53 protein-coding genes (2 of these 53 only partly in view) are annotated in these 57671 nt (G+C 50.7%); 7 read left to right on the top strand and 46 right to left on the bottom strand.

Annotated elements, in window-relative coordinates; translation table 11 throughout:
* Positions 1-443 carry the beginning of an AraC family transcriptional regulator gene (locus tag KXU80_RS03530; protein ID WP_219836913.1) on the bottom strand. 487 nt of this gene lie to the left of the window's left edge, so the window shows 443 of its 930 coding nt (coding positions 1-443); the start codon lies at positions 441-443; the stop codon falls past the left edge of the window.
* A 156-nt stretch (positions 444-599) separates the two neighbouring features.
* Between KXU80_RS03530 and KXU80_RS03525 the strand changes: the two genes are divergently transcribed.
* Entirely contained in the window at positions 600-1568 is a 969-nt protein-coding gene (locus tag KXU80_RS03525; protein ID WP_219836912.1) for a quinone oxidoreductase family protein, read from the top strand.
* Between the two features lie 420 nt (positions 1569-1988).
* On the opposite strand, the gene KXU80_RS03520 is transcribed toward KXU80_RS03525, so the two are convergent.
* The 5 genes from KXU80_RS03520 to KXU80_RS03500 all read right to left on the bottom strand — a co-directional run bounded on the left by KXU80_RS03520 (position 1989) and on the right by KXU80_RS03500 (position 4836).
* The gene (locus KXU80_RS03520; RefSeq protein ID WP_219836911.1) at positions 1989-2606 is read right to left on the bottom strand and encodes a zinc-dependent alcohol dehydrogenase family protein; all 618 of its coding nucleotides are present in this window, start codon (positions 2604-2606) and stop codon (positions 1989-1991) included.
* A gap of 105 nt (positions 2607-2711) precedes the next feature.
* On the bottom strand, positions 2712-3029 hold the full coding sequence (locus KXU80_RS03515) for an alcohol dehydrogenase catalytic domain-containing protein (protein WP_219836910.1): 318 nt from the start codon (positions 3027-3029) through the stop codon (positions 2712-2714).
* 40 nt (positions 3030-3069) lie between these two features.
* The gene (locus KXU80_RS03510; protein WP_308858177.1) at positions 3070-3345 is read right to left on the bottom strand and encodes a beta/alpha barrel domain-containing protein; all 276 of its coding nucleotides are present in this window, start codon (positions 3343-3345) and stop codon (positions 3070-3072) included.
* A gap of 195 nt (positions 3346-3540) precedes the next feature.
* Positions 3541-3996: a GNAT family N-acetyltransferase gene (locus tag KXU80_RS03505; protein WP_258171227.1), complete on the bottom strand. Its 456-nt coding sequence runs from the start codon at positions 3994-3996 to the stop codon at positions 3541-3543.
* Between the two features lie 222 nt (positions 3997-4218).
* Positions 4219-4836, bottom strand: a complete 618-nt coding sequence (locus KXU80_RS03500) for a TetR/AcrR family transcriptional regulator (protein WP_258171226.1) — start codon at positions 4834-4836, stop codon at positions 4219-4221.
* A 124-nt stretch (positions 4837-4960) separates the two neighbouring features.
* Here KXU80_RS03500 and KXU80_RS03495 point away from each other — a divergent pair, with 124 nt between their 5' ends.
* Positions 4961-5608 (top strand): peroxiredoxin-like family protein, encoded by a 648-nt coding sequence (locus KXU80_RS03495; RefSeq protein ID WP_258171225.1) that lies wholly within the window; start codon positions 4961-4963, stop codon positions 5606-5608.
* 64 nt (positions 5609-5672) lie between these two features.
* On the opposite strand, the gene KXU80_RS03490 is transcribed toward KXU80_RS03495, so the two are convergent.
* From KXU80_RS03490 to KXU80_RS03475, 4 genes are all read right to left on the bottom strand, one after another.
* Complete coding sequence (locus tag KXU80_RS03490; protein ID WP_219836908.1) at positions 5673-6332, bottom strand: DUF4386 domain-containing protein; 660 nt, start codon at positions 6330-6332, stop codon at positions 5673-5675.
* A 65-nt stretch (positions 6333-6397) separates the two neighbouring features.
* The gene (locus KXU80_RS03485) at positions 6398-8542 is read right to left on the bottom strand and encodes a winged helix-turn-helix domain-containing protein (RefSeq protein WP_219836907.1); all 2145 of its coding nucleotides are present in this window, start codon (positions 8540-8542) and stop codon (positions 6398-6400) included.
* Between the two features lie 120 nt (positions 8543-8662).
* Complete coding sequence (locus KXU80_RS03480) at positions 8663-9643, bottom strand: aldo/keto reductase (protein ID WP_219836906.1); 981 nt, start codon at positions 9641-9643, stop codon at positions 8663-8665.
* 82 nt (positions 9644-9725) lie between these two features.
* On the bottom strand, positions 9726-10577 hold the full coding sequence (locus KXU80_RS03475; protein WP_219836905.1) for an aldo/keto reductase: 852 nt from the start codon (positions 10575-10577) through the stop codon (positions 9726-9728).
* Between the two features lie 203 nt (positions 10578-10780).
* Between KXU80_RS03475 and KXU80_RS03470 the strand changes: the two genes are divergently transcribed.
* Entirely contained in the window at positions 10781-11698 is a 918-nt protein-coding gene (locus tag KXU80_RS03470; protein ID WP_219836904.1) for an AraC family transcriptional regulator, read from the top strand.
* Between the two features lie 112 nt (positions 11699-11810).
* On the opposite strand, the gene KXU80_RS03465 is transcribed toward KXU80_RS03470, so the two are convergent.
* From KXU80_RS03465 to KXU80_RS03395, 12 genes are all read right to left on the bottom strand, one after another.
* On the bottom strand, positions 11811-12035 hold the full coding sequence (locus tag KXU80_RS03465) for a DUF5597 domain-containing protein (RefSeq protein ID WP_258171402.1): 225 nt from the start codon (positions 12033-12035) through the stop codon (positions 11811-11813).
* Positions 12022-13299 (bottom strand): beta-galactosidase, encoded by a 1278-nt coding sequence (locus KXU80_RS03460; protein ID WP_219836903.1) that lies wholly within the window; start codon positions 13297-13299, stop codon positions 12022-12024. Before KXU80_RS03460 ends, KXU80_RS03465 begins: the two co-directional genes overlap by 14 nt.
* Before the next feature lie 89 nt (positions 13300-13388).
* Positions 13389-14954 (bottom strand): response regulator transcription factor, encoded by a 1566-nt coding sequence (locus KXU80_RS03455; protein ID WP_219836902.1) that lies wholly within the window; start codon positions 14952-14954, stop codon positions 13389-13391.
* On the bottom strand, positions 14929-16722 hold the full coding sequence (locus KXU80_RS03450) for a cache domain-containing sensor histidine kinase (RefSeq protein ID WP_219836901.1): 1794 nt from the start codon (positions 16720-16722) through the stop codon (positions 14929-14931). The genes KXU80_RS03455 and KXU80_RS03450 overlap by 26 nt, the downstream gene beginning before the upstream one ends.
* Before the next feature lie 118 nt (positions 16723-16840).
* Positions 16841-18607, bottom strand: a complete 1767-nt coding sequence (locus KXU80_RS03445; RefSeq protein WP_219836900.1) for an extracellular solute-binding protein — start codon at positions 18605-18607, stop codon at positions 16841-16843.
* A 76-nt stretch (positions 18608-18683) separates the two neighbouring features.
* Positions 18684-19574, bottom strand: a complete 891-nt coding sequence (locus KXU80_RS03440) for a carbohydrate ABC transporter permease (RefSeq protein WP_219836899.1) — start codon at positions 19572-19574, stop codon at positions 18684-18686.
* 26 nt (positions 19575-19600) lie between these two features.
* Positions 19601-20560 (bottom strand): ABC transporter permease, encoded by a 960-nt coding sequence (locus tag KXU80_RS03435; RefSeq protein WP_219836898.1) that lies wholly within the window; start codon positions 20558-20560, stop codon positions 19601-19603.
* Positions 20561-20834: 274 nt separating this feature from the next.
* A complete protein-coding gene (locus KXU80_RS27795) occupies positions 20835-24356 on the bottom strand; it encodes a fibronectin type III domain-containing protein (RefSeq protein WP_258171224.1) in 3522 nt (1173 codons plus the stop codon).
* A gap of 436 nt (positions 24357-24792) precedes the next feature.
* On the bottom strand, positions 24793-26586 hold the full coding sequence (locus tag KXU80_RS03410; protein WP_219836897.1) for an ABC transporter ATP-binding protein: 1794 nt from the start codon (positions 26584-26586) through the stop codon (positions 24793-24795).
* On the bottom strand, positions 26583-28340 hold the full coding sequence (locus KXU80_RS03405; RefSeq protein WP_219836896.1) for an ABC transporter ATP-binding protein: 1758 nt from the start codon (positions 28338-28340) through the stop codon (positions 26583-26585). Before KXU80_RS03405 ends, KXU80_RS03410 begins: the two co-directional genes overlap by 4 nt.
* Before the next feature lie 492 nt (positions 28341-28832).
* Positions 28833-29051: a hypothetical protein gene (locus KXU80_RS03400; RefSeq protein ID WP_219836895.1), complete on the bottom strand. Its 219-nt coding sequence runs from the start codon at positions 29049-29051 to the stop codon at positions 28833-28835.
* Positions 29052-29094: 43 nt separating this feature from the next.
* Positions 29095-30081, bottom strand: a complete 987-nt coding sequence (locus KXU80_RS03395) for an SLAC1 anion channel family protein (RefSeq protein ID WP_219836894.1) — start codon at positions 30079-30081, stop codon at positions 29095-29097.
* A gap of 336 nt (positions 30082-30417) precedes the next feature.
* Here KXU80_RS03395 and KXU80_RS03390 point away from each other — a divergent pair, with 336 nt between their 5' ends.
* A complete protein-coding gene (locus KXU80_RS03390) occupies positions 30418-31338 on the top strand; it encodes a hypothetical protein (protein WP_219836893.1) in 921 nt (306 codons plus the stop codon).
* A 226-nt stretch (positions 31339-31564) separates the two neighbouring features.
* Here KXU80_RS03390 and KXU80_RS03385 read toward each other — a convergent pair whose 3' ends face one another.
* The 14 genes from KXU80_RS03385 to KXU80_RS03320 form a co-directional block, all read right to left on the bottom strand.
* Positions 31565-32380: an EcsC family protein gene (locus KXU80_RS03385; protein WP_219836892.1), complete on the bottom strand. Its 816-nt coding sequence runs from the start codon at positions 32378-32380 to the stop codon at positions 31565-31567.
* A gap of 205 nt (positions 32381-32585) precedes the next feature.
* A complete protein-coding gene (locus KXU80_RS28260) occupies positions 32586-34295 on the bottom strand; it encodes a metallophosphoesterase family protein (protein WP_219836891.1) in 1710 nt (569 codons plus the stop codon).
* 15 nt (positions 34296-34310) lie between these two features.
* Complete coding sequence (locus tag KXU80_RS03375; protein ID WP_219836890.1) at positions 34311-35123, bottom strand: histidinol-phosphatase HisJ family protein; 813 nt, start codon at positions 35121-35123, stop codon at positions 34311-34313.
* Positions 35124-35156: 33 nt separating this feature from the next.
* Positions 35157-35915 carry a DeoR/GlpR family DNA-binding transcription regulator gene (locus KXU80_RS03370; protein WP_219836889.1) on the bottom strand — a complete coding sequence of 253 codons (759 nt, stop codon included), beginning with the start codon at positions 35913-35915 and terminating at the stop codon, positions 35157-35159.
* 97 nt (positions 35916-36012) lie between these two features.
* The gene (locus KXU80_RS03365) at positions 36013-36963 is read right to left on the bottom strand and encodes a CehA/McbA family metallohydrolase (RefSeq protein WP_219836888.1); all 951 of its coding nucleotides are present in this window, start codon (positions 36961-36963) and stop codon (positions 36013-36015) included.
* A 24-nt stretch (positions 36964-36987) separates the two neighbouring features.
* A complete protein-coding gene (locus KXU80_RS03360) occupies positions 36988-38328 on the bottom strand; it encodes an ABC transporter substrate-binding protein (protein WP_219836887.1) in 1341 nt (446 codons plus the stop codon).
* A 37-nt stretch (positions 38329-38365) separates the two neighbouring features.
* A complete protein-coding gene (locus KXU80_RS03355; RefSeq protein ID WP_219836886.1) occupies positions 38366-39184 on the bottom strand; it encodes a carbohydrate ABC transporter permease in 819 nt (272 codons plus the stop codon).
* 17 nt (positions 39185-39201) lie between these two features.
* Positions 39202-40074 (bottom strand): carbohydrate ABC transporter permease, encoded by an 873-nt coding sequence (locus tag KXU80_RS03350; RefSeq protein ID WP_219836885.1) that lies wholly within the window; start codon positions 40072-40074, stop codon positions 39202-39204.
* Entirely contained in the window at positions 40067-41152 is a 1086-nt protein-coding gene (locus KXU80_RS03345) for an ABC transporter ATP-binding protein (protein ID WP_219836884.1), read from the bottom strand. Before KXU80_RS03345 ends, KXU80_RS03350 begins: the two co-directional genes overlap by 8 nt.
* Before the next feature lie 329 nt (positions 41153-41481).
* Positions 41482-41829, bottom strand: a complete 348-nt coding sequence (locus KXU80_RS03340) for a CD3324 family protein (RefSeq protein WP_219836883.1) — start codon at positions 41827-41829, stop codon at positions 41482-41484.
* Between the two features lie 351 nt (positions 41830-42180).
* The gene (locus KXU80_RS03335; protein WP_219836882.1) at positions 42181-42939 is read right to left on the bottom strand and encodes a cyclase family protein; all 759 of its coding nucleotides are present in this window, start codon (positions 42937-42939) and stop codon (positions 42181-42183) included.
* 39 nt (positions 42940-42978) lie between these two features.
* On the bottom strand, positions 42979-43350 hold the full coding sequence (locus tag KXU80_RS03330) for an iron chaperone (protein ID WP_219836881.1): 372 nt from the start codon (positions 43348-43350) through the stop codon (positions 42979-42981).
* Between the two features lie 99 nt (positions 43351-43449).
* Entirely contained in the window at positions 43450-44043 is a 594-nt protein-coding gene (locus KXU80_RS03325) for a YdeI/OmpD-associated family protein (RefSeq protein WP_219836880.1), read from the bottom strand.
* Between the two features lie 52 nt (positions 44044-44095).
* A complete protein-coding gene (locus tag KXU80_RS03320) occupies positions 44096-45484 on the bottom strand; it encodes a sialate O-acetylesterase (RefSeq protein ID WP_219836879.1) in 1389 nt (462 codons plus the stop codon).
* A 216-nt stretch (positions 45485-45700) separates the two neighbouring features.
* Between KXU80_RS03320 and KXU80_RS03315 the strand changes: the two genes are divergently transcribed.
* The 3 genes from KXU80_RS03315 to KXU80_RS03305 are packed head-to-tail and all read left to right on the top strand — an operon-like array spanning position 45701 to position 49270.
* Positions 45701-46783 (top strand): GerAB/ArcD/ProY family transporter, encoded by a 1083-nt coding sequence (locus tag KXU80_RS03315; RefSeq protein ID WP_219836878.1) that lies wholly within the window; start codon positions 45701-45703, stop codon positions 46781-46783.
* A complete protein-coding gene (locus KXU80_RS03310) occupies positions 46776-48158 on the top strand; it encodes a spore germination protein (RefSeq protein WP_219836877.1) in 1383 nt (460 codons plus the stop codon). The genes KXU80_RS03315 and KXU80_RS03310 overlap by 8 nt, the downstream gene beginning before the upstream one ends.
* A complete protein-coding gene (locus tag KXU80_RS03305; RefSeq protein WP_219836876.1) occupies positions 48155-49270 on the top strand; it encodes a Ger(x)C family spore germination protein in 1116 nt (371 codons plus the stop codon). The genes KXU80_RS03310 and KXU80_RS03305 overlap by 4 nt, the downstream gene beginning before the upstream one ends.
* Before the next feature lie 106 nt (positions 49271-49376).
* Here the strand turns inward: KXU80_RS03305 and KXU80_RS03300 are convergent, their stop codons facing one another.
* The 10 genes from KXU80_RS03300 to KXU80_RS03255 form a co-directional block, all read right to left on the bottom strand.
* Positions 49377-51638 (bottom strand): ATP-binding cassette domain-containing protein, encoded by a 2262-nt coding sequence (locus KXU80_RS03300; RefSeq protein ID WP_219836875.1) that lies wholly within the window; start codon positions 51636-51638, stop codon positions 49377-49379.
* 182 nt (positions 51639-51820) lie between these two features.
* Positions 51821-52219 carry an SRPBCC family protein gene (locus KXU80_RS03295; protein ID WP_219836874.1) on the bottom strand — a complete coding sequence of 133 codons (399 nt, stop codon included), beginning with the start codon at positions 52217-52219 and terminating at the stop codon, positions 51821-51823.
* On the bottom strand, positions 52216-52545 hold the full coding sequence (locus KXU80_RS03290; protein WP_219836873.1) for an ArsR/SmtB family transcription factor: 330 nt from the start codon (positions 52543-52545) through the stop codon (positions 52216-52218). The genes KXU80_RS03295 and KXU80_RS03290 overlap by 4 nt, the downstream gene beginning before the upstream one ends.
* A gap of 171 nt (positions 52546-52716) precedes the next feature.
* The gene (locus tag KXU80_RS03285) at positions 52717-53232 is read right to left on the bottom strand and encodes a hypothetical protein (RefSeq protein WP_219836872.1); all 516 of its coding nucleotides are present in this window, start codon (positions 53230-53232) and stop codon (positions 52717-52719) included.
* A 219-nt stretch (positions 53233-53451) separates the two neighbouring features.
* Complete coding sequence (locus KXU80_RS03280; protein WP_219836871.1) at positions 53452-54126, bottom strand: GDSL-type esterase/lipase family protein; 675 nt, start codon at positions 54124-54126, stop codon at positions 53452-53454.
* 491 nt (positions 54127-54617) lie between these two features.
* Positions 54618-55079 carry a GNAT family N-acetyltransferase gene (locus KXU80_RS03275; protein ID WP_219836870.1) on the bottom strand — a complete coding sequence of 154 codons (462 nt, stop codon included), beginning with the start codon at positions 55077-55079 and terminating at the stop codon, positions 54618-54620.
* 21 nt (positions 55080-55100) lie between these two features.
* The gene (gene fosB / locus KXU80_RS03270; protein ID WP_219836869.1) at positions 55101-55523 is read right to left on the bottom strand and encodes a metallothiol transferase FosB; all 423 of its coding nucleotides are present in this window, start codon (positions 55521-55523) and stop codon (positions 55101-55103) included.
* A gap of 123 nt (positions 55524-55646) precedes the next feature.
* Positions 55647-56132, bottom strand: a complete 486-nt coding sequence (locus tag KXU80_RS03265) for an NUDIX hydrolase (protein WP_219836868.1) — start codon at positions 56130-56132, stop codon at positions 55647-55649.
* Positions 56133-56263: 131 nt separating this feature from the next.
* Positions 56264-56740, bottom strand: coding sequence for a GNAT family N-acetyltransferase (locus KXU80_RS03260; RefSeq protein ID WP_219836867.1), 477 nt, complete (start codon positions 56738-56740; stop codon positions 56264-56266).
* Between the two features lie 620 nt (positions 56741-57360).
* A protein-coding gene (locus KXU80_RS03255; RefSeq protein ID WP_219836866.1) for an SDR family NAD(P)-dependent oxidoreductase crosses the window boundary here: on the bottom strand, positions 57361-57671 show its 3' end. 679 nt of this gene lie beyond the right edge of the window; the window shows 311 of its 990 coding nt (coding positions 680-990); the start codon falls outside the window, past its right edge; the stop codon is at positions 57361-57363.

Here is a 57671-nt window from a genome sequence, read left to right as displayed (position 1 = left end):
AATACCCCCAGCACTTGAATATTTGTTTTTCCAATGAATGCACCAGTGCTTAAGCTATTATAAGCATTGATTTTACTATGTGTCTCCAAAGCTACTGAAGATACTTCTTCAGAGGTAAGAGCAATTTGCAACGCAACATAGGGTGTTTCTTTTGTCGCTTTTAGAACCTGACCTTTGATTGGCATGTGGATACTTGAAGCAAGATAATCCCCGGCTCCGTATTCAATTGTATCTCGCCCGACCTGTAATACTTTATTCCCTTGAATGACTACGCAAAAAGAAGGCCCAAGAACCCCATGCTCGATGGGTATAGATTTGTTTGCCTTAAGTATCGAAAGAAACGGAATTTCTGTTTGATAAGTTCCATCATAAAAAGAAAATTGTGAAGTAAGCGTCAATATACGACTCAGATAATTTTGAGTCTCAGCAGTCATGTTCTCCATTACTTCACCTTCCTATTCATCAATATTTTATCTTGTCCCTTTTTCGTAGTCTTAGGCAATATTAAAGCACAATCGGACTATTTTTGCATCTTCACTTCAGCAATAATAAAGAAGTCAGTTCGCGGACAAACTTAAACTCTGAAGGAGGAAATCAACATGAAAGCTATGGTAATCACACAATACGGAGGTCCTGACGTATTCTCGGAAACTGAAATGCCAGATCCTCATCCAGGGCCGGGGCAGGTCAGCATAGATGTAACTCACTCTGCTGTCGGATTAATTGATTCATTCATTCGCCGTGGCACGATTCCTATTTTTGAGCCTCCATTTGTACCCGGTTTGGAGGTTGCCGGTACTATCCGTGAATTGGGTGAAGGTGTCACCGAATTTCGGATCGGTGAGCCTGTCGTTACACTCTCTTTGATGAGTTTAGGGGGGTACGCTACAGTTACAGTTGCTAATGCCGCTCTTACCATATCTCTCGATGGATTCAAGGTTGACCCGGCGCTTGCTGTGTCGGCGCTCCCGAATGCTGCGGCTGCTTATTTGGCCCTAACAAAAGTGGCACACATTCAAGAAGGTGAGAATGTATTAATCCATGGCGCTATTGGAGGACTGGCATCTGCGTTTCCTGCAATTGCGCGCTCACTTGGAGCATCCCGCATTGTTGGAACGGTCAGAACAGCCTCCAAACTTGAAGCTGCACGTGAATTAGACTATGACGATGTTATCCTGGCTGAAGATTTTCCATCAGCGATCGCAAATGAAAAGTTTAATATCGTCGTCGATCCGGTAGGCGGAGATATGCTTACTTCGAGCTTAGACTTAATGGCTCCACTCGGTCGTGCTTTGCTTGTAGGCAATGCAAGCGAGCAACCAGTGAATATTTTGAGTAATACATTATGGTTTAATAATATAGGGGTCCAGGGATTTAATGTAGGTGGCTACTTGCTTGGAAATCCATCTGCTGGCCGTCCTGCCGCAAAGGCTGTTCTCCGATTACTTGAAGAAGGAAAGCTGGATATTCCTTTGACCATTCTTCCCCTTCAAAATGCATCTGAGGCGCATCGACGGATGGATGCCAAAGAAATAACAGGCAGAATCGTCCTTCGAAATGAATTTTAAGAATTTCTGAACATGATCAAGCATAGAAAAGGCAGCCGTAAGCGTCTGCAAAGATGCTGTCCGGAAGTCGATTAACAGCCGCATTGACGACTCGAACGAGGTGATTTTCGGGGATGTCTTCCTCCAAGTTCATAGGCAGACAAAGTTGGTCCATGGTATATTGAATGTACAAAGAAACCTCTCCTTTCGGTATGTGGTTGGGTGGTACCTCCATTTTACCAAAGAGTGGTTTCTTTTTGTTTTACAAAAACAAAAACGAGGCTGTCCCTAGGTCATAAAGTGACCTTTTGGGACAGCCCCTTTATATTATAGCGAAGTAAGCGCATGCAGCTCCCTCTAGAGATCGCCTTCATGAGCGACTAAAGTTATTAGTCATCTCGCGGGACCCGGGACCCGTCACAAATCGAATCTTATGAGAATTTAATGGATGTTAATGACGATCTTGCCAAAGTCAGGTCCATTGAGCTGCTGCATATCGGCTGATTTTGCATCCTCGAACGCGAAGCGCTGGCTGATAATGGGATGAATATCCATTCGTTCGATTAAAGCAATCATTTCTTCGAACAATTGGCGCGAACCGACGCGCACGCCACGGACGGTGATTGCTCCGAAAATGACAGGGATCGGATCTATTCTCCCAACGGGAGGAACAATTCCGACCAAGTGGACCATACCCTCGATCCGAGTAGCGAGAATCGACTGCTCCAGCGTAGTCGAACCTACTGTTTCCACGACATGATCGACCCCGATATTTCCAGTCAATTCGCGGACCGCTGTATTCCAATCCGGGTTGCTTCGATAATTAATAACATGGTCGGCCCCGGCTTCAATAGCCCGAGCGAGCTTTGCGTCGTTGGAGGAAGTAATAATCGTCCTCGCTCCGAGCGCTTTTGCAAACTGGAGCGCAAAGAGGGCAACCCCTCCGGTGCCGAGAATCAAAACCGTCTGGGAGGGACGAACGTCCCGAACGGCATTCCAAGCTGTAACGGCCGCACAAGGAAGCGCTGCGCCTTCCTCGTAAGACAAGTTACTCGGCAATCGGACCAGACCTTCTTGGTTAAACACGCGATATTCGGACAAATTCCCATCGAGTCCATGACCAAGTGACGTGCTGGAATTAAACGCATTCGCAGTAATGGGACCTTAGAGCCAATCCTGCGCGATTGCACCGGCAACGCGGTCGCCAATTATGAAGCGATCCACCTGAGAACCTACGGCAACGACCTCCCCTGCTCCATCCGAAAGCGGCACCGTTGGGCGCGGTAATTGGATCCCCTTGTCACCTGCAATATAGAACGTGTCCTTGTAGTTCAACGAGGCCGCATGAAGCTTGACAAGAACTTCGTAAGACGCAACTTCAGGTATTTCTTCCGTGTTCAATTGAAGTCCATCCAAGTTAGGAGCCGTTAATCGGTATACACGCATGTCGCGTCTTTCTTGAGTTGTTATCGTAGTTGTCATTATGCTCACATCCTCCGATTCTGTTCGTCTCGTAAACCGGTTATGTCAGCTTTGCAAATACATCTCCCGATACTGGTGTAATATCATCCAGTCGGCCCTCGCGAACCTTATTGGCCCAGGCAGGATCGGCTAACAATGAACGTCCGACTGCAATTAGATCGAATTCCTCCCGCTTGACTTGCTCGTTCAAGGCATCGCGCCGTGCGTAGGGGTTACCTTCATTCGCGGAGCCAAAAATGTCCGCTTCAAGACCAACCGAACCAACGGAAATGGTTGGTTTGCCTGTCACTTTCTTCACCCATCCCGCCAAATTCAATTCGGATCCTTCGAATTCAGGTACCCAGAATCGGCGAGTCGAGCAGTGAAAAGCAGAACAAGTGGGGCTATTATTAGAACGAAATTTATAATAGAACCATGCAGATCGCTTGAACGGATTCAAAAAACCTTCGTCTTCGATTTGATTTCATGCAAAAAAGCCGTGATATTCACGGCTCGTGTTTACAACTTGTGATTAAATAACTTTGATTAACGAGTATGCGATCTTTTCATAACCCATCTTTGTTTCATAGAACCTATGGGCATCGATATTGGAAATCCCCGATCCCAAAGCCACAATTCCACAACCCTTTTCCTTCGCGTAATGATGGATATGCGCAAGTAGTTCCTTACCATACCCATGAGATCGTTCTGAAGATTTGGTAACTAAGTCATAAACGAATACATGTTTCCCAAAATAAAAATTCGTGAGTATGCTTATTCCGGCTAATGCAACTAGTTGGTCATTTTGATATAATGCAAACATTTTATACCCTTCTTCCCTCATAGTACGAAGAAAATCTAGATATGTACGTTCGCTTAGCTGGGTTCGTAATTCATTCATTATTGGAAAGCCTTCAAGCCATTCTTGTTCTTCCACTAATTCTTTAATCATTTTACGTTCCTCCGTATCATGCCGCTGTTTGTCCATGTAAGGCTAGCTTCCCCCTTTGGTTACTTTAGTTCTGGGGCAGCCTCCCTCCACTCGATAATATAACGACGAACTCGTTCATCCTGTGATAGGATTAAAAAATTTTCATTTACATCATGAAAGCTTCATCGGACGAGTCTGATAACGAAAAAAGCCCGCAGATTGCGCGGACTTCATTCGAACAATATTATTGCTGCATAAAATGGTCCCACCTGTGGTGAGTCAGACGATAAATGAGCCGATATGCGCAAGCATGGCGTCCAGTCCTGCTTCAAGTGAGCTTGTTTCCTTGCGCACTTTGGTCAGAAGAAGACCGCCTTGAAGGGCAGCCAGTAATGCCAGAGCAAGAGAATCCGGATCCGCGCAGCCGCTTAGTTTGCCGCGTTCTTGCATGGAACGGAGTCCGCGTCTGATAGCGAGTTCCCATTGCATAAAACCAACTGCAAGCTCTGAACGAGCGGATGCATCCGAATCTGACAGTTCATTAGCCAGCGATCCAATTGGACATCCGCCTTGACATTGCCGCTGAATTTGAAGCTGAATAATGGCGTCACGCCAGGCTTGAAGTGCCTCCATGCTGTCCAGATCGCTCAGCATTGGCTCTTGAGCATGCAAAATGGCCTCGGTTTGATAACCAATTACAGCCAAAACGAGTTCTCGTTTTTCCTTGAAATAATGATAAAGCTGCGATGAACTGACCTTCGCTTCCAGTCTAACATCCTCCACGCTTGTCCCGGCCACCCCACGCTCAAACATCAGCTTGGCGGCAGCAGTAACGATACGTCCGCGCGTTTCCTTTCCCTTTCTCGTAAGCCGCTGTTCTTGATCTTGAATTTCCACTAAGTTATCCATGACAGTATTATATACAAAATGGATTTGACAATCCAGAATTTTAGCGATAATATGTTTCTCATCAACAAAATGGATTGATTAATCCAATTTTAAGTTTGAGGAGTGCATACACATGTTGTCCATGAAAGCCGAATTGGAACAATCGAAGGCAGGATTTATCACAACCGCACCGGAGGAAATGCAAGAAGCTTTTTTTCGTCACATGAAAGAGCAGCTAGAATCGGGCATCGTTTTCGGTTTGAAAGAAGGCGCTAAAGCTCCAGATTTCACGCTGGCAAATCCGCTTGGGGAGCAAGTGAGCCTCTATGACGAGCTAGCGAAAGGTCCTGTCGTTCTAACCTTCTATCGTGGCAGCTGGTGTCCGTTCTGTAATATCCAACTTAGGGCTTATCAACAATTGCTGCCGGATATAGAGAAGCTTGGCGGCCAATTAATCGCGGTCTCGCCGCAAAGCCCTGACAACTCGCTGTCCCAAAAGGAGAAGGAAGAGCTAGCCTTCCAAGTCATAAGCGATCCAAACGGCCAAGTAGCCGACAGCTACAACGTCCTCTATGAGGTACCCGATTATCTTAAACCCGTTTTTACCAACAATTTCGGGCTTGATCTTACTGCGTTCAATGCGACCGTTCGTTGGATTCTACCGGTTCCAGCGACGTATATTATCGATCAGCAAGGCTCTATCCGCTTCGCGCATGTCAACCCCGACTTTATGGAGCGCCTGGAGCCTGGGGAAATCATCAATCAACTGAAGAAACTATAAGTCGCTTAAAAACCGGCTGCGCGCACGCAGCCGGTTCTCTCCACAGCCTTATCCGTATCATGAATCAGGATTCCTCCGTTCGTAGATGAAATCCCTTAACCATCAGCCAAATGGGTAGAACGATTTCGAAAATCGCTCCTGGAATATAGAGAACGGGTCCGATATCTTGGCCGATGATCGTCAGACAACTGCTTGCCAACAATGCCGCATAGCCGATGAAACCGATGACGGACAAGAAGCGTGGAACCAACCTCGATCGATAGAGGATATAACAAAACAACAAGCTGCCCAAGCTCAGCACGATCATGGCCATTTCAAAGCATTTAAAATGAGCTTCTACCACTAAATTTCCTATCGTTTGAAAGTAAGTTCCACTCGAAGCTCCTGCGCCAATGTAACTTTTGCTCAGACCAATGAGTACAAGCGGACCGATTAAACTTAGGATGAGCAGCGCCGATTCGATGATTCGTGAACCGAAGTACCCCAGCGCAAACGCATCGTTGTACTTCTTTAAAATGGGATACAGAAGCATGGCAATCCCCACAACCGCCAAGGCGTTTATCAACTCCAAAAACAATCCAGCCATCACGTTTGTTCGGTCCGGATACAAACCTGCGAGAACATCCGGTCGATGCAGAATAGGATCCAGCAGCCCGTTTCCTATCATGTATGCACCTGTCGCCACTAGAAACAATGCTCCAGTCACTCTTGCAATCTTTTTCATGTTTATCTCCTCTTGGCTAATTTATATGCAGTATAGCTTGAAGAGGATTGGAGTCTGTAGACACTTTAGTGTGGTCTACGGGTGTTCCCGAACAAATTCAGCTCACTGGCACGGGCAATCGCTTCCGTGCGTCTATGCACTTGAAGTTTTTCGAAAATCCTGCGGTTGTGCCCTTTGACCGTGTCTAAGGCCAAAAAGAGTTTCTCTCCGATTTCCCGGTTCGAGAGTCCCTTGGCTATAAGCTCGAGCACTTCGATTTCCCGTTGGCTGAGCGGCTCAAATAGGTTGCCCTTATTTCCGTGTTCCAGGACCTTGCACATACGTTCCAGACCAAGCTCGGCTTCACGGAGAGTCGGCAGCGGCATGTCTCCGGCCAGCAGCAGTGCCTCTTGGTAACTTTTTACCGCCAAATCAGGCCGATTTTCCGCTTCCTGTAGTTGACCTAGTCCGATATTGGCCACTACAGCCATCAGCTTATGACCCATCGTTTGACTATTCGTTATAACTTCGTTAAAGGCCTCATGAGCTCCTGAACGGTCTCCCCGCCTCTGGCAGGCGACGCCCAGCATCCAAGCGGCTGCCGTCCGAACAGGGAGATTATCTGGGCGCAGATACTCGAGCGCACGACGTGACTGTTCAATAACGGTTTCTATCTCGTGTTTTGCCCCGATCCCAGCATCCCTTCCATGAGCAATTACTTCGACAAGTCCATCGGTCTTGTCTTCGGACTCCGAGTTCTGCATGAACGTTTCGGCTGCCTGTAAATTCCGATCGGGACGATCAGGGTTTCCAGCCATCATAAGCAATGCCAATGTAGCCCGAGTTGCGGCAATCAGCCCGGTCAGGTCTCTGATAGCGGCGTCCTGCTCCACGCCTTCTAGGGCAGCTTCTGCAGCTCGCAGCTTGTGCTCGACGCGAGTCGGTTTGCCCGCAATCAGCAGTGCTGAACCATAGATCACCCACAATGCGGGTCTGGCGTCTAGTTCCGCGGCAGGCAACGACTCCAACCAGTTCAGCGAAAGGCCTGCAGCCCCGCGAAGATGAAGCGGCGCCCCTTCGCCTTCTAGCAGACGTCCAGCGCGCTCGATGTCTTGGGATTCCACGGCATGATGAAACGCTTCGATCTCGAAGCCGTTGTCTTCATACCAGACACTTGCTCGTTCATGCAATTTCGCGATATTGCTCCCGTCGAGACTTTCCTGCAGCCGTCTGCGGAGTAAATCGGCAAACAAATGGTGATAACGATACCAACATCGTTCATGATCCAAGGGAACGACGAACAAGTTCTTGCGATCAAGGTCGATTAAGAATTCCATACCGGATACCGCGGGATCAAGCATTACGTCATCGCAAAGAGATCCGCATAGACGGTCCAAGATCGAGGTCCGCAGCAAAAAGGTCTGTACGGCTTCCGGTTGCCGTTGCAGGACTTCCTCTACCAGATAATCCAGCACGAAATGATGGCTGCCGGTGAAAGACTGAATGAGCTGATCGGCGCCATAATCTCCTTGTATGGAGAGCGCAGCCAATTGCAGACCTGCAACCCAGCCTTCGGTGCGTGATTCCAAGGCGGCTATATGATCCATGCTTAGGTTAAGTCCCATTGCCTGGTTTAGAAAAACTTCGGCTTCGGAGAGCGTAAATTTCATGTCGGCAACGCGCAATTCAGTCAATTGGTCCCGAGCCCGCAATCGGGCGAGCGGAATTCGCGGAGTTTCGCAGGTTATCATGACAAGGTGCATATGCGTGGGGAGATGGTCAAGCAGGAAGGACACGGCATCGTCGATCGATTCCGAATTTACCGCGTCATAGTCGTCAAGAACGAGTATGAAAGGAGCCGGAATGACTGCGATTTCATTAAGAAGAGCCGTCAGGATTGACTCGATCGGCGGTAGTTGAGGAGATTGAAGCACAGCAAGAACGCCTTCCCCTATATTCTCCGCAAGCATTCGTAGAGAGGAGATTATACAGGTTAAAAAGCGCGTAAGCTCGTTGTCCCCTTTGTCGAGCGACAGCCATGCAGCCGGCCGGCCGCATTCCGCGAGCCATTCACAAATTAAAGTCGTTTTGCCATAGCCCGCGGGTGCCGATATAAGAGTCAATTTGCGGTGAAAACCATCGCTCAGCCTTTCGGTCAACCGCCGGCGGAGAACCGCTTTCGGCCGAGGCGCGGGAATATATAACTTGGTTACCATAATGGACGTATACATAATTTCATACTACCACCGCTGGTTTCTACTATCAATGATATAACTCTATTAGAAAAAGCATCCGAATATTTTTGATTGAAGCATCGAGGAAACACTTACTTCAAATGTGCAGAAGGATGTTTAGAGCGCGCCTACTACGGCATGGGGCACATACGGCTCCTCTAACGATGCAATCTCATCCGGGGTTAGCTTGACCTCCAGCGCGGTGACCGCGCTCTCGAGATGTGATTCCTTCGTGGCGCCGATGATCGGTGCGGTAACAGGTGCCTTCTGCAGCATCCAGGCAAGCGCGACTTGCGCACGGGAGACACCGCGCTGCTCTGCAATCAACGCAACCTGCTCCACGATCGCACGATCCGCCTCCGCAAATGCATCGTATTTCAACTTCTGTACCTTATCCGTTTCAGAACGGTGCGTTGTCTCTGTCCAATCACGCGTCAAGCGGCCAGAGGCAAGCGGGCTATATGGAATAACGCCGACTCCTTCCGCCTTGCAGAGCTGCATCATTTCGCGCTCCTCTTCCCGATAGATAAGGTTATAATGATTTTGCATCGACACAAACCGCGTCCATCCGTGGCGTTCAGCAACATACAGCGCCTTTTGGAACTGCCAGGCGAACATAGCGGAAGCGCCAATATATCTAGCCTTTCCCGCTCGCACGACATCATGAAGCGCCTCCATCGTTTCTTCGATTGGCGTATGATAATCCCAGCGGTGAATTTGATACAAATCCACATAGTCGGTCCCAAGTCGCTTCAAGCTCTTATCTATTTCGCTCATAATCGCCTTGCGGGAAAGCCCTGCTCCGTTTGGACCTTCGTGCATACGGAAATGCACCTTTGTCGCGATGACAATTTCATCTCGATTCGCGTAATCCTTCAGAGCGCGTCCAACATATTCCTCGCTTGTTCCAGCCGAATATACGTTTGCCGTATCGAAGAAATTGATCCCAAGATCGAGTGCCTTCTTAATCACCTGACGACTTTGCTCCTCATTTTGTACCCACGGGTGAGTCCAGAGCGCAGCATCGCCAAAGCCCATACATCCAAGACAAAGCCGTGATACGTCCAATCCGGTATTTCCAAGTTTTACGTAGTTCATTTAGCAATACCCCTTTGCCATTAATTTAACATACCGCTTGCTAATGGTTATAACCTATCTGCCTCATTCGTCTCTTAGAACATTAGATATCAAGTTTACGTGTTCCGAGCCATTTCACCATTTCAGGATCGCGATGTGAAAAGAACAAGCTCTGCTTCGTATCTAATGCAGCTATCGACTTCAAGTCCTCTTGATTCAATTCAAAATCAAAGATGTTGAAGTTTTCAATTATTCGATCTTTACGAACAGACTTTGGAATCACGACGACTTGTCTTTGCGTCAACCAACGCAAGACCACCTGAGCAACGGATTTATGAACCCTTTCAGCTATAGATACCAATACCTCATTCTGGAACAAGTTATTTTTTCCTTCAGCGAAAGGCGCCCAGGATTCGATCTGCACGTTATTCTCTTTCATGAATGCTGCATTTTCGATCTGTTGATTATAGGGATGCGTTTCAACCTGGTTCACGGCAGGAACAACTTCATGATGGAGAATCAGATCAATGAGTCGATCCTCGTGAAAATTACTGACGCCGATTGCACGGATCTTCCCTTCACGATACAACTCTTCCATCGCGCGCCAAGAGCCGAACAGATCTCCATAGGGCTGATGAATTAAGTACAAATCCAAATAGTCCAACTGCAATCTTGTCAGCGATTTTTCAAAAGCTTGTTTGGTGCGCTCATAACCCGTATCTTGCACCCAAAGTTTCGTGGTGATGAATAATTCCTCTCTTGCCACGCCACTTCGTTTGATCGCTTTGCCAACTGCTTCTTCATTTAGATAAGAGGCAGCAGTATCAATCAGTCGATAGCCCGCCGTAATCGCGTCACAGACGCTTTGTTCACACTCATTATGATCCCTAATCTGAAAAACGCCATAACCAAGCAATGGCATCTCGACACCATTGTTCAAAATCACTTTTTGCATCTAACATCCTCCAACTTAGTGATTTGATCTTCTTCTCATCTCATCCGGCCAATCAAAGCCTCTTTATTATGCAGCAATGGAACAGGCGGCCGTTATCCCTATCGTTGCAAATCATTGCCTAATCCTCTCGCTGCCACTTACGTATGAACATAAGTTGCCTTATAATAGAACGATCAAAGAAGAACGGAGACGGAGGGAGTCAAATGACTAGTCCAACTGAACAACAGCGGATTGAACTCGCCGCTCTCATCGAGAAACATTCTGGTCGGGACGGGGTTTTCGAAACCGCGATTCCTTCATTATATTTTATTCGCCGCTCTAACGAAACCGAGCCTGTCCATAGCGTGTACAAACCTGCCTTCTGCTTTATTGCCCAAGGCTCTAAAGAGATTATGCTGGCACAAGAACGATTCGAATACGGTCCTGCAGACAATTTAATTACATCTATGAATTTGCCGGTAGTCGGTCAGATCATCCAAGCTTCCTTCGATGAGCCGTATTTGAGTTTGAGATTAGAGATGTCGGAGCATCAAATTTTAGCGGTATTGAAAGACGCCGACATTCAATTCGCTCGGCAAGAAAACATGGCCCTTGCGATTTTCGTCGGCCAAACCGAGTCCGCGCTCCTAGATGCGCTACTGCGATTGGTCCGATTGGTGGAACAGCCGCAAAACATTGCGTACCTGGCTCCCATTTACACGAAGGAAATCTTATATTTACTGCTGCAAGGGCAGTTTGGCGCGGCGCTGGCCCAAATCGCAATAGAAGGAAGCAGTACCTATCGCATTAGGGACGCAATCGAATTCATTATGGCCAACTTCGATAAGTCGATGCGAATCGAAGAGCTTGCAGAGACTGCAAGCATGAGTATTTCCTCGTTCCACCGGCACTTTAAAGAAGTGACCGCGATGAGTCCCATCCAATTTCAAAAACGGCTGCGCCTGCAGGAAGCGCGGCATCTCTTATTATCCGAGTCCGCGGATGCAGCTGACGTGGCTTTCAGGATCGGCTATGAAAGCGCATCGCAGTTCAGCCGCGAATATTCCCGGATGTTCGGGTTTCCGCCAAGAGAAGACATCAACCGCTTACGGGCAAAATTCGAGCAAAGCGTTCGGGCGTAACCCGCAGAGGATGCTTCTCATCAAACAAACAGCGTACGACGGTGCCGGCTTCAATGAAAAAAGATGGCTGGTATAAGAGCCATCTTTTAAATACGCATGAAATTAATTGTGCTTAGACATACCGATAGATTTCGACGCGCAGCACCTCGGGATCGGCACGTAAATAGACGCCGTACGCCCCTTCATCTCCGTTCAGCACGCGCCGCCTGCGCCATGTTTCTCCATCAAAACCTCCCTCCTCGATTCGGACGACGCCGACCTTGCCCCGTTCGCCCCGCTTAGGCAAAAATACTGCCGAATAGCCAAAACCCGCCAAATAAAATTCATGGGCTCCCAGCTGGATGATGAGGCCGCCCGCAGCCGGCGAAGGAGAGCATACAGCCTTTGTCCCGCTGCTGCACGAAGCCGGTCATGGCGCCCGTGCCGCGGTATCGATGAATGACGGGGAGCATGCTTCCGAGCAGCGCGTAGCTGCGGGCCAAATACGGCCCCGTGCCATTGAGCACGAAGCCCGACTGCTCGATATTCAGCGTCGAGAGCAGCGAGGCGTCCGCTTCGTCCACGTCTCCGGCCAGAAAATCCTCGATGCCAAACGGCGAGAAGCCAATCGCATCGAAGCTGCCGATCGCGCAGAAGACGTTAGCGGCCGACACCGTGTCGCGGCGCGCTTCCGGAATGAAAAGCGGATTGCCGTCCCGCGCGTACGTCTCGCATATTTCCCGGAAATTCGGCAGGTAGATGTCCGGCGCATAGACCGCGATCGACGGCGCGCCGATGCGCCACACGCCGATCATTTTAGCGCTAGGTCCGCCGCTCGGATAAGCGCCAGGCCGGTTCGGGTATTGGTCGAGCCAGGCGTTGACGATCATCGGCAGCGGATACGCCTGGCTTCCCGCGGAAGCAATCGCCTCCACAGCACGGGCGTAATGATAAGCCATGAACGTTTCCCCGGCCTGCTCGCCGAATGCCTCGCGCCAGGTGCCAGCCGTTCCGAATGCTTGCGCGATTTCGGCCGGCACCTGCCCCTCGAACCGCTCGTTCGCCGGTTCGCTGTAATCACGCTCCGCGCCTAGGAAGCCGACCTCGTTCTCGACCTGTATCATGATCACGGTGCGGCGATCCCCATCGATTTCACCTAGATGCTTCATGAACCGCCCGAACGCCCGTGCGTCCGCCTGCACCGCCGCATCGCAAAGCGGCGAGATCGTCTCCGAAGCCGCCCCGTCCGGATACCGCGCACGGAAATAGGTGTCGTAATCCCGCTTTACCCATGCAGGCGCGTAGCTCGACAGCCCGTTCTTCCACAGGCCGAACCAGAGCAGCACGAGCCGCAGTCCTTCTTCCCGCGCCCTCTGGACGATGCCGTCCACGAGCTCGAAGTCGAACATGTCCTCCACAGGCTCAGCCAACTCCCAGAACACGGGGACGATCACCGTGTTCAGATGCAGTCCTCGCAAATACGGCCAAACCTTCTCGTCCATGTAAGCCAGACTGGACGAACTGGAATTATGAATTTCTCCGCCCAGCACGGTGAATGGCTGCCCGTCAACGATAAGCGTCGTGATGCCGTTCTCCCGCTTCAAGTGCGGCATTGGATCCATCCTGCATCTCCTCCGTCTCGTTCCTATTCGTTTCCCTTGCCTTCCGCAGGCAATCGCCGCGCCGCGGAAATCCGTTCGTCGGCGACCAGTCAGCGAGCGCCCCGAAAATCCCCTGCGCTGACTCCCGCATACGTCTTAAACCGCTTATAAAACCAGTCCAGCTCGCCGAAGCCGACCTCGTGCGCGATTTCGTATACTTTCTTGTCGGTCTGCAGCAGCAGATCCTTGGCTTTCTCCATCCGGACCTGCAGCACGTAATCGTTAAACGTCATGTCCGTATGCGCTTTAAACAGCTTGCCGATATAATTCGGGTTCATATAGATTTCCTGGGCGACGCTGCGGAGGCTGACGTTCTCCGCGTACCTCGCCTGTACGATCCGTCTGACGTCCTCGACGATTTTGTTCGGCCGCAGCTCCTTCATGCGAAGTAATGCGTCCAGCACGCCGTTGATCTTCGCCTCGGCGAACGCCCGAAGGTCATCGATCGTGCGGCTCCGCATCACGCGCTCATATTCGCCTAGCGATGCATCGAACAGCCGCTCGTGTCCAGCCCCCTGCTCCTTGACGATTCGATACAGCTGAATCAACAGCTCCAGCACGGCGAGCTTCGCACGGTGCTCCGGTATCCGCTCCGTCCGGAAGCCGTCCCATAGACGGCCGACCGCCTGCTGCGCGTCGGCTCGGCGGAAATGGCGAACGGCGTCCAAGACGTCCGCTTCCAGCCCCCGCAGCGAAGTCTGCTCGTCGTCACCGAACGGCTTGCCGCGCGCCTCCAGCACGGCGCCTGGTCCGGACAGAAACTTGCCGTCCAGTGCCGCCTCCGCCTCCGTCCACGATTGCTTCAGCTCGCCGACATCGCCAACGCCGCGGCCAAGGCCGACAGTTACCGTCTCCTTGGCGAAGTTTGCCGCCGATGCGCAAAGCCGCTCGGCGAATGCCCGCAGCGCTTGCGGCGACGTCTCCTCTGCGGCACCGCCGAGCAGCAGCCCGAGCCGATCCTCCGCATCTTCGAACACATATCCCCGGTCCAAGCATAGCTCCTCCGCGATGTTGCGCAAGGCGAAGCGCTTTAGCTCCGCTTCTCGGTCGGTCACGTCGCCGCCAGCCATGAAATCGAACTCGGCCAGCAGGCATGCGTACCTCTGTGCATGCGGCTGCATGCCGAGCAGCCGCATGTGATCGCGAATCTCGGCGGCCGCAACCGTACCGTGAGCGATTCGGCGCAGCAGGCGATCTCTGCCGGCTGTGATGCCGAGGCGCTCGCGCCGTTCCAGCAGCTGCCGCTCGTTCAGCTCCGCCGCGAGCCTCTCAAGCAGCTGCTCAAGCTCATCCTCGTCGACCGGCTTCAGCAAATAATCCTTGACGCCGAGCTTCAGCCCTTCGCGCGCATATTCGAAGTCGTCGTACCCGCTCATAATGACGACCTGCGCATCGGAAAACTCGCGCAGTGCGGCAATCAGCTCAAGCCCGTTCATCGTCGGCATGCGGATGTCCGTCAGCACGAGGGCGAAACGGCATTCCTTCAAGAGGGTCAATGCCTGCAGGCCGTCCTCCGCCTCGGCACGGACCTTGAAGCCGAGGCGCTCCCAATCGGCCAGATAGCGCAATGATTGCCTGGCGATCGGCTCGTCATCCACGATTAATACGTCGTACATCACCTTCGACCTCCCGTTGCTCCGTTGGAATCGTCATCGTCACTTCAGTCCAAGCACCTGCTTCGCTTGAGAGGCGAAGACCGAATTCGTCGCCGTAGAGGTTGCGCAGCCGGCGCTGCACGTTAGGCAGGCCGATGTGCGCGTCCCCGGTCAACCCGCCTTCGTCCAGCCGCCTTCGAATTTCCGACAGCCGCTCCAATTCAATGCCTCCGCCGTTGTCCTGGACCGTAAGCAGCAGCTTGCCGTTCTCCCGCCTGCCCGTAATCCGAATCTCCGAAGGGTCAGGACTCAGCTCCACGCCGTGCGTCACCGCATTCTCCACGAGCGGCTGAATGCACAGCTTCGGCACGCTGACGTCAAGATCGTCGCCATTGACGTCGATGGTATAGTTGAATTTGTCTCCGAAGCGGTACCGCTGGATTTGCAGGTAGCTGTCGATGAATTCCAGCTCTTCGGCGAGGCGGATCGTCTGTCCGCCCTTCTTCAGCATCATACGGAACGACTTAGCCAGCAAGCCGATCACCTTGGCGTTCTCTCGGTCGCCTGCGATGAGCAGCTTGCCGCGAATCATATTAAGCGTGTTGAACAGAAAATGCGGATTAATCTGCGTCTGCAGCGCGTACAGCTCGACTTCCTTCGTGCGCAGCGCATTCTCTTGCCGGTCGATCTCGGATTGGTACACTTCACTGATGAGCTCCCGCAGACGCCGCACCATCAGATTGAACATTTCACCGAGCTGAGCCACCTCGTCGTTTCCCTTAACGCCGACATAGCTGTCGAAATTGTCCTTGTTAAGCCGTTTCATCTTGACCGCCAGCTCGGACAACCGGCGGGTCAGTCCGACCGACATCGCGGAGATAAGCAGTGCGGACAACAGGAACGCGATAGCGAACAGCAAAATCGCGGCAGAGCGCAGCCGGTCCAGCTCCGGCGTCAGCTCCGTCGTCGGCACGAACGTCATGACCTTCATATCCTTGACGATATTGCGCGAGTCGAGCGTTTGATAAAGGATCTGGTAGGACGCCTTGCCGATCTCAGCATGAAAGCTGCCCGCCTGGCCACGAAGGATCCGGCCGCCGAACGGAAGCTGCTCAAGCCGGTCAATATGATCCGCGCTCCCGCTGTCGATCAACACCGTGCCGTCAGGTAGTGCAAAGATGACGCGCTTATTGCGGCTCTCCTGCTCGACGAGCTGTGCCAGGTTCTTCAGCCGGACCTCAAGGGAGACGACGCTCGCCGAATCGCGATTGACGTTGTTCAACCGCTTGCGGAAGCTGATCACAGATTCCTTCTTCGCGAACGTCAGGTAGGGAGGGGTCCAGTAACCGCCCGTGTGATTGCCCATTAATTCCTTGTACCAGTCGCTGGCTCTGACATCGCTGTCGATCAGTTGGACGTTCGAGAAGTAGAACGTCGGGTTGTCGGTATAGACGTCGATATTCAGCACATCCCGGGTCGATTGGATCGCTGACAGAAATGGCTTGAACTGCTGCGAATACACTTCGTACGCTTCAAGCTGGTCGGCATAGCGCTGATCGAGGATAAGGCTGAGCGACGGGTTAAGAAACAGCGTATTCGCAACGTCCTCATAGGACGCAAGCTTGTTATCGAGATTCTGGCTGATTTGCGACAGCGACAGCGAAGCGTTCTGCACGACATGCCCGTACACAAGGTCGCTGCTCCGCTTCGTCAGCAGATACGTGAGCGAGCTGAGCAGGAACAGCATGATAAACAGATTGGTCAGGATCAGTTTCGTCCGAATTTTCATGCCGTCCCTCCGTTTCCAACGCCTTCAAAATACCCGTTCACCTGCCGCTGCCGGCCGGGTTCAGACAAGCGAACGCACTCCTACGCCCAAGAGGGCGAGAAGTACGTTCATAAGTCGGCTAGCCGCCGATCGTAGCGGCGAACTTGGCGTTAAAATCCGCCCATAGCTTCGTATAGGCGTCGTCGACGTCCCGTAGGCCCGCTTTGTCCATTGCCGCCTTCATGTCATCCCAGCTCTTATCGAAATCCGATTGGTTCTTCGCCATGACGAGCTTTGGCAAAAATTTCTTCCAGGTCTCTTCGATTTTCTTCGCCTGCAGCGTAATGTTCTCCGGGGGCGACAGCTGCCATAGATAACCCGGCACGACCTCGGCCTTCGGCAGAAAATCCGCCCACACTGTCTTCCCGTACCGGCTTAGCACGTCCTTGGTCATGTCGTCGTATAGGCTGACGACGTAATCCTTCGTCAGCGGCGTCGCGTAATCGCCGTCGTCCAGCTTGGCGCCGTCACCGACGTTGAACCAGTAGCCGCTGCCCGTGCCATTGCCGGAAAAGCCTTCCTTGATCCCATGGTCCGGATCCGTCTTGCGCGCCTCGATCTCCTCCGGCTTCAGCACGCGATGGCCGTCCTTCACCTCGTAATGCTTCCCTTCGATGCCCCATTGCGACAGAATCTGGCCTTCTTCCGAGAATAAGTAGTCCACGAACTGAATGAACCGCTCCGGGTTTTTCGCCGATTTCGTGACGGCCCACTGGAGGCTGCCCGCGAACGTCGGTACGACCGTGTTCGATATGTCCTTCGTGTCCTCATTGAAGTAGATCGGCAGCCTGGCATAAGCTCGCTCCGGGTGACCGTCCTGACGGAATTGCGTCTCGACGGTGCCGACCATCCAGGCCGGCGCGTAGGCGGCCAGCACGCGTCCTTGCGCCAGCTTCTTGCTGAGATCGTCCTGCGAGAACGCTTCCTTGTCATACAGGCCGTTCTGATACAATTTGTTCAGAAACGCATAGTAGGTCTTCGCATCGTCCGAAACCGGATTATACGTGACATTGCCGCTGCCGTCGATCCGGAAGTTGCCGTGATCCGGAAGGCCGGATGCGCTGATGATCGGGTTATTGTACTGGATGTTCACCTGCCAGCCCGTCATCGCGCCGGAGAAACCGATCGTCTCTTTGTTGTCGATCTGCGGATGCTTATCCTTGTACGCTTTGACGACGTCGTACAGCTGATCCAGCGTCTTGATCAGCGGGTATCCGGCTTCTTTCAGCACGTCGTACTGGATGATGAAATTGGCGGCGGCATCCGCTTTCGCTTCGCGGCTTTTATTGACGCCGTAGAGCGACCAGATGTTGCCGTCGGCGTCCTTCAGCAAATTGAAGTACTCGCCGAACTTCTCCTTAATATGCGGGCCGTATTTGTCAATAAGCTCGTTCAGGGGAACCAAGGCGCCGCCGTCCTTGTATTTCTGCACCTCCGCCGGTCCCATGGTCATAATGTCCGGATAATCGCCGGCCGCGAGCCACAGGTCCTGCTTCTGCGTTTCGTCGCCGACGACCAGATCATACTTGAACGAGACGCCGGTCTTATCTGTAAACGCTTTCGTAATTGGCGTATCCCACGTCATTTTCTCGTCCGTCGTGTTCATGGTGTACGTGATCGGTTCAACGGCCGGCGTTTGGGAAGCGCCTTCATTTTCGGCCGTGCCCTTGTTCTCGCCCGCCGAATTCGCCGCCGGCGCGCTGCCTCCGTTCTTGCTTCCCCCGTTACCGTTAGCTTCGCCGTTGCCATTGCCGTTGCCGTTCGACGAGCAGCCGGCTAACGAGCCCGCCAGAAGTACCGTCGCCGCCGCGAGGGACAAGCTGAATCTCCGCGTTTTGACTGCCATACTGACACCCTCTTTTCTTGTATTTGTATTATATCATCGGAATCGGTGCTCCGGCGATATCGCGATCGTCGCCCGCCTATTCTTTCATTGCGGCGAACGTCATGCCCTTAACGAAATATTTTTGCAGAAACGGGTACACGAGCAGGATCGGAAACGTAACGAGGATCGTCATCGCCGCGCGAATCGTTTCGGGATTCGTTCTTCGCGCGTCTGTTGCGTCGATATGCGTGTTCGTATCGAACACCTGATTGACGGAGCTGATCAATATTTTTTGCAGCTCGTATTGCAGCAGGTTCAGGTGCTCGTTGCGACTTGCGTACAAATAGTTGTCGAACCAGGAGTTCCAGTGCATGACGGCGATGTACAGCGTGATTGTCGACACGACGGGAAGGCTGATCTGCAGGACGATGCGGAACAAGATCTGGAAATCGGACGCACCGTCGATGCGAGCCGACTCCACGATTCCGTCTGGCAGCTGCTCGAAGTAGCTGCGCATGATGATGACGTTGAACACGCCGATCAGCATGGGCAGCAGGTAGACCGCGAACGTGTTCATCAGGCCGAGCTGCTTGATCAGCAGATAGAACGGAATCAGTCCGCCGTTGACGTACATCGTCACGATGAGGATGACGTTGAACGGCTTGCGGAGGAAAAACTCCTTCCGGCTCAGCGTATAGGCGAGCATCGCCGTGCAGACGACGCCGAGCACCGTACCGGCGACCGTCCGGACGACGGATCGCAGCGCCGCTGCCGCCAGACCATCATTCGCGAAGATCGTCGCGAAATTGTCCAGCGTCGGTACGCGCGGCCATACATAGATCGTGCCTTTCAGCGTATCGGCAGCGTCGTTAAGCGATATGGCAAGCAGGTTGACGAATGGGAACAGCGTTCCGATGCCGAGCAACAGCAGCAAGCCGTAGTTCAGCGCTTGGAAGACGTAGTCTCCTGCCGCTCGTTTGTGGATCATGGGGGGGCTCCTTTCAGGTGCCGGCTTTAGAATAGCCGGCTGTCGGTTGTTTTTCTAGCCGCGTAATTAACCAGCAGCACGAGCACAATGCTCACGACGGACTTGAACAGACTTACCGCGACGCCGTACGAATAATCTCCGATGCTCGTCGAATAGTTCAGCGCGTACAGGTCGAGCACCTCCGAACGGCTGATGACGACGGGATTGCCAAGCAGGAATTGGGACTCGTACCCGCTCTGCACGATCCAGCCGACGCTTAGGATGAGCAGCAGCACGGCCGTCGGCATTAGACCGGGAATGGAGATGTAGCGCATTTTCTGCCAGCGCGTCGCACCGTCCGTCTCGGCGGCTTCATAATGCTCGGGGTTAAGTCCCGCCAGCACCGCGAGGTAGATGATCGTGTTCCAACCGAGCTCCTTCCAGAAGCTTGCCAACGTGTGAATCCACCAAAACCATTTTTCCTGGCCGAGAAAATAGTACGGCTGGTCGAGGATGCCGAGCTTCACGAGCAGCTCGTTGATGACGCCTCCGTCGGGCGACAGCAGCGTGGCGAAAATATTGGCGATGACCACCCACGACACGAAATGGGGAATGTACGTGAGCGTCTGCACGGTTCGCTTGAAGAAGCGAAGCTTCACCTCGTTCAGCAGCAGCGCCAGCCCGATTGCGCCGAAGAAGCCGGTGACCAGGTTAAGCATGCCCATCGCGACCGTGTTGCGGAGCGCATTGAAAAACTGCGGGTCCTGGAACAGCAGCCGGAAATTGTCGAAGCCGGCCCACGGACTGCGCCAGATACCTAAGGCGACTTTGTAGTGCTGGAATGCCATGATCCATCCCCATAGCGGTCCGAACGAGAACAGCAGGACCAACAGGACGAAAGGAACCGACATCAGCAGCAGTTGATACTGTTTCTTGACGAGAAGACCGAAGCCTGCCTTCTTCGGGGCAGCCGCGGCGATAGCCGGGGGCGTGGATGGGTTGACCATGTCGTTTCTCCTTTCTGTGCGGATTGGCGTCGCTATGCCTCTATTATCGATTTCCGCGCCTCTGCCAACAACCGGGCAAAGCGAACCTCGTTACCCTACAAAAGAGAGCATACGGTAAGCAGGAAACGGGCTCTGGCGCGAGGGTAAAGGCAGCAGCAAGCATGTTGCGTGCGAAAAAGAGGCCGAATCGGGCTTGCTGCCCGATCCGACCTCTTGGAGGGTTACTAGTCTGCGAATGAATGAGCACAGCGTGACTGCCGAGTTGCGCAGCTTGTTATGCCGGTACGATGCTCCACTGCTGGCTCGCTGAGCCGGTATCGGTCATCTGCACGATACCGGCTCCACTGGCCGAGGAGCCGCCGCTGACGTCGAGCGTTTTGCCGCTGCCGACGTTGATTACTTTGTAATATCCGCCTCCGACGCCAACGATCGTCCACCGCTGGTTATTGCCGCCGTTATCCCACCACTGGATGACACTCGCCCCATCGCTTGCGGATCCGCCGCTCACGTCCAGATTATTGCTTGAATTCGCATTGATGATCTTGAGCCCGCTGCTAGTCGTAATCATGTTCCACTTCTGGCTGCTGCCGCTTCCGGGAGTAAGCTGGACAATGCTCGCGCCGGAGCTCGTGGAGGCGCCGCTGACGTCAAGCACCATGCCGCTGCTGCGGTTAACGAACTTGTATTGGACGCCCGGATCCCAGGCGGGCTGCTGCGACGTATTAGTCGTCACCGCAAGCGCGGCGCTGGCAGCGGAGACGTTGCCGGCGGCGTCCTTCGCCTTGACCGTGAAGCTGTAGGCCGTTCCCGCCGTGAGGCCGGTCGCCGTGTAAGATGTACCGGTCGTAGAACCGGCCAGCGTCGTGCCCCGATAAACGTCGTAGCCGGTCACGCCTACGTTGTCGGTCGACGCCATCCATGACAACGAGACGGTCGTTTCGGTCTTCGACGGCGACGTCAGCCCGGTCGGTGCCGTCGGCGCCTGCGTGTCGGTTCCGGAACCCGAGCCGCCGGTTAAACTGAAGTCGTCGAAATACATCGTCCCGCGAAAATCTTTGACATACACGTAGATGCGCGCCGTCTGCGTGCCGGACGGGGCCGTATACGTGCCGTGCGCGTTGACGAAGCCCGATGTCGTCGATGTGGCCGACGCGACGAGATTGTCACCGATCGTACCGCCTGCGCCGTCGAGGAAACGGACGCGCACCTCAAGCGTGCTCCCTGTGTTGGACGCGACGTTCATGTAACCATCGAACGTATAGGCCGTGCCGGCCGAAGCCGCAGCGTCCTGGTAGAAGCCGAACCAAGCGCCGGCCGTGCCGCTCAGCTTGAACGAGGCGCTTCCGGTGCGTTTCACGGACGTATCGCGGGAGCAGTAATAGGTCTGCTCGCACGTCCAGAGGTTTGGACGGCCGAACCCGTCGTCTTGTTCGAATCCGGCGTTCAGCAGCAGGTTCGGCGCGATCGGCGGCAGCGTCGTGATGCTGACGGCGCCGCTGGCCGCCGATACGTTGCCCGCGGCGTCGCGCGCCTTCACCGTGAACGAATAAGCCGTGCTCGCGGTAAGGCCGGTTACGGTAAACGACGTTGTTCCGCCGCTGGCCGACCCGGCAAGCGTGCCATTACGGTAAATGTCATAGGCAGTGACGCCGACGTTGTCCGTCGAAGCGTTCCAAGTCAGGTCGACCGTCGTATCGCTCTTCGAAGGTGACGCCAATCCCGTCGGCGCGCTCGGCGCCGTCGTGTCCGGCGGGTTCGTCGTGACGGAAAGCGCCGTACTTGCTGCCGAGACATTGCCGGCCGCATCGCGCGCCTTGACCGTGAAGCTGTACGCGGTGCCTGCCGTCAAGCCGGTCACGGTCAGCGATGTCGCTCCCGTCGTCGATCCGGCTAGCGTCGTGCCGCGGTAGACGTCGTAGCCGGCGACGCCGACGTTGTCCGTCGAAGCCGTCCATGCCAAACTGACGGTCGTGTCGGTCTTAGCCGGCGCTGTCAGATTCGCCGGCGCGGATGGTGCCTGTGTATCGGGCACCGTGCTTCCCTGCCGAACTGCTTTGACGGCGATGTCGCGGGTAAACGCCGGTATGCCGGCCAATGTCAGGCTGCCGCCCGACGCGCTCGCTGTCGTCTGCAAGACGGACGCTCCGGTGACCGTGTTGTAATAGGTCACGTCGTACGTGCCGTTGTTGACGCCCGAGAGCGCGAAAGACATGCCGCTGACCGTACGCGGGCTCGCTACCGTATAGTTGGCTTGCGTGTCGTTGATCCAGAGAAGCGCCCGGTCCGCGTTCTTGTAACCGCCAACCTTCGTGCTATTAGCCTGCGCGCCGTAATCCGTGAACGGCATATTGTTCAAATAGGCCTCCTCCGGTTGGACGACGTTCGCGAGCGCCGTATGCAGCCCTTTGATGTTTGCCGGGACATTGAAGCCGGTGCTGCCGGCGAACTCCCACCACAGGTTGCCGCCGGCCGCGCCGGCACGGAAGATCGGTGCCCAGAGGCCGTCATGCACGTATCGCTGCACGGCCGCATCGTTCGGATCTTCGCCGCCCCCGTTGATGCCGTATTCCCCGACGAAGGCGGGACGCCCGCCGAAATCGGTGCGGAAATGCTTCAGCTCGTTCTCCCATTTATCGATGACGTTCGAGCCCCCGTCATACAGGTGGAAATTGGTGGTGTCGAGTGTCGTCAGGCTTTCCCACGACGGTTGGTTGAATTCCTGATGGTCCTTCCAAGCGAAGCTCGTCGTCGTCGGGTGATGATAGAAGTCGAGGCTCTTCCAGTATCCGTCTACCGTGCTGTGCCAGGCGGCACGCGTCGCCGCGCTTGTATCTACGCGGTTATCCGACTCGTTCCAATATTCCAGCATGCCGAGCGCGCGGCTATACCCCCAGCGTGCGAACACATAGCGCAGCAGCTTCTTCTGGTAATTGATCGCCGACGTGTTCGTCCAGAAATCCGTGTTGTTTTCGGTCCACTGCGAAGGTCCGCCGTTCGCCGTATTGTATGCGTTCTGCGGCCAGTCGTAATAGAAGTCGCCGAAGCTGTTCATCGTCAGCATGACATAGATGCCGTTCGCCGAAGCGGTATCGATAAGCGTATCCATACGGGCTTGATTGTCGAGCTGGTATTTGCCGATGCCGTCATAGCTCATCGTAATACCGTTTTGCGTCGTTACGGTAGGTCCCCATTCCGGCGCGTAATTACCCCACCATACGCTGTACCAGACCCGCATCAGGTTCATTTTGGCTGCGCCGTACTGCGGCATCGCGGCCAATATCTCGCTCGGCGCGCCCCATGCGTAGTTCGTGCCGATCAGGGTCAGCTGCTTGCCGAAGCTATCGGTAAACCGGCTGCCGCTCACGCCCATGAAGCCGCGGTTAGTCCCGGCGGCTCCGGCCGTAAACGTATACGTCTGGGATTGTCCCGTGCCGCTGCCGTCCGTCACCTTCAAGTAGACGCTGTGCGTACCGCTCTGCCGAGGCGAGTAGCGTACCGCCCATTTCGACGATGAACCGCCCCTGTAGAAGCCGGGCACCACCTCCGTTTGGCCGCTTGGCGTCGTGAAATACGCACGGACGTCGACTTCGTCCGGATTGAACGGATTGCTGTAGGTCGCGCTCAAATCAAACGTCATTTCGAACTTGTCGTACATCGCCGGAGTCGCCGTGTTCATTGCGACGCTCGAGAACGCCGTAGCCGCCGAAGCCGTAGCCGCGCCGAGCGGCAGCGTACCCAGCAGGATCAGGAAACCGAGCAAGACGGCGAATATAGACTTGTTCCTTCGTTTGGACATTCATGTTCCTCCTTTAAAATAAGATGCAGGATAATCATGCCTAGGTTCCTTCGAAAACGCTCACCTCCTTCGTTCCCCATTTTGCGCTCGCCTGACTTTCGGCACAACCCTAGGCTTGACGGATTTTAACCGGAGAAAATACAGATTCCATCATCAAGTACGACGGGACAAACCTATTAACATCTTTTACCGAAATCGCTCTCTTTTGTTTTCGTTCAACGCTGCACGACATAAAAAAAATCGCGTCTACCGATAATCGATAGATGCGACCCTAGTTATACCTGCACCATACTTTTTAACCGGTTTTGCCGGATGTGTCCAATTACGTGCTCTACTACGCAAAAAGGCCGCAGATTCGCGGCCATAAGCGAGACAATATTTAGCATAATAATTTTGAATCCGGTCCGTATACCGATCAAGGGAATGTTTTGCTATCTTACGCCGGCTGCTCGGCCTCTTCCTTCTCGGCGTCCCCTCTTGACTCCTCGCCCTGCCATAACAGCTGCATTTCCGCGCTGGTCGCAAGCAGCTCGGACAGCGTGCCCTCTGCTTCGACCCGTCCGTCCTTTATGACAAGGATGTGATCGGCGCGCGCCAGCGCCGCTCTGCGATGAGATACCGCTATGCAGGTCACGTCCTGTTCCTGAAACAGCCGCTCCCACAATACCTTCTCCGTTTCGACGTCTAGCGCGCTAGATAGATCGTCGAAGATGAATACGTCTGACTGCGTCATAAGCATTCGAGCCGTGGCAGCACGCTGGATCTGTCCGCCGGAGAGCATGACGCCGCGGGGGCCGACGAACGTCTCAAGCCCGTTTTCCAACATTTGAAGGTCCTGCTCCATGACGGCCAGGCGGATGACGCGGTCCAGTGCGTCCGGCGGGACGGAGCTGCCTTGCGTGATGTTCTCCCCCAGCGTGTCGCTGAACAGCCTCGGCACTTGAGGTGTATAGGACGTCCTCGGCGGCTTCAAGAAGGCAGCCGGGTCTTCTATTAACCTCCCGTTCCATCGTATGGTGCCGTCCGATTTCGGCAGGAGGCCGAGGAGCGTGCGGACGAGTGTTGATTTGCCCGAGCCGATCCGGCCAGTGACGACCAGGAACTTGCCGCGCTCCAAGCGGAAGCCGACGTCCCGGATCCCATTCTCCGAGTTCGGATACGTATAGGACAAGCCGCGAACCTCTAGGCTTTGTAGTCGATCATCCTCGTTCGCGTCAGGAGCTTCGATCTCCGGGGGATCGCCGTACAGATGAATCTCGCTATGCTCCGCGATGCGGTCCTCCTCGCCCGGTCGGAACAGAATCCGCATCCGGTCGAGCGCAACGCGCAGCCGCTTGTGTTGAAAGATCATGTAACCGAATAGTGAAACGCTGAACGCAAACGTGCTTAGGTAGGACGTGAAGAGCGCAATATCGCCGACGGTGAAGCGGCCCGCCTTCATCTCCGCGGCGCACATCAGGAGGATAACGCCCGTGCAGATGCTGAGCACATGCTGGTTAAGCGATCTCATCCACTGCTTGAACAGATTGTCCCGCAAGGCCGCCTTCCGCCGGCTCTCGTTCAGCTGGAGGAACCGGTTCAGCACGTGATCCTCTGCCTGTCCGAGCTTTACCGCCTGCACGGCGCCGAATGTCTCCGCGATGAAGCCGGTGATCCGGCCGGTCGCTTCCCGGTTCAGCCGGGAATACCGTCTCGCCCGGTTGCCTGACAGGTTGTTAAACAGCGTGACGACGACGAGCGGGAGGATGGCCACGATCGTGATCTGCCAATTGATGCGGGCCATGATTACGATGCAGGTGACCGCGTAGATCACGCGGCCCCAGAAATCCACCCAGGACTCCACGTATTCGACGACTTCGTCGACGTCTTCCCGAAAACGAGTCATTGCTTCGCCGGGAGAGGCCGGCAGATTGCGTCCGGGCCAGCGCATGATACCGGCCAGCATATTGCGGCGCAGAACGGCTTGGAGGTGATAGATATACGTCACCCATTTGAAAAAGGCGATAAAAAACATGCCGACTCTGGAGAAGCGGACAACCGCGACGACGATCAGCGGCAGCGCAAGCCACAGGTAATCGTGGGACTGGGTCGTCGCCCTGTCGAAGAACCATTTCATCCCTAGCCCGATGCCGACCGGCATCGCGTGGAAGAATCCCCATAGCAGGGCATTTACAAGATATAGTATGGGGTTGTATCGAAACAATCTCCCCATGAATTGCGTGACGGTCATGCCAATTCCTCCTCTCGGTTGGCTCGCAGCAGCTGGCCATATTCCGATGCAGGATCCTGCGCCAAGGCAGCTCTCGCGCCGAACTCGATGACGCGGCCTTGGCGCAGCACCATAATCTTGTCGACTTGGTCCAGCGTGGCCAGCCGATGAGCGATCACGATTCCCGTGCACCGCTCCAGCAGTTGATCCACGGCCGTCTGCAGGATCGCCTCCGTCGCGGCATCAAGCCGCGAGGACGGTTCGTCGAGAATGACCAGACTTGGCTGGGTTAGGAATACCCGCGTCAGCGCGAACAGCTGCGCTTCCCCCGCGGAGAGCGAAGCTCCTCCGGCGGAGAGGCGCGAATCCAGCCCCTGTGGCATCGCCTCGATCCAAGGACGCAGCCCAAGCCGTTCGGTCGTCTCTAGGATCTCTTCGTCCGATAGGTGCGGATTGAACAGCGTCAGGTTATCGCGAAGTGTTCCGTCAAAGAGCTGCACGTCCTGCGTGACCATGCCGACCCTGCGATACAGCGACTCCAAGCGCAGGGAACGGATATCCACCCCGCCTACCCGAATGAGACCGCTGTCCAAATTATACAGCCTGAGCAGCAGCCGACTGATGCTCGACTTGCCGCTGCCGGTCCTTCCGATGAGGCCAAGCCGCTCCCCAGGCTTCAGATTGAAGCTGATGTCGTGCAGGATAGGCTGATCCTCATTGTAGCTGAAGTTAACCTGCTCGAACGATACGGATAGCGGGCCTTGCGGCAGCTCGTCGTCATCGCCATCCGCGATCTCGCTTCGCAGCGAGAGCAGCTCTTGCGCACGGCGCATGCCGGACTTCGCCTTCTGGAACTCCTGCAGCTGATCACCGAGCTGTTCGATCGGATCATTCAGCATCTGGGTGTATTGGAAAAAGAGAAATAGCATGCCGAGCGTGATCTGCCCCTGCAGGTACATGCGGACGCTAATCATCAGCACGACGGTGACGGCAATCGTAAACATCACGACCGTGACGTTCCAAGGCATGACTCGGAGCATCCAAGCCCTGCGTCCGGAGAGGAAGACCGCCCGCATCGCCCGGTGATAACGATTCATGAGGCGCGGTACGCCACCGTTCGCTTGTACGTCTTCAATGCCCGAGATCCGCTCCTCGATCAGGCCGAAGAGGGCTGCGTTCGCTTGGCGTTCCGATTGGGAAGCACTCACGCCCATGTCGCGGATTCCGAACATGATGCCGATCGACAGGCAGGTGAAGGCCGTCATCGTCGCGGCAATTGGCCAGTTATAGACGAACATATAGCCAAGAATACCCGCGAGCAAGACGAAGCTGCCCACGATCTTGGCGATGAACATCGCGAAGAAGTTCGACATGTTGGTCACGTCGCCGTCGATTCGTTCAATCATTTCTCCCGGTGTCTTTACGTTGTGGAACCTCATATCGAGCCGGAGTGTATGCTTGAGCAGGTTGGCCCGTATCTGGTTGGTCGCCCGCCAGGAGACGTCGTTCCCCAGGTAGTCGACCGATACCGTGAACACTTGATTGAGCACGGCAACGACGAGGTACAGCCCCGCTAGCGACAGCAGGCTGGAGACACTTCCCGAGCCGGTCGCTTGGTCAATGAAGCGCTTAACGATCTGCGGATTCAGGAGCTGCAGTACCGTCGTCACCAGCAGCAAGAGCAGCAGTGCGAGCATCCGCCATTTGACGGGACGCAAGTACTGGAGAAGCCAGGACATGGATGGTTTTGGTTTGCGTTTTTGTTTTTGCAGCATGGTGGCGAAGAGCCCCTTTCTGAAGTGCAATCGCGGCGTGACCGTGACCGTGCAGACGAGGACCTGGAGAAGAAATAGAAAAACTCCAGGCGCAACCGCCTGGAGCGAGGTATGTAGGGGAAATTAACGCATACGCACGGCAGGGTCAGCCAATGGATACAAGCCTATGCAGTTGGTTTGGATTGGAGCAATTGGGCTTGCCATCGTGACGACCTCCTTTGTTTGTTCACTCGAAATTGGAACTTGAATAAAGAGACTATATCACGGGCTTTAGGATAGCGTCAACCAGAATTTGGATGTTGTGGTTCTCTATCATCCCTATACGAGCAATAAAAAATCCCTCCGTAAAGAGGGACTTTTTGGTAACAGGGCTCCAACCCTAAGTGTCGTATATGCTCCCGGGTCTGCTAAGCGAAGTTGTTCGCCTGTTTGTCAGTTCTCTAATGTCTAGGCCGGCGGTTCTCTTCGCTCAGACGAAGCGATTCCTATGAATCATTTCGCAAAATCGATCTGCACTTGAGGTGGAGGCATCTGAATGAAAGAGGAATGTGAGCGTGAATGCTGATTGCCATTTATCCAAACGCTATTCTCGTCGTAACCTTCTAGCAATCCGCCGCCCGAGATTTTCTCATCCGTTACAACCATCACATATTGACTGAAGAATATAGCATTATCAAAATCGACGTCAAATTGAAGTCTAGTGATGTTCATTTCACTCCATCCTTCCTCCACCGCGTGTTCCGAATCGATAGGATTACCCTCTAAGCAGAGTGCCATTAAACAAAATTTTCATCGTTCGAACAAAGAGAACAACCACAACGATACTGAGCAAAGCCAGAATAACCGCGGCAATGGCGATCAGCAGCCAAGAATCCACGAATAAAGCGTATTTTAAAGCGGCATTAGTGAGAGCAGCCATCGGAAAGCTTACGCCCCACCAGGAAGCGCCGAACGGAATAGACTTTTTGAATACTTTGAAGAATAAAACGATGAACAAGAACAGACCGAAGTAAAACAAAATGGATGCGAACTGATCAATCCGCTGCTCAAAGTTCGTATAGCCAAGAAAACCGACCTCAAAAGGCGCAATCATGATGATCATGGAAGGCGTTAATCCTGCCGGCATTGGCGCATGATGAATCAATCTGGACAAAATCAACGTGAAGTATACCAAAGCCACGGTTCCCCCGACTGCAAGGGAAAACAAATTAATTTCATGCGCCCATGGGAACGGCATCGTCCCTCCGGCAACCGAAATATCAAGTGTGCCTACCACAGGGACTAGCGAAGCCGGAACCTTATTTACCGGCTCATGATTCCCGTTCAACAACCGTGTAACGAAAACAAAACAAAGAGCTATCGCCAACGCAGTTCCGATGATCCATACCGCTTGGCCCGTTTTTTCACTGTAGACACCCACCACTGACGAAAGTAAGAGTATCGCGATCGTGATCGTTCCGAAGAAATTCCCCACCACGGGATGCGTAAACTCACCTTTCACTTTATGCGGGTAAAGAAACCATTTTGAAATATAGCCTATGCTTAAGGCGATAAAAATCAAAACCGCAATAATGCCAATAATATCAGCGAGGACAGTGGAAGTCCCGAATAGCTTGCTTGCCTCTCTCCAAGCCAATGAAAGACCTGAAATCCCCATAACCGACGCAAATAGGTTAACGGGTAAGAATTGAATAGAACCGATGCCTCTAATTTCTTGCTGTACTGCAGCCCTGGGTTGCATGGACGGTCACCACTTCCTATGTTTTCAGAGAGCAATCGTGCTATGTCGTCGTAACAACGTCTATATTAAACCGCTTGTCGTTCTCCATCCGATTTGGCCGACTTTCTTCTGTTGCCTCATTGTATGAAAATCAAAATCATAGATCAATATCATTGTGTCTATGGAAACGATAGACAAGAACTATGATCCAATTGTAAACGTTCCCAACCATATATCATCAATATGCTTAATAAGGCGTATAAAAATCACCCGTCAAGTGGATATTAAGGCAGAGAAAAGGAATCAGTTCGTCTTCGTTATCGCAATGAACTGGTCTCGAAAAGGAGAACCTTCAAAATGACTTGGAATACTCTAAAATCCAGAAGTTTTTTAACGGCTTACATATTGGTTATTCTCATGCTTGTTGGTTCCATTGTTCTTCAAAAAAGGGATATTCTCTTCCCGGAAATCGCTGGTATGGCCATGGGGGTTATGGCGTTTCCAGTACCGCATTGGATCAAGAAGCCGCTTCATCTATGGCTTTCTCCAACCTTAGCTGCATACTTTGGTACTTCTTTGAACTTCTTGTCCCTGACTCCTCTGATGAAAATTTGGTTAGGACTTGTCATTGTTGTCATATTCATGCACATTTTTCGCGTTAATTTCGGACCAACGATTCCTGCTGCATTGCTGCCGATTTTTTTAGGCTTACATGACTATGTTTTTGCAATCTCTACAACCGTCTTTACGTTTCTTATCATGTCGGCCGCTTATGTCGTGCGATCTCGAGCAAAGCTGCCTGATGGTCCGCAGCATTTTAGAAAGATAACGGATACGGTGATAATCACCATTATTTTAGGCCTCTTAATTGGTCTGGCATCCGTAACGAATCTAAATGTATTGGTCGTTCCGCCCGTATTCGCTCTTATCTTTGAGCTCTTTCATACGGAGAAATTTAGTTGGAAACAAGTTCCATCTCGCTTGGCTGTATTGGCGATTACAGCTCTTCTTGGAGTCAGCGTGTATCACTTATTGGCAGGTTCAGTCATATGGGTTGGGATTGTAAATATTTTAATTACATTCATTCTTTGTCAATTGTTTAAAGTTCCTGTTCCTGTTGCATTCGGCGTCTCGCTGATGCCGCTTATATTCCCGGCATGGGGGTCATGGGGATTTCCAGTCGGTGTCCTTGTTACAACAGGAGTTCTAATGTGTATTTGCGCAGCATACCGCCAGATCAGAGACAAACCTGCGGCACAAGTAGTGATTGAAAAATAGGGCTTTTTAAGTGGGCGAAGTACTTCTTGGCGAATATTAAATAGACGGCGCCTCGGGCTTCTATGCCCCGATCGCGCCGTCTTTGTATTCGTTGGTACTCGGAAGCGCATACGCCCCCCAATGGTTCCTCATAATAAAGGCATACTAGAATGCTGATTGGCAGGAGGCATCTCGCACGCATGCCCAACATTCGCCAAGACCTTATGCTTACCCTTCGCTCTTCGTATTAAAGCAACTTATCAGCATGCAATTTCTCGAGAATTCTGCGCTTCCTATACATCATTCTACCTGTTTCAGCGACATCTTGCAGGGTGGAGCGGTTCAGATAGGCACCGAATAGCATGCCTGCGATCGGTATCAGCTGAACCATTTTTTTCCACCCAAAGTTGTCTCTGTACGTCAGCATCACCTCGCGCCAACCCTGCAGCTGGGACAGTACCTGATTACTCTTCTCACCCGAATGAAAAGCGGCGAGATCTTCAAGAATGGCTTTCTTACCGACGACGTCAGCGGACGAAAACTGCAGACACTTGACGATAAATATGCGCTCCGATTGTTCGGTTGGGTCATAGCCGTAGCTTATCGCAATCTCCTGCAGCGCTTTAAGCGAGATGCCAAGCAGGAGCGGAATGTCGATGACGAGCGTGAAGATGCCTCCGATTCCCGTCGTTGCGCCTTGCACTGCCGCCGTCTTGCTGCTGGTTTCAATAATATGCTTGGCGATCTCATCCATTCTTCCGAGCGGAAGCTGGCCGATTCGTTCCAAGGCCGGTCCTTGATCCCCTTCTTCATTCGGGAAAAATTTGCGGTACATCTGCTCTTTGCTGATCAGATAACGCCCGCCGCTCTGGATGTAGCCCCCGAGCTCGTCAAGAGCTGTACCTATTTTATCCTGGATGAACTTCGGGGTGATTCGGTCCAGGATGGCAAAGGGCAGCCTGCCGAGTTTTTCCCAGAAGAAGATATCCTTCTGTTCGTGTTCCCACTGTTCAATCTGCCTTAATTCGGTTCTTAAATATGCTTCGGTTTCTGTATTCGTCATGGAGCGGACACCTCGTTTGGAAATTATCTATAGCCATTCATACTGTAAAAAGTACGGCGGCGTTTCATTAAATGTTGAAGGGTGTCGTAATTAGGCGTTTCATGCTGATGCTGTCAGATTTAATAATAAAGTTTTGCTGCATACAAAAAGCCGCAAAAAATTGCGGCTTGCAGCGATATAATGTCCATCAATAAGATCAAACCTATTATTCCCGAATATCGTCCGGCCATTCCGGCATTGGAATAAATCGGTAATGCAGCACTGCCTGGCTGATTACGGCATTTGCTTCACAGGCAACGATGACATGATTATCATCATTCAAATAAGTCCGGGTATCTACGCGATTGCAGAAATTCATATAGGCTGTAAATGCTCCAGAGTATGGTTTTAATGGTTCGCCTTCCCGAATGGGAACGCCTCTGATCAGTCCTCTCTTCGCATCAGCAAACATGCATTGCAGCGAATCCAAGCCTGTATTCGTAATCAGAATGCCATTGGACTGTCGAGATACGGTGACATCACGAATGCCGCCGGTCAGGAACGTTCCATGAATCCCCCATTGTATATAAGCTTGAGGCCGGCCATTAGCCGCTTGGGCTTCAGCCAGCGCTTCCGGGGAGCTTACAATATTCTCATGGAAGTAAGATTTTATCTCTGTCAATTCCTTCGTATGCGGATGATAGCCGACCCAGATCAACTGATGATCCGCCTCTCCCTGCCCCGTCTCTCTATCCCAGAACAGATGATAAGCGATGATCGGTTCCTCTGGATGACAGACGGCTATGCAATCCCGCAGCGTATAAGGCTCGTTCTCCGCCATATGAAGCTCGGGCGCAAGCAGCCTTGCCAGCTCGATCATTTCCGGTGAAGCCGGCTCAAGCTTCTCACGATTCGTCACCAGATGGTACGCGTATCTAGCTCGAAGATCGGATAGCCACCACTCGCCGCCATCGTTGGAGCGTGGGGGTGCGGGTTGCTCGGTCTGATTCTTCTCCGGCGCATGAATCGGCTGTTCCCGTACCACCGTATTGCCTTCGAGACGAAGCCAAGTCTCAAAGTCTCTGATTCCTTCACGAAGCAAAATGACTCTGGCACCTCGTTCAAACCCGGCCATACCATACGCGTTGTACCCCGTTCCCCTGCCGTAGCAGAGGCGGATCCCATACCAGTCACCGCAAAAATCATTGATATGATCGTGTCCGGCGAATGTGCCAAGCATATCCTGCTGCTCCAGCATGGCTGCGCCGAACCCAGAGTTGATGATGGGTGGAATGAAATCCTCATGCTTCACGCCATAGCAAATGCCTTCTTCCCACACCTGCTTGTATTCGGGAATGGGAATATGAAAGAAAGCAAGAGACGGTACTGGTTCTCCGTATTCGGCGGCAAGTTTCCGAGCGTTTTGGATATACCAATTGATCTGACTGGGACGAATCCAATCATAGCCTCCCACTGGTGCAGGCGCATGGCTGCCCGAATCGAGAAAATACAAGGCGAAGACGGTCCTTTCGTCAGCGCTCTGTACAGGAAGGATGAAATTGCCGACCCCGAAGATTTCCTCCGGACCCGGTTCGGAAAGGCAATAGGCGCTGTTTACCTGAAGCTCCATCAGCTCCTCGCGCGTGACGCCTTTCTCCGTATCATGATTGCCGTACACCGCAGTCCATGGAATTTCAGCCGATTCTACGCAGGAGACCGCTTCAAGAAAGGAGCGCTTGGGATCATCACTATAGTTCGCGTAGACGATATCACCTGTAAAGACGACAAGATCGGGTTTCTCTTCTCGCAAGACTTCCTGCATCAGCGATTGAGTGCGCATATCCAGTAAGCCGCCGCTTGACCAATGAAGATCGGTGAACTGAACAATCTTAAACGTGCCGTCATTCCTGAAGCTCAGACTTTTCTTAAGCGGCATAATAGTCCTTCCTTCTTAACCTGATATCGTCACGAGCTGAGGAACACGGCCGCGAAACTGCACGACTTCATGAATATGGTACGAGTTCAGCAATTCGATCGCTTGGCTAAATCCTTGTTCGATGCTGTCGATCCGATGGGCGTCAGAGCCTAGTGAGAACCATTTCCCGCCCAAATCCAAATACATTTCAATCAAGTAGGCGTGCGGATGAATCCACCCCTGCCGGAACAGTCCGGTCGTGTTCAGCTCGAGCACTTTGTCCTTGCGTATGATGGCTTTCAACAAATCATATAATACCGTTCTGCAGCGTTCGTAATCCGAGGCGGTGATCATCGTCTTCGTATAACGAGCGACGTAATCGAGATGGGCAACCACATCGTAATTATCCATGCTTTCGACGGCATCGCGTACATGGGAGAAATAATCCTCCAGCATACGATCCATCGGTTGATTGTGATAGGCCTCCTCCGCAAAATCGAGCACGCCGTTATTATGCACGGAAAGAAGCACCAGATCGTACGAATAGCGACCCAGATACTGATTGATGGCTTCATGATAGTCTTTGCGGTAGCCGACCTCGATGCCCTTCCGGATATCGATCGCATACGTTTGGCGCAATTCGGCAACCTCGCGTTCATAGCTGTCCATATCGATCAGAACGTCTTTCTTAAAATACTTGCAGTCGTAATCAAAATGATCCGTCGTCACGACCGCCTGTTTCCCCAGCTTTACGGCATGAGCCACGATATCACCCAAGGCTTCTTTCGAATCGGGCGAATAATTAGAATGTACATGTTGATCCACAATCGTATTGGGCACTTGCTGCATGAACGTAACCTTCCTTCACGATGATCGCCTTTATTAAGCGTTTACCCATTCTATGTTTGCTGATGCAAGCTTTTCTTTCCAATCCATAGGGGGATCTTCATTGCATATGACGCAATCGATTTCGTTGTAATCCGCATATTTGTACATGGATTTTACGTCGATTTTTGAATGATCGATGACGACATGCACTTTATTCGAACGTTGAAGCATTTTTTTAAGAAAATTTCCTTCATCGATATCATAAGTCGTAATTCCATCGGTGATCGAATAGCCGTTCGCGCCGATGAAGGCTTTGTCGATGTGGAATTTCTCCAGCAATTCGATCGTCATCGAGCCGGATGCGAACATTTGGTCCGTATCGATTTCACCGCCCAGAAAAATAAGCTTGCCCGTAAAATATCCTGATTTTTTTCGTTCGATCAGACTGTTCAATACCTGGATGCACCCGATGATGATCGTCAGGTTCTTCTTATTGAATAAGTGATTGGCGATTTGAATCGTAGTCGTGCCTACGCCCAAAGCAATCACATCGTAATCGTTGATCAATTCAACTGCTTTCATGCCAACGCGCTGCTTCTGTTCAATATTCATGGCGTTGCGCTGGCTATAAGGTGCCTCGTACAGGGTAAAGTTCGGCTTGATGCCTCCTCCATGTACGATAAGCAGCTTATTCTCCCGGCTTAACGTATCCAAGTCCCGGCGTATCGTTACCTTGGAAACATTCAATTGCTCGGCGAGTTCATTGACTGTTACCCTGCCCTTGGCATGCAATTCCGCCAAAATCATGCTCATTCTTTCCACCTGCAGCACAAAGCTTCACCTACTCCATTCATTTATCAACCCGAAATACAGCTGATCTGTATTCCGGGTTGATCTACGGGTCCATCGATTAATTTAAATAAATCGGGTTCGTAAACGCGAATTTACCATTCTTATCATAGCATTCGATTCGAATGAAATTTTCGTCGCCGCGCAATTTTTTGCGAAGTGACGTGATGTTCTCCCCGAGCTCGATTTGATACTGCCGAAGATCGCCGTTCATGTAGATGCGCTCCACCGGCGAACATTCGAATATCACTTCGTCGTTCTCGATGCGGAACTCGTAAATTTCCGGACCGGTCGAGGAGTAGAAGCTGCCTTCGACCAATGCTTGAACAACGGCATTGCGCGTCAGTTCCGGCGCTTTGACTACAACCCAGCCGCCGAAAGAGTCATTTTGCTTGGAGTAGAGCGGATAATTGTTGTGATTATCGTCCGTCGCCGTGCCCCACAGCTTCTTGCCTTTGCGCAGCAGCGTCTCCCACATCACGCGGGAATTCCCCATGTTCTCCATCCATTCCGAGCAATGATTGTAGACCTCCAGCGCAAACAGGTTATCTAGTGCGTACACGTCTTCCCATTCGACCGTGGACCAGTGCGGATGGTTAAACATGACGATGTTGCCCCTTGCCGTCATATCGTCAATGAACCCCTGAGCCGTATCATAGCTTACAAAATCCGGCCACTTGATCGGCTCCATATGCTTCAGCGGCTCCTTAGTCGCCGCGGCCAGGTGCTCGTCCGTCCCCATAATGACATGGAGGTGGAAGATCCGGCAATCGTCTGCCGGCATGCGGAGGCCTACTTCACTGGCCGGCAGCAGGATGAAATTCGGCTCATTATCCGCCTCGAAGTTGGAGAAGAAATCATGCTCGGAGTGCGCAATGAAGTGATACCCTTGCTGCTTGTAAGCCTCGCGAAGCTGTTCAGGCGTCAGCCTGCCGTCGGATAAAGTGGAATGTCCATGCAAGTTGCCTTTATACCAGCTGCCGCCATTCATGAAACTATTTTTTGTTACCATGAGGGTGCTCCCTTCTCACTCGCGTTATTTGTTTTCGTCAATAATTTGCTGTGCTGCTACTGCCGCATGATGCACGACTTCCTTCGGATCCTTCGACGTGTCAATCAAGGCGCCCTTCAGATCCTCGAGAATTGTCGTATACATGGCTTTCCAATTCTTCTGCCAAGGGCGGCTGTGCGCGAATTGCAGCTGGTCAATCGCGACTTGATATTGTGGTTTTTCTTGCAGCCATTGCTTCATTTCCGGTGTCTCCAGCGCAGATTTGGTCGTTGGCAGGTACCCCGTGGTTTGGAAGAATTTCGTAACGTTCTCGTCGTTCGCCAAGAAGTCGAGGAATTTACCTGCCGCCTTCTTCTGCGCTTCCGTTGCTTTGTCGATGATGATCATGTTCGCACCACCGGTCACGACCACGTTCTTACCGCCTTCTTGCGGCTGGAACGCCACCGCAACGTTGAACTTGGCGTTCTTGATCAGTTCGCCCATCGAACCGATCGAATCCCAATCCATGGCAACTTTGCCGTCGAAGAAGTTCTGTTTAATCAGATCAGACTGATTGTCCTGGGCGCTGTAAGCATTCAGCATCGTTTTATCATTAATCATGGTTTGGAACAATTGAATGATGCCGGTTCCCTTATCGTTATCGAACACGACCTGCGACCCGTCCTTGTTGACCATTTCGCCGCCATAGGAATAAACCGCAGACTCCCAGTACCATGCATCGGAATCCCAATACCCCGAGAAACCATAGATTCCTTTGGCCGGATTGCTCAGTTTTTTGGCATATTCCTGAAGCTCCGTCCATGTTTTGGGCCCTTTCGGATCCAATCCAGCCGCCTTCAATAAATCAGCGTTCATGTATAGAATTGGTGTGCTGCGGTTCATAGGCGCCGCCTTGAACATGCCGTCTGCATAGCTCGAACGAGTCAAGCCTTCGTTATAATTAGCAATCGTAGACGATGACATATATTTGCCCAAATCCGCCGCAATCGGATTATAGCGAGCCAGGAAGGACTCTTCGATTTGGGCGATTACCGGCGTGTTTTTGGCAACGAGCGCAGCTTCCAATTTCTCCGCAACGCCGTCATACCCGCCTTGACCCGACATGACGATTTCAATATCCGGGTTTTGTTCGTTGAATTTTACGATTTCGTCCGCGATCAGCTTACCGTTGCCGTTGGTCGGATCCCAGATCGACCAAAAATCGACTTTCACTTTCTCATTGCCTGCATCGGATTTAGTCGCATTTGCATTCGTTCCGGCTTGCGCATTGTCCGATTCGTTCGACGTGCCGCTGGAACAGCCTGTTACGGCGATGGCCGAAGCCAAGATACCCATCATTGCTGCGTACTTCACATTCCGTTTCATTTGTTTGCTAGCCTCCACTCATTTTTTATATTAAGGGTTACTTAATACCGTATACGAAAGCACTCTTAATGAAGCGGTTCGCTGCAAGATAGAGAACCAGAACCGGGAGAATCAACATCATGTTGCCTGCCATGACTTCATTCCAATGGGTGACGCCGCGGGTATCGGCAACCAAGCTCTTGACCGTCATCGGCAATGTTCGCACCGATTCCGAATTCGTTAGCACAAGCGGCCAGAAGTAGTCGTTCCATTTGCCGATGCAGGTAAACAAAATCGTGGTCAGCAGGAATGGCTTCGAGATCGGCACCATGAGCCGGGTAATGATTTGCAGCTCCGAGGCTTGGTCAAGCTTAGCGGCGTCCAGTAACTCATCAGGAATTTGCTTGAATGCCTGCGTCAGGAAGAAAATCGTAAATGACGAGAAAACAAACGGAACGATCAGGCCCCAGTAGGTGTCGAGCCAGTGCAAGTCACTGACCAGCACGTACATCGGCACGAAGCTCACTTGGGTGGGCAGCACCAGGTCGACCAGGACCAGCGCGAAGAGAATGCCGGAAAACCTAAACTTCTTCTTGGCAAAGGCATAAGCAGCCGGCACGCAAACGAGCAATTGTCCGAATGCAACCGAGAGCGTAATGATGACTGAATTCTTCGCGTAATGGAAGAAATGAATATGTACCCACGCCGTTTTGTAGTTGGTAAATTGTGGAATGTTCGGAATCAAGTCCGGCGGGAATCGGATGGACTCCACGTACGTTTTCAGCGAAGTACTCACTACCCAGGCGAACGGAAACGCAAACGCGAGGACTAATGCAAGAAGCATAAGGACACGCATGACTTTGATCGTATATCGCATCGTTACTCCATCCTCCTCTATTGGTAGTGAACTTTCTTAGCGAAGAAGTAATAGTTGGCTACGGCAACGATGCTTACGAACAGCATGAATAAGACCGAACCCGCGCTTGCTTTACCGATATTAAACTGCAAGAATCCGATCTGATAGATCCAATATACGACCAAGTTTGTCGAATTCTCCGGCCCGCCCTTGGTCATCAAGCTCACGATATCGAATGAACTGAAGGAAGCGATGGTCGCTGTAATGAACATAAAGAACAGCGTCGGCGACAATAGTGGCAGCGTAATGCGGAACAGCCTTGTCCATCTCCCGGCATTGTCAAGCTTGGCGGCTTCATAGATGTAGCCGGGTATGGACTGCAGGCCGGCGATCACGATCATGACACTGTAGCCAAGCCCTTTCCAAATCGTGACGACGATGATGGACATCAGTGATGTATCGGGACTCATCATCCATTTGAGCGTCGGCAGGCCGACTTCATGCAGCACAAAGTTGAGAATGCCCCTGCCTGGATCCATCAGCCACATCCACATCACGGTAATGGAGACGCTCGACAGGATGTGCGGCGTAAAGATAATGCTCTGCACGAGATTGTCCACCCACTTGTTCTCTTGAAAGAAGATCCCTAGCAGGAAGGCCAGTACGATACCGATCACGACGGTAAAGAAACTGTAATAAAGCGTGTTTCTCATGACCTTCCAGAACACGGGATCGTGAAAAATATTCATGTAATTTTTGAATCCGACAAAGCTCTTCGTTCCTAGCACGGTATCCCAGTTTATGAAGCTGACTCGCACCGCGAAGAAAGCCGGATACAAAGAGAATACGCATACGAGAATGACGGCCGGAGCGATAAGTACATACGGGTTGCGAAGGATCCGGTTAACCATACACGCTGCCAGTCAATTGATTGCGAGTCAAAGTGACACCCTCCATCGCCCCGACCTTGTGCAACGCGGACTCGATAAGCGCCGCATCGCTCGTCCGCTGCTCGTTGATATCGAAATAATACAGATCTTGACCGGATAAGTAGAGATGTACGGATTCCCCGACGTTTAAGTCAGCCTCTGTTTTCATGATGATTGAGCCCATGCCGGTTGCAACGTGATAGAGGTGGTCCATACCCAGCATTTCCTTGGTCATGACCATCCCGGCGGCTTGTATGCCTTCCAATTGGCTCTGCTTTGTAAGCTTCACCTTCTGCGGTCGAAATCCGATCGTACCGATATCCGGCAGAAGAATCGTATTCATGCCCGGATCGCCGATAAAGGTCGCGACAAACAGATTGGCTGGATGATCATATACTTCTTTTGGAGTACCCTGCTGCATGATACGTCCTTGATTGAAGATCACGATATCCGTAGCCATCGTCATCGCCTCGATTTGATCGTGAGTGACGAAGACGAATGTCGATTTCAAGTTGCGGTGCAGCTCGATCAGCTCGCTTCGCATTTGGTTACGTAATTTAGCGTCCAAATTGGATAAGGGTTCATCCATCAGAAACACTTCAGGTTTTTTCGAGATCGCTCTGGCGAGTGCAATTCGCTGCCGCTGTCCGCCCGATAAAGTGGAGGGCTTCGAATTCAAGTAGTCCTTCAGCCCGACCATGCTCACCACTTGCTCGACACGCATCCCGATCTCTTCCTTGGGAAGCTTTATATTTTTCAAACCGAATTCGATATTTCTGCGCACCGTCATATGGGGATAGATCGCATAGTTTTGGAATACCATGGCAATGCCGCGATCCCCGGGTTCCGCCTTCGTGACATTCTGTTCGCCGATATAGATCTGACCGGAGCTGACCTCCTCAAGCCCGGCGATCATTCGCAGAGCCGTCGTCTTGCCGCAGCCCGACGGACCTAGCAGCACGGTGAAAGAACGATCCTTAACTTCAAGTTCCAGATTCTCGATGACCGTTTTACCGTTCGAATAGGTTTTCGTTATCTCTTTCAGTTGAATTGCAGCCATCCTTCACACTCCTTCCTCTTCGTAAATCTTATTTTGGAACTTGCTGCTTACACTACGAATCATAGAATTGTTGTGTAAAATACAGATCAACTTTGATTTAATTTATTATTAATTTTATTTAAGTTAATCTATTTGTTCTTTTTTGTTCCTTTTGATCGAGTTGGGGTTGAGAGTTATCATTCAAGTTGTTCGTTATCCCATCACGCAAAAAAAGCCGCGATTTACGCAGCTTGCTATAACCGAAACAAAACGGCGAGGGAGACCCGCCGGGATTCAAAAATAAAGACGACCTCACTTTCCCAATCGGGCATGAGATCGTCTATTTGTTTTTATCGCTTGCCAGCCTGGACAGCTTCGTAAACGGTTGGCGAGTCAATGGCGTCTCCCTCGGATAAAGGGATCGCCGCCGCGCTGCGCAGCTTGATGATGATTTTGCGAATGCTTTCCCCGGACAAATGGTACTGCCGTTCAAGCTCCTGTACAGTGCTTCCGTTTGCATAGCACCGGTAAATCTCCTCGTTGCGCCGTTTGATCATGACGCGTGATCCGCTCTTCTCCCCCCAAGCGGCGCGCTCGTTCTGCTGCTTTGGGATGTACAGCAGTTCTCCTTGAATGTAGCTCTGAAGCTCCTCGAGCAGTCTAGGGGGAAGCACATCTCTTCCGTTTTTGTAGTTCAACGTAAACCTCCTTAATCGCTTCGACCATAGCTTCACCTTCGAAAATCGATTTGTTCACGTTTCCTTCCCCCTCTCGTCAATATGGATAAGCACGAGCTTGCAGCTCAGTCATGCTCTAATCAGTATAATTGAGGACGGTTCATCCCGTCATCCATTTGATGTAATAAAAGGGAGGCCATATGGCCTCCCTCCCTATAGTGATTTCCGCTTTAGGCGGAAATCACCTCCGTGTGCTTGATCAACTGAATCAGCTCCTTTCGCGAAGATTTCGTCGGCCCGACATCTATATTAACGCATAGGAAGTTGTGCTCCCGCAAGCGAAAGAATGAGTATAATCGTTTAATACCGCGGTTAATCTTCCAAGATGGCTACCGGCCGGGCCCATCCGGCGCTTGCATGCTCCACTTTAACGGGAAAGCAGCAGATCTTGAAGCCGAACGGCTTCGGAATCTGATCCAGATTAGCGAGCTTCTCGATCTGGCAATATTCCTTGTCCTTGCCGATGAAGTGCGCTGCCCACAACACGCCTTCTTTGGGATCCTTCTTGTAGGCTTCGGCCTGCAGATTCAGCGGAATATCCCAGCCCCAGCCGTCCGTACCAACTACCTTGATGCCTTGCTCGAGCAGCCAAAGCGTCGCTTCGGCCGATACGCCCGCATGGAGAAACGCATAGTGCTCGTGATAGAGCCGCTTGTCCGCATCGCTGCGAATCAGCACGATGTCGAAGGGTTTGAGCGTATAGTTGATCCGCTCCAGTTCGGCGATGAGATCGTTCGTCCCAATCTCGTAGCCTGGCGGCTTTGAGCTGAAGTCTAGCAGGACGCCGTCGGCATAGAACCATTCGAGCGGCAGCTCATCGATTGTTCGGGCAGGCTTTCCTTCCGAAGTCGGCCAGTAGTGCCAAGGGGCGTCGACATGCGTGCCCGCGTGGGTGTTGAGCGTCACTGTCTCGGTTGCCCACGCCTTGCTTTCCGGGAAGTTCTCCGGCGCAAGGCCAAGCACTGCCGCTGCCTGCTTGGCTCCATCCTCGTGCGAAGAGTATTCAATCTTGGCTGGCAGCGGTTCGCGAATACGCGGGCTAATAGATACGCTTAGGTCGATAAGTTTCATGTTGTTTATTCCTCCCTTGAATGTACAGCAAAGCCTATTTTATTTTCGCCAAAACGTCGTACAGTCTGCTTTATCCAATCTATTAAACTCGATCATGCGCTCAAGTAAGGCGTAATCGATCGGACTCTTCCACGGCATACGTACCAATTGGCTGCTGTGATCGTAGCCTGCCTGTACAATTTCATCCGAAAAATGAATCATTCCCGCTCTTTCGGGGGCAACAGCCAAATGCTGCTTGGCAGCGCTAAATCCAATGATATATGTACCGTGATCCGTAAACATAGGTTGATTCCACGAAATGATAGGCGTTAAGTCAGGATAATTCTCAGCAACCCAAGTTAAAACTTCCTCCGTTCGAGCCCGATGCTGGGGGTTATCTATGCTTGCCAAATAGGCTGCAAACACTTCCATCGTATTTCCTCCTGAAATAACAGAATTAGCTCTTAGCCTGCACTTCCTTACTATACCATATCAGATGCGTTCCCTTTACGAGTTATCGAAATGCCCGCATCAATCATCCAATCCCTTGCCCTCGAGAATGTGCTGCGTATATTTTTCAATCCTTGCTACTCGCGTTTTGGATTGTTTGGCCGCCGAAAAGTAAAGCATGTAGGCTCGCTGCCGTCCCGGCGTTAATGCTTCAAAAGCCGATTGCAGTCCAGGGATTTCATCGCATTTCGTCTGAAATTCTTCCGGAATTGCAAATTCTGTCGTTTTCTTGAAATTCACTTCCAACCCGGTTTTTTCAACGGCAATGGCTTCTTGAATATAGGCTTTCAGGATCGCTTCCATCTCAACGATTTCTTGAACATGCCTAAAGCGGATCTGGCGCGCCGCCTGTACATTCTCGGTTTGTTGAACGAGAATACCGTGCGCATCAAGCAGCAAGGCACCTTTGTGGAACAATAGCGCGCAGTATTCTTTAAACCCATGGATTAAGACGATGTTTTTATTATTTAGCGTGTAACAAGGATGCATCCACTTAAATTCTTCGGTCAATCCGCAGTCAAGGACAATCGCTCGTAGCTTCTCATATTCTTCCTGCCATTTGTCAGCCATGCTAATAAACACATCAACTTTGTGATTCGTGTTACTTGTTGTCATCAAGAAAATCTCCATTCCACTGATTATCGTTTATTGTTCTGCGTACTTTGCCTCACGTAACCTTCTGGCCATAAAAAGCTAGAATTGGCATATACGTGCCCGAATCCAGGGGCAAGAAGCTTGAAGGATTCATCTGGTATGCCCCGTGCACAACGGTTTCACCCTCTGCAGCACGAGCTAGGTTCAGCGTTATTTCGCCGCGTGCGGTTATTTGCCAGCTGCTAATTCCGATTTCGCCATGGATATCCTGGGCCGAGAATACCTGTGAGACAGGTCCGATCGCCAGCAGGTAACCGGATACGTTAGCAAATTGCAGACAAATGCCAATCCCACCCTTTTCCGTGAATGCGGCAGAAGTGAGGCAAGGGGCTTCCGTATGCAGCACTGCACACCCATAAATATGTGCTAACGCAACTTTGCCCATTCTTTCGCCAATGATCATATTTCCCGCAGGGCTGTTATGTATACCATCCGATAACGGGCAATCTAATGCCGGAATGACATAAACGTTCGGGATCGTTAACGCTGCTTGACGTTGTGCTTCACGCACGCGCCCCCAGGATTGATCGGCTTCAGCCGATGCTGAATCCGTGCAGCGGTTAAGCTGAACCGTCAAGACCGGTAAACTTGCATCCTTCAATTCACGCCGCCAATGCTGCACGGTATGTCCGAATCGTTTCAGGTAGCTGGCTGAGTCCGCAGGCGAACAGTCTGAACAGCCTTGATACCAGAGTATCCCCCGAACCTTGCCGCCGGCCGATTGAATCGTCTTCATCATATTGCGATGCAGAACGCCATCTTCGTCTGGATTCCAGGCTTTTAACGGGGAACCGCCAAGTGCTGTTTGCAGCAAACCAATAGGAATGCCAACCTCTTTTTGCAGCAGTTTGCCAAATGCAAGAAAGGGAGAATGGCCGGGATTAGCTCGTTCCCGATTCTCGAAATGAATGGAAGCCGTTGATTCATTAAAAGGATGCGTAGCCAAATCCCATTGACCGTTGTTGCGGAGCAGATGGATCCCCGGCTGAGGCGCGTCTTGGAATGGACCTTTACCGTAGCCCGCAGCATTGCTCTGTCCGGCTATGACCCATAGATCGCCTACGCCGATGTGATGAATCATATCGCCGCGAACCGCCCATTCTAAGGCTGGATTATCGTCAAGCTGCAAACACGTTTCCAGACGATATAATCCTCCCTGAGGAATCGCATTCAAGGTGATTTTCCAGGCTTGCTCTGCTAACATAGCAGCGGGCTGCCAAGATGCAACTTCTCTTGCATCCTCTTCGCCGACTATTCGGGTATATACTTGTACGCTGCTCGCTTGCTCCTCCTCCGGAATGACCCAGATCCCGGACAACGTGATGCTTCCCACCCCATTCTCTTGCTGAATAATCGCCCAGTGCTGGGGTCCTTTTTGAATGATAGCTCCGATCTGATTCACGCGGATATCACAATCCTTTATCGTTTAATTCATTGTACTTCTCTTTATTTCCTTAGAAATCCTTCTCGTTCACTTCAAGAAGCCGCCGATTCGACTTGAACGCAACTGTTGACGCCTATAATGAGCTTCCATCAATGGAAGCTTATTTTCTTGCATAATAAAGCGTATGCATGGAAATATTAGCCACATTGAGACCGAAAGGAAGAACGGATCGGTATGAACGGTAAAATCACCTCCTTCCAATTATCTATGCTGCTGATTACATTTATCGGAGTCTCCAACCATGTAATCTTGATACCCATCTTGCTAGATACCTCGAATCGCGATGCCTGGGTGTCCGTCTTGTTCGCCATCGTCCCTTCCTTAATGCTCGGCCTGCTGTATGGCTATATGTACAAACATATTCCTGCTTCGCTGTCCACTTGGGCGTATGAGAAAACCAATCCACTAATTGGGTTTATTTTTTCACTTCTATTCTCCGTATACTTCTTAACCCAGGCGAGCATCAGCTTACGGGATACAATCGTTTGGTCCAATACGACCTATTTGACTTATACCCCGACATGGGTTGTCGGCCTCTGCCTCATCGGCGCCTGTTATTTCACGGCAAGAAAGGGATTGGCCGCCATTGCGATCACCAATGGCATTCTTCTCCCCTGGATCGTGGTCTTCGGCTTATACGTCCTGACGGTAAATTTTCAATTCAAAGATTACAGCTACCTGTTTCCCGTATTTAAAAATTCGGCGCTATCGATCACGCAAGGCGCTTGGTACACGACATCGGGTATTACGGAGATCTTTCTCGTGTTCTTCCTGAAGGACGATGTCAGGGGAAAGCTGTCTCGCAAATACATGATTCTGGTTGTATTCATATTGATTGAGCTAATGTTCGAGCCATTGGCAGGCATTATGGCCATGTTCGGTCCGTTCGAAGCCGCGATGCTGCGGTACCCGACCTACGAACAGTGGCGCATGGCATCCATTGGAAGCATGCTCAGTCAAACCGACTTCTTGTCCATTTATCAATGGTTAGCCGGTGCTTTTATACGTATATCGCTTGCGATCTATATCATTCAGACACTATGGGTGAAGAAATGGCGGCATCCCGAAATACTGCTTCTCCTGATTACCCTGCTCCTCTTTGTCATCAATCAATTCAAGCTATCGGATGTCACCTTCCATAATCATGTGAAAACCTACTATATGGTTTCCAGTCTGTTTTGCGGCGGTGTTAGTGTCGTGATCTTAATAGGTATCTGGGCGGGTAAGAACAAGAAGGCGGTGAAGCGGAATGGCTAAATTAAACGAAAGCGACATTCGGAAGTTATTCGAAGACTGCGGTGATGTGAGCTTCGAGCCAAATGGAAGCTTTCTGTTCATTTTCTGCCAAGGCATGTCCAATCGGGAGCAAATCAATGAAATAAGCTCTCGCAGCGAAGACGTTTGGCGGCAGCACCCCGTAACTTTAACATCGGAATGGAAGCACGAGCTCGCTTCCTATGTATTTAACGGCAACTTACTCCTCTTTGATTTGGAAGCGGAGTGCTGCTACCTGCAATACGTCGCAGATCCGCCCGAAAGAAACCCGGAAGAGTCCGTCACGGAAACGGCCACAAAGGGAGCGCGCGACGGATTTACCGAAAGCATCATAACGAATGTAGCGCTGATCCGCAAACGGCTGGGAACGCCGACTCTCAAAGTGGAATCCTTTACCATTGGCGTAAGGAGTCAGACCGCGATATGTCTGCTCTACATCCAAGATATTGCGAATAAGCAGGCTGTCGACGAGGCGCGTGCAAGATTAAGGAAAATCCACATCGATGCGCTCATTACGAGCTCTCAGCTCGAAGAAGCCATATCGGATAAATCCAGGTCGATATTACCACTAATCGACAATACCGGACGGCCCGATTTTGCCGCTGAGTACCTGATCGGCGGACGTTTCGTGATTTTGCTTAACGGCACGCCGCTCGCCATCATTGCCCCTGTTACGCTATCATCGCTCATTAAATCACCGGAAGACGCTTATTTCCGAGGCATTATCAGCTCTTCTCAACGCCTAATCCGATTATTCGGCTGGCACTTGGCCCTGTTCCTGCCCGGTTTCTACATCGCGCTGATCGGATTCAATTTCGAGCAGGTACCGCTGCCTCTGTTAGCTACGATCGCAACAAATCGCATCGGACTTCCAGCCTCACTCCCGCTGGAGGCGATTATCGTGCTCATCTTGTTCGAGCTGTTTAAGGAAGCCGGGCTGAGGCTCCCGAAGTCGGTGGGGCCAACGGTAACCGTCGTCGGCGGTATCATCGTCGGCGATGCCGCCATACGAGCCGGCATTACATCCCCGACGGTTACGGTCGTGGCTGCGACCACGGTGATTGCCGGCTACACGCTTGTGAACCCGACGCTGAGCGGCATCGTGTCGGTCGTCCGCATTCTCATCATGTTTATCTGCTCGATACTCGGAATGTTCGGGTTCTTCCTCTCCATCTTCTTCGTCATCGCCTATTTATCGGATCTCAAATCGTTCGGGGTCCCTTACCTCTCTCCGATTTCACCGCCTTCTTGGGAAGACCTCAGAGGGGCGCTCTTAAAGAAAGCGGCGAATCAAATGAAAACGCGTTCCCAGAACCTTCATTTGCAGGATGATACGAAGATGAGGGACGGAAAATGATGAAGCGGGCTTGGAAAGCAGCTTTAGCCGGCTGCATCGCGTTATCCCTCTGCGGCTGCTGGGATGTAAAAAATATTCAATACTTCAATTTCGTCAATATGATCGGCATCGATTATGTCGACGGGAAATATAAAATCTATGCGCAAATCAATGAGCTAGCATCCATGGCGAAGCAGGAAGGGAGCGGAACTACGCCGAATCCAATCGTTGTCGGGAAAGGCGTAGGCGACAGTATCGGAATGGCGATGTACGATCTGCAGAAGGAAAGCCAGATGCGTACCGATTGGACGCAGAATAAAGTGTTTATATTCAGTGATCGCATGCTTGCCAGGGGTGTATTCGATATCCATGACGAGTTGATGCGAACGCGCGATCAACGCTATACGCCCTGGGTATTTGCAACGAACGAAGACCTCGCGAAGGTCCTAAGCACAAAACCGATCACTGGAAGCTCTTCTGTTAACACCATGTACTACCAGCCAAATCTCTTATATAAACAGATGCAATCCTCATTCGAGCCGCTGAGTTATCAGCAATTCATACGATCTTCAAGGGAACCGTTCGAGACGACGCTGCTTGATCATATCAAGCTCACCGAGAACTGGGATAAAGACGGCAAGCCGATTACGCTGCCCATTGTGAACGGCCTTGTTGCTTTGAGGAACGGCAGGAGCGAAGCCAGTTTCAACCGTGAGAAAGTAGCCGGTGTGAAATGGTTAAAGGAAGCAACCTTACGCGGCATGCTCCCCCTCAAGGATGATCAAGGCACATTCGTTGGCACTGCAGTGCTAAAGAACAATAAGGTGAAGAAAACAGCCGCATACAAGAACGGTAAACGCTTCGTCAACCTGAACATTAGCCTGGACGCCGCCCTACGGGAGCAGAAGAAACCGCTTGGGCTGCATGAGATGAATACGTTGATTCAGAAGAACATCGTAGGCGAAATCACGCAAACCTATGAAGTCGGGAAGAAACGCTCCGTCGATATTTACTCCTTAAACGAAGTCTGTTATCGTCAAGGTCTTGCTGTTAAAGATAAGGATATTCCGGAGATTGAGCTGCATGTCAAAGTCAAGCTTCTCACTACGAGCATGTTCGAGCTGCGGGAGTAAATCGAACATGCAGACAGGCTATTGGGGCAAGCAGCAGCACTGCCCCTTGCTTGTTATTTCATAAAATAAAGGCTGCCGATTCTGCTGGCAGCCCTGCTTGTCATGTTCATGATGATGCCATCAAGTATCTTCCCGTGATCGACTGCTCCGCAAGAATGATCTGCTGCGTTGTTCCCTCGAATACCACCTGACCGCCCTTGCTTCCTCCATCAGGTCCCATATCGATGATCCAATCCGCTTGGCTGATCACATCGAGATTGTGCTCAATGACGATGACCGTATTGCCGGCATCCACGAGGTTGTTCATGATGCCCAGAAGCTGACCGATATCCGACATATGCAAGCCGGTCGTAGGCTCGTCCATTACATAGATGCTCCCCTTCTTATGCAGCTCGCTTGCCAGCTTGATTCGTTGGCATTCTCCCCCCGAGAGCGAGCTGAGCGGCTGGCCGAGCGTAATGTAGTTCAGCCCGACATCGTTCATCGCCTGGAGCTTGCGTACAACATCCTTGAGCTGGAAAAATTCCAACGCCTGCTCCACCGTCATTTCCAGCACATCTGCGATCGACTTCCCGTTCAGTTTGTATGCGAGCACCTCTTCCTTGAATCGTCTGCCTCCGCAAACTTCACATGGCAGCTTCACGCTGTCGAGGAATGCAAGGTCTGTATACACGGCGCCCAGCCCTTGGCAGTTCTCGCAGGCTCCCTTGGAGTTGAAGCTGAACAAGCCTTGATTGACCTTATTCGCGGATGCGAACGCCTTGCGCACATCATCCATAATGCCCGTATAAGTCGCGGGATTCGAGCGTGTGGACACGCCGACGGCTGATTGGTCGATGACGATTGCATCCTGATGCTGGCTGAGGAAGATGTCGTTAATCAGCGTGCTCTTGCCCGAGCCAGCAACACCGGTAACCACTGTTAGTACGCCAGTCGGAATAGCTACGCTCACGTTCCGCAGGTTGTGCAGCGCTGCATCCTTAATGGGCAGCTTACCGGTTGGCTGTCTGCAATCTTGCTTCAGCTGCAGCGGCCGCTTCATATGATTGCCTGTCAGCGTATCTGACTCAAGCAGGCCTAGGAAGCTTCCTTCATATACGATGGTCCCGCCGCGGCTGCCAGCGTGAGGCCCAACGTCGACGATATGATCCGCTACCTTGATCACATCGGGATCATGCTCGACGACAATCACGGTATTGCCCTTGTCGCACAGCTTCTGAAGCAGTCCATTCAACCGATGTACATCACGGGGGTGCAAGCCGACGCTGGGCTCATCGAAGATATAGGTGACATCCACCAGACTACCGCTTAGATGCTTCACCATCTTGACGCGCTGCGACTCGCCGCCCGACAAGGTATCCGTCTCACGGTTCAGCGTGAGGTAGTCAAGCCCGATATCGACCAAATGCTGAAGCCGCTCTGTCAGCGACTTGATGACCGGCGCGGCGATGGCTTCGTCAATCTCCCGAATGATGCGGATAAGCTGTCCAACCTCCATAGCGGACATCTCCGCGATGTTGAGTCCATTGATTCTGCATCCCAGTGCGGCCTGACTAAGTCTCGCGCCGCGGCAGCTGGAGCAGGGACCTTCGGAGATGAATGGCGCAACAGCTTGCTGCGTGCGCTCGGACTTCGTCTTCACATCCTGCTTGATGTACTTGTTGGTGAACTTCTCAATGACGCCTTCTATGGTAAGATTAACGGCCTTCCCGGCGAACTGCGTCTCTACTTTCCTCGCCTTGCCGTAAAGCAGCTGATCCCGTTCCTCCTCCGAATAATCGCTCAGCTTCTTATCGGGATCGAAGCCTGCCTGTACGAGGCCATTCAATTCCCAGCCGTCTACCGTATAGCCCGGCAGCAGAATCGCTCCTTCCTTGAGCGACTTTGACATGTCCACCGCCTTGCTCAAATCAACGCCCAGCCTGCGGCCGATCCCGTTGCACTCCGGACACATACCCTGCGGATCGTTAAATGAAAATAGGTTTGCTTGTCCAACATAAGGCTGACCTACGCGGGAGAAGAGCAGACGTAGAATGGGAGAAATATCGGTAATCGTGCCCATCGTGGAATGGGAACCGCCGCCCAGCCGCTTCTGATCCACAATAACAGCCATGCTCAAGTTCTCGATCGCATCTGTATCCGGCTGCGGAACGCGGGGCAGAAAATTGCGCACGAACAGGCTGAAGTTCTCATTCAGCAATCGCGTGGATTCTGCGGCGATCGTGTCGAAGACGATTGATGATTTGCCGGAGCCGGAAACCCCGGTGAAGATCGTGATCTTCCGCTTGGGAATGCGCAAGGATACGTTCTTGAGATTGTTTTCCCTTGCACCCGAGATGACAATATACTCCTGATTGGACTCGCTCAAGCATAACACCCTTCCATTTATGTTAATTCCTACTTATATTCATAGTCTATCATGCATCGCCCACAGTAAATAGCAGAACGAATTAGCACCAGATCTTGTTGTGACTCCATAGAGTGCAAATAAACCGGCTGCCTGTAGCATGTAGCCGGTTTAAGATATTCCAGGTCATTTCAGGTTCGACGTTATAGAACCAACAGCTTCTCAAGCTCGCCGAGCATAGCGCCCCAGCCATACTTAGCGCCATTGTAGGCTTGTTCATTCGAGATTCCAGTTTGTTCAAGATGAAGGTTAACCTTGCCGTCCCCTAAATCCTGCAGCGTCCAGGTGACCGTGTGCTTCTCCCCTGCGCTGCCCCATGTGTACGACAACCGGCTTGGCTCGTCTACGATAAGCACTTCGCCTTCAACAATGCCATCCCACCATTCTGTCGGCTTCTGGCGAAACTGGAAACGGTGTCCGACGACGGGTTTGAAGTCATTTTCCATGACCCACTTAGCAAGCTTGGCTGGATCGGTCAAGGCGGCCCAAACCTTCTCGATCGATGACGAGTATTGATAATCCAAGGATAATGTTAAACTCATTCTTCTTCCTCCTCCAATAATAGGTTCAAGCGCATCATATTCGTACTCCAGAACTTGCTGTAATAAGCCACCCAATCTTGTATTTCCCTAAGCGGGTCGGCGTTTAATCGATATCGCGTTTCCCTGCCGACTTTACGGTCAAGCACGAGTCCGGCTTCTTTAAGAATGGTCAAATGCTTGGATACCGCTGTTCGGCCCATTTGAAACTGTGCGGTTAACTCATGAAGCGGCAGCTCGGCTGCCTCTGCTAACAATTGAATCAACCGGCGCCTAGTCGGATCTGCAATCGCGTCGTATACATCCCGCAACTGGTTGTTCTCGTTCACAACACCCTCTCCTAAATTTCTGATGATCCCCAATTGGACACCATTTGGTGACGGTTTAAGTATATGACACCATTTGGTGTCCTGTCAATCACATGCCCTGCTGAGCACTAGTATGGCCATATAATAAAAAATCCGCGTTATCCGCGGATATCTTCATGTTGCTATGGTTTGTTAGAAGCGATCGTCTAATTTCCAAGTTTGTCCGGTCTTAATGATGGAATAAGTAGTCGTATCATGCGTTCCATTATTCCAGTCGCGATTGACTCGTAACTCAAATGATTTGCTGGATATTTTGGTAAAGCTTACGATATCATAACTCAGTAAATCAGCACGCTCAATCTGTAATTCAGCATGCAACCCAATAACCTTACCGTAGGTAAAGACTGAAGTATCTACCCCAGTACACCACAAATAAACGTTTCTCACATAATGCTCAGTTGAATATTTACTCCACTCGTGAATATCATTGAATCCCTTAAAATAGTTCTCAATGACTTCAATAACAGCCAAATCTGTAACCTTCACGCCAAAATCCAGGATATTATTTTTCACTTGAACTTCTTGAACGAGATACGAAGCATTAACGTTCTCAATAGCTTGGACCGAACAACCTGATACTAATATGGCGATTATGGTTGCCGTAATGATGCATTTTATTCGCGTAAATACTGGCCGGTATATGTTCAAGGCACCTCCTCTTATTTGAAGAATATACCATATCTTAACGGTGATGCGTTTAGTTTACAGTTTATTTGTAATCTCGCCAAGAAGACGAGTCCACGATTCTCCAAGCACATATTTTGCATAATCAAGAGCGCTGTCATTCAATCGTTGAGTGGTTACATGATCCGTATCGCACAGCGCTTTAAACCACTTATTGAGTAGTTTCATCGCCTTCTTTTCCGTCTAGAGGTATTTTTGCAAGTTGTTCAATACGACGGCATAACCGTTTGGCAGCATGTGAATTCCGTCTACGGCGTATTCCTGCTTTAAATCCCCTTCCGCATCTGTCAGACCCTCATTCACGTCGATGAAATCATAACCGTGCTTGATAGCCAACTGCTCGATCGCTTTGTTCGCATCCCGAATCGTCTCATTTGTTCGAAACTTAAATACCTCATCCATCGATTCTCTCGGCACGAATGGGAATTCCGCCTTGGCATTCACCGGATAATAAGCCATAACATATACCCGACATGCTGGAAGCCGATTGGCAATTTGGGTCAAAATTTTATTGTAGCTAGCAATCAGGTGCTCCAATTCGTAGTCCGAAGCGCTAATATCATTGGTTCCGATGTTGATGAATAATTTGGTAGGCTCAAGCTCAAAGATACATGCCTCCATTGACGCCAATAAATCCGCTGTTACGTATCCAGCAATACCTCGATTATAAATACAATAATTGCGCTGCAGCGTCTGCTGCAGTTCGTTAATCGGAAAAAATTCCATTAACGAGGAGCCGACGAGAACCGTTTGTCCCTTCAGGGCCAACTGATTGAGGATGCTATACTTCTTTACCTTTTCGCTTTTCTCATCATGGATTATATGATTTTGATCATTTGTTGTCATCGTTACCTTCACATCCTTCCATTCTTTTTTTATATTACGATATACGAGCTATTTAATTTTGCTGGTTTTCCTTTATAGATTTGATAAGCCTTCTCCATAACCCAAAGATAATTGCATGGCTGAAGGATATACATTGCGTCCAGCACCGTTACACAACATTTGCATTCCTATTGGTTCTAGTATTGACCTTAATTCTAAGAGGGCATCAAAGTAATTCTCGTTCATGCACTGAATATTCTCGCCTTGAATGACAATCTCAATACTAACCAGATCTTCAATATTATCCTCCGTATGAGTTTGTTTAATTGCTGTTACTTCTCGGAATCAGGCCAAGGACCGGCTTCTCTTCTAGACACCCAATCAAAATACATTTCAATACCAAAAGTTCAATGTCATTTTTCATTAGTTTCAAACCTTCTAGGTTTATTTCATCTGTTAGATAGACTAAGGCATCATGAATGCCGCCACGAAAATCATGTGCTTAGTCTAACGAACAAAAATCATTAATCCATAATCTGAATTTCATATATTCTTGTTTCTTCATCACTTATGGAGTAACCCTTACCAATATATTTCCAATTTGTTCTTTCATAATATTCCGTTAAATCTGTACAGAGATAAAGCCTCAGATATCCCTTTGTCTTTGTTTCATTTATTGCATGGGCTTGAAGCATATCTCCTATCTTTCTTCCTCTTAATTCAGGTTCAACAAACAGGCACGCAAACCACGGACTTAAATCTTGACGACTATTAAGATCACTTCTAAGCAGCGCATACGATCCAATGATTTTGCCATCTTCCATTGCCAAATAAAAACGAGGTAAATCACTGCCTGTGCTACAAGATTGAATGATACAGTCCTTATAGAAATGATAATTTGTTTCAGTTCCCCATTGTCTCCAAAAATATTGAATAGCTTCTTCGATGAGATCGGAGTTATCCCGAATGTTTATCATTTGAATCATATTTTCAGCTCCTAGTATCACTTACACATAGAATTTCATATGTGGATTTGTATTTTTATAATATTTCAATCGGTCTTCTAATTGTCCTGTATGCAATTCGAATTTATGTCCATCCAGATCCACAAAATAAATTGATTTCATGTCCTGTGTATTCCTTGGTCTTCCATCAAGTATTTGAACATTTAGATGTTCTAATTTCTCTTTCCATTTCACGTAATCTTGTTCTGGAATTGAAAATGCAAGATGTGTATATGATTCTGTTATTTCATTTCGTGGAATATCTGGTTCTTCATTTAAAGCAATCCATTTGCCATTTAAATCAAAATAAGCAAGCTTTCGACCTACTACTAACAATTTGGCATCGAAGACTTGTTCGTAAAATAAAATCGATCGTTCTAGATTTGATACTGAATAACAGAGATGATTAATACGATCAAGTTTCATTAATATGTCCCTTCATGGTTTTAGTTTGACTTCAAGGAACCACATCTACTGCGGCCATCCGTCACACCGGACTATGGCCGGACCAAGGCCGTATGCCCAACTGCAATTATTTCGGCTATCCGCTTAAAACCCATGATGTTTTATGTAGTATTTTATTCCAGCCCGATCTACGTCTGAGAAAATTAAAGGCATTTCATTTATTTCTTTAGCCAATTGTTCAATATTTACCCATTTAATATCGAGTGTTTCGTCACCTGCAACCAATAATTCACCGTTCGCCTTGCATCTAAAATAAAAACCAACCGAATCAAACGGTCCTTTAATTGTTTGATAGGCTGCGAATGGTCTGATACACTCAACTTCAAAGTCGGGATCAATTCCTACTGTATCAATTCTAGTTTCTTGACCTTCAATTTCGAAAACGTCTAGGCCGGTTTCTTCTTTAACCTCTCTGATAAGTGCTTGTGTTAATGATTCAAATGGTTCAATCCTACCTCCAGGCAATTCAATCTTTAACGGTGAATTCGACTTAGCTCTTGTTTGTATTACAATTTCAATTTCTCCATTATTAGTTCTTTCAATAATTGCTCTTGAATTAACAAAGAACATTTACTCAGTCCTTTAGATTAGTTTTTAAACTAGCTCAAACGGGTTGCTGAGAGTTAGGCTCTCAGCGTTGTCCTGTTGATTCTTCCCTCAGTGCGAATACGGTCTTCTAATTGTACTTGCTTTGGTAGAATTCACTTGAACAATGTCATTGTCCAAGTTTTGAATCCAAACTTTTCATAAAACCCAATTATATTTTTCCAATCTTTATTTGCGGTACTTACAGTCATTCGAGTTATTCCTTGTTGCTTTAGATTTTCAGTTACTTCTTTTAAAAGTTTTTCCCCAATTCCTCTCCCCCTACGATCTGGATGTATATAGATCTCCTCTATTTCAAAATATGTACGATCCGATTCTTCGAAAATTGATAAGCTCGTATTTCGTTTTACCTCTCCGATTAAATATCCAACTATTATGACTTCTTCAACTGCAATCCATAATTCATTTTCCAAACATGCTAATAAATCCTTAGCAGTATTCGCTTTCAAACCATAGGTAATATCTTCTTGTTCCCAGATTTCAGATAAACCTGAAATTGATTCTAAATCGGTTGATTCGGCCTTTCTAACCATCATTTTTGAAATCCCCCGCAATAAAAAGTAACGTGGCATTAGACAATGGCTCCGCTTATTTTATTTATGATTAAATTGCCCTTGACTGAATTTCAATCTTCTCCATGCAATTAGTATTAAATCTATACTTAAAATTGAAACTAAAATCTTATAAGAATGAATACACTCTTGAGTCAAAGCTACAATAATTGTCAACATTAACAATCCAACATTTTCTCTAAAATAAGTCTTTCCTTTCTTAAAGTAAATCCGATAGATGATCAATATATATATAAATAGCAGCAATACTAACCAAAATATTTTCATTTATAGATCTTCCTTAAGTCATAGATTTTATGAAGTCGATCCTTCTCCACGAAATGCACTCGCCTCATTTCAAATCCCAATTTGTTTAATTCCATCATAACCAGATTGAAAAATCGAGTCTTTCATACTATATTATCAGAGTAAAAGAAATATATGGGAAATATTCAACTCGACTTAACGCTATTACAGAATTGGTAGCAGCATGTTGGTGTCACGCTGGTTCAGGCTGCATAACAAGCTGGCGGACGACGCAGAAATTATATAGCGAGGGTACCGCGCCAGTCGGATTCTTCTACATGGCAAGAAAGACCGCTTCCCAGAAGGAGGCGGTCTTTCTTAGATACCTGCAATTATTAAGGATGACTCCGCGGAATTGTTCCATGAGGAAGGTGCAGTAGATCTTCGCTGATCGTCCATAGCTTCTCAGCCGACACCGGATCAATGGCCCATGAACGGACGCCGCGTTGCAGCTGGCTGTCTGCCGGGACGACCTCCGCGATATCGCCATCTTCGCAATAGACGCCTCCTTTGCCATTCAGCATTGGGCTGACTGCGCACCAAATGCTTGTGGCGGCGCCTTGTTCGGCGGTTTTGAAGCCTCCTGATGACGAATAGGTGCCATCTTCGTTCCGTTTCACGCCCCATCCGGCAAGATCTTCATCGC

It is taken from the genome of Paenibacillus sp. R14(2021), assembly GCF_019431355.1.
Taxonomy (GTDB): Bacteria; Bacillota; Bacilli; order Paenibacillales; family Paenibacillaceae; genus Paenibacillus_Z.
Note: the sequence above shows the minus strand (reverse complement) of the source record. Positions and strands in the feature narration are given on the sequence as shown.

What these genes read in the sequence shown, in the direction of transcription:
- KXU80_RS03385 (WP_219836892.1), bottom strand. Translation starts at nt 32,380, where the DNA reads ATGACGAATACAGAAACCGAAGCATATTTAAGAACCGAATTAAGGCAG.
- KXU80_RS27795 (WP_258171224.1), bottom strand. Translation starts at nt 24,356, where the DNA reads ATGTCCAAACGAAGGAACAAGTCTATATTCGCCGTCTTGCTCGGTTTC.
- KXU80_RS03310 (WP_219836877.1), top strand. Translation starts at nt 46,776, where the DNA reads ATGGCTAAATTAAACGAAAGCGACATTCGGAAGTTATTCGAAGACTGC.
- KXU80_RS03505 (WP_258171227.1), bottom strand. Translation starts at nt 3,996, where the DNA reads ATGGACAAACAGCGGCATGATACGGAGGAACGTAAAATGATTAAAGAA.
- KXU80_RS03305 (WP_219836876.1), top strand. Translation starts at nt 48,155, where the DNA reads ATGATGAAGCGGGCTTGGAAAGCAGCTTTAGCCGGCTGCATCGCGTTA.
- KXU80_RS03330 (WP_219836881.1), bottom strand. Translation starts at nt 43,350, where the DNA reads ATGGAAGTGTTTGCAGCCTATTTGGCAAGCATAGATAACCCCCAGCAT.
- KXU80_RS03450 (WP_219836901.1), bottom strand. Translation starts at nt 16,722, where the DNA reads ATGAAAATTCGGACGAAACTGATCCTGACCAATCTGTTTATCATGCTG.
- KXU80_RS03295 (WP_219836874.1), bottom strand. Translation starts at nt 52,219, where the DNA reads ATGAGTTTAACATTATCCTTGGATTATCAATACTCGTCATCGATCGAG.
- KXU80_RS03435 (WP_219836898.1), bottom strand. Translation starts at nt 20,560, where the DNA reads ATGGTCAACCCATCCACGCCCCCGGCTATCGCCGCGGCTGCCCCGAAG.
- KXU80_RS03455 (WP_219836902.1), bottom strand. Translation starts at nt 14,954, where the DNA reads ATGTACGACGTATTAATCGTGGATGACGAGCCGATCGCCAGGCAATCA.
- KXU80_RS03350 (WP_219836885.1), bottom strand. Translation starts at nt 40,074, where the DNA reads ATGGTTAACCGGATCCTTCGCAACCCGTATGTACTTATCGCTCCGGCC.
- KXU80_RS03360 (WP_219836887.1), bottom strand. Translation starts at nt 38,328, where the DNA reads ATGAAACGGAATGTGAAGTACGCAGCAATGATGGGTATCTTGGCTTCG.
- KXU80_RS03275 (WP_219836870.1), bottom strand. Translation starts at nt 55,079, where the DNA reads ATGATTCAAATGATAAACATTCGGGATAACTCCGATCTCATCGAAGAA.
- KXU80_RS03495 (WP_258171225.1), top strand. Translation starts at nt 4,961, where the DNA reads ATGTTGTCCATGAAAGCCGAATTGGAACAATCGAAGGCAGGATTTATC.
- KXU80_RS03515 (WP_219836910.1), bottom strand. Translation starts at nt 3,029, where the DNA reads ATGACAACTACGATAACAACTCAAGAAAGACGCGACATGCGTGTATAC.
- KXU80_RS03445 (WP_219836900.1), bottom strand. Translation starts at nt 18,607, where the DNA reads ATGGCAGTCAAAACGCGGAGATTCAGCTTGTCCCTCGCGGCGGCGACG.
- KXU80_RS03390 (WP_219836893.1), top strand. Translation starts at nt 30,418, where the DNA reads ATGACTTGGAATACTCTAAAATCCAGAAGTTTTTTAACGGCTTACATA.
- fosB (WP_219836869.1), bottom strand. Translation starts at nt 55,523, where the DNA reads ATGAAACTTGATCGTATTAATCATCTCTGTTATTCAGTATCAAATCTA.
- KXU80_RS03345 (WP_219836884.1), bottom strand. Translation starts at nt 41,152, where the DNA reads ATGGCTGCAATTCAACTGAAAGAGATAACGAAAACCTATTCGAACGGT.
- KXU80_RS03400 (WP_219836895.1), bottom strand. Translation starts at nt 29,051, where the DNA reads ATGAACATCACTAGACTTCAATTTGACGTCGATTTTGATAATGCTATA.
- KXU80_RS03405 (WP_219836896.1), bottom strand. Translation starts at nt 28,340, where the DNA reads ATGCTGCAAAAACAAAAACGCAAACCAAAACCATCCATGTCCTGGCTT.
- KXU80_RS03480 (WP_219836906.1), bottom strand. Translation starts at nt 9,643, where the DNA reads ATGAACTACGTAAAACTTGGAAATACCGGATTGGACGTATCACGGCTT.
- KXU80_RS03315 (WP_219836878.1), top strand. Translation starts at nt 45,701, where the DNA reads ATGAACGGTAAAATCACCTCCTTCCAATTATCTATGCTGCTGATTACA.
- KXU80_RS03355 (WP_219836886.1), bottom strand. Translation starts at nt 39,184, where the DNA reads ATGCGATATACGATCAAAGTCATGCGTGTCCTTATGCTTCTTGCATTA.
- KXU80_RS03365 (WP_219836888.1), bottom strand. Translation starts at nt 36,963, where the DNA reads ATGGTAACAAAAAATAGTTTCATGAATGGCGGCAGCTGGTATAAAGGC.
- KXU80_RS03440 (WP_219836899.1), bottom strand. Translation starts at nt 19,574, where the DNA reads ATGATCCACAAACGAGCGGCAGGAGACTACGTCTTCCAAGCGCTGAAC.
- KXU80_RS03460 (WP_219836903.1), bottom strand. Translation starts at nt 13,299, where the DNA reads ATGGATCCAATGCCGCACTTGAAGCGGGAGAACGGCATCACGACGCTT.
- KXU80_RS03335 (WP_219836882.1), bottom strand. Translation starts at nt 42,939, where the DNA reads ATGAAACTTATCGACCTAAGCGTATCTATTAGCCCGCGTATTCGCGAA.
- KXU80_RS03470 (WP_219836904.1), top strand. Translation starts at nt 10,781, where the DNA reads ATGACTAGTCCAACTGAACAACAGCGGATTGAACTCGCCGCTCTCATC.
- KXU80_RS03370 (WP_219836889.1), bottom strand. Translation starts at nt 35,915, where the DNA reads ATGAGCATGATTTTGGCGGAATTGCATGCCAAGGGCAGGGTAACAGTC.
- KXU80_RS03260 (WP_219836867.1), bottom strand. Translation starts at nt 56,740, where the DNA reads ATGCCACGTTACTTTTTATTGCGGGGGATTTCAAAAATGATGGTTAGA.
- KXU80_RS03525 (WP_219836912.1), top strand. Translation starts at nt 600, where the DNA reads ATGAAAGCTATGGTAATCACACAATACGGAGGTCCTGACGTATTCTCG.
- KXU80_RS03475 (WP_219836905.1), bottom strand. Translation starts at nt 10,577, where the DNA reads ATGCAAAAAGTGATTTTGAACAATGGTGTCGAGATGCCATTGCTTGGT.
- KXU80_RS03325 (WP_219836880.1), bottom strand. Translation starts at nt 44,043, where the DNA reads ATGACAACAAGTAACACGAATCACAAAGTTGATGTGTTTATTAGCATG.
- KXU80_RS03410 (WP_219836897.1), bottom strand. Translation starts at nt 26,586, where the DNA reads ATGACCGTCACGCAATTCATGGGGAGATTGTTTCGATACAACCCCATA.
- KXU80_RS03265 (WP_219836868.1), bottom strand. Translation starts at nt 56,132, where the DNA reads ATGTTCTTTGTTAATTCAAGAGCAATTATTGAAAGAACTAATAATGGA.
- KXU80_RS03485 (WP_219836907.1), bottom strand. Translation starts at nt 8,542, where the DNA reads ATGTATACGTCCATTATGGTAACCAAGTTATATATTCCCGCGCCTCGG.
- KXU80_RS28260 (WP_219836891.1), bottom strand. Translation starts at nt 34,295, where the DNA reads ATGCCGCTTAAGAAAAGTCTGAGCTTCAGGAATGACGGCACGTTTAAG.
- KXU80_RS03395 (WP_219836894.1), bottom strand. Translation starts at nt 30,081, where the DNA reads ATGCAACCCAGGGCTGCAGTACAGCAAGAAATTAGAGGCATCGGTTCT.
- KXU80_RS03490 (WP_219836908.1), bottom strand. Translation starts at nt 6,332, where the DNA reads ATGAAAAAGATTGCAAGAGTGACTGGAGCATTGTTTCTAGTGGCGACA.
- KXU80_RS03375 (WP_219836890.1), bottom strand. Translation starts at nt 35,123, where the DNA reads ATGCAGCAAGTGCCCAATACGATTGTGGATCAACATGTACATTCTAAT.